The sequence below is a fragment of the Streptomyces sp. NPDC001980 genome (assembly GCF_040296885.1).
Taxonomy (GTDB): Bacteria; Actinomycetota; Actinomycetes; order Streptomycetales; family Streptomycetaceae; genus Streptomyces.
Genome location: NZ_JBEOYD010000001.1, coordinates 379088 through 436758 on the forward strand (window position 1 = coordinate 379088; position 57671 = coordinate 436758).

Below are 57671 nucleotides of genomic sequence, written 5' to 3' on the forward strand. Positions count from 1 at the left end.
TGGCAGAGCAGCCGGCTGTTAACCGGCAGGTTACTGGTTCGAGTCCAGTCGGGGGAGCATGCTGAACGAGGACCCCCGCGGGGGTCCTTTTTCATGTGCGTTGCGCGTCCGCGGGAACCGCCGGGCCTGCACCGATGTCCTGAAGGTCGTGACTGTCCGCAGAAGCCGACCAGCCGAAGCAGGAGATCGTATGAGCGGCTATGCTGCGGCAGACGGCGCGCACACTTGTACGCGACACGCCGCTATGGGGCGGTAGCTCAGCCGGTTAGAGCAGCGGACTCATAATCCGTCGGCCGTGGGTTCGAGTCCCACCCGCCCCACTGTGCAGGTCCCTGACCTGCGGGAGCGCTCATTTTTGGGTGTCGGAGCGTCAACTTCGCCTGAACGGACCGAATCCGCTGCTCGTGGGTTTGGGGTCCCGGCCACGCAGGGGCCGGGACGGCGCGACCGTGTCCAGACCGAAGGTGTCTACGGGGCGACTCCGGTCTGCGCGCCGAGCAGGCCACCGCGAAGAAGATCGCGGCCCGGGCGTCGTGAGCGGCTTGCGCGGTCTGGCCCGCGCTGCCCTCCACCGGGCCGGTGGGCCGGCATCGCCGGCGGATGACGTGCTTACGCCCGGTCCGAAGCGGTCCCCGCCCTCCGGGGAATCCGGTGATCACGTCGGACGCCCACGCCGCGGCGCCCTGAGGATCTCCCGTGTGCCGTGGCGCTCCCCGCGGATAGGGTGGACGGTGATCGACAGGGACGGGCTGGGCGAGGGCGGCGGACGGCGTGGGCGGTGCCGAGGAGAGCAGGAGCACGGGCACCGGGCGCCCGACGTCACGGGACGTCGCCCGGCTCGCCGGCGTGTCGCACACCGCGGTGTCCTTCGTGTTCAACGGCCGGGCCGAGGGCAACCTCTCGCCCGCCACCCAGGAACGCATCCGGCAGGCCGCGGCCCGGCTGGGCTACCGCCCCGACCCGGTGGCCCGCGGTCTGCGCCGTCGCCGTACGGCCGTGATCGGGCTGGTCACCGATGAGATCGCGTCCTCGCCGTTCGCCGGTCGGCTGCTGCGCGGCGCCATGGAGACCGCCTGGGACAGCGACCATCTCGTCCTCACCGTCGACTCCGGCGGTGACCCGGCCAAGGAGGACGCGGCCGTCGCGGAACTGCTCGACCGGCGCGTGGACGGCATCATCTACGCGGCCATGTCACTGCGCCGGGTCCGCGTCCCCGAGGGCCTGCACCGCACCCACTCCGTGCTGGCCAACTGCCTGCCCGAGGACGACTCCCTGCCCGCCGTGGTCCCCGCCGAGCGCGCCGGTGGCCGTACCGCGGCCCGGCTGCTGCTCGGTGCGGGCCACCGCCGGCTCGCCGTGATCGGCGGTCTGGACGACATCGCCTCGGTGGAACGTACCCGCGGCTTCCGGGACGCGCTGCGCGCCAAGGGCGTCACCGTGCCCGAGGAGTGGATCGTGCGCGGTGGCGGGGAGATCTCCGCGGGATACGCGGGGGCGCTGCGCCTGCTCGACGGGGTCGAGCCGGGCCGTCGCCCCACTGGCGTCCTGTGCTACAACGACCGGGTCGCGGCGGGTGTCCTGCACGCCGCGACCCGGCTCGGGATCGACGTGCCCGCCGATCTGTCCGTGGTCGGTTACGACGACCAGGAGCACATGGCCGCGTTCCTCACACCGCCGCTCACCTCGGTCGCGCTGCCGCACCGGGCGATGGGCGAGGCGGCGGCCCGGCTGCTCCTGGACGCCATCGAAGCCGGCCGTACGCCGCCCGCGACCGTCCGGCGCCTGGCCTGCCCTGTGGTCAGCCGCGCCTCCGTGGGTCCGGCGCCCACCCGGTGACCCGGGCACCCGGCCCGTCGACGACCAGTTCGGCGATGTCGCCGGGGCGCCGGTAGACGCGCTCGGTGACCGTGGCCCGTTCCGCGACGAAGAGTTCGAGGAGCGAGCCGTCGACGAGCAGCCGGAGCGCGAGTTCCGGCCCCTCCGGCACGTGCACGGTGATCGGGGCGGAGCCTTCCCTGCCGGTCCGGGGCCAGGCGCTGCGGTCGAGGACGACGGTCCCCGAGGCAGGGTCCGCCCAGACGGTCAGCTCGCGGCCCGCCGCGCCCCGGAGCAGGCTCACCGTGGTCGGTTCACATGCGGTGACCGCCAGGTCGTAGGTGTGGGGAAGCGGCACCCGGCCCGGCGCGGTGACGAACGGCTCGGCCGGGCGCAGCAGGTCGAGTTCCGGGGCCGGACTCACCCGCAGTGAACCGTCGGGGTGGATGTCGACGACCCGGGGCGCGGTGAGTACGCCTGCCCATCCGGCCCGGTGTATCTCCTCTTGCGGGCGGGCCTCCCACGACCAGCCCCACAGCAGTGCGCGGTCCGGCTCCTGGAGCACGGCGGGAGCGTAGAAGTCCCGCCCCTGGTCGAGCCGGCCGCCGGCGCGCGGCACAAACCTCAACGCGTGCCGGCCATCGGGCTGCAGACGACCCGTCAGATATCCGGTGGAGCAGGGATCTCCGTCCCACAGGGACACCACAAGCACGTGGTCGCCGCCTGCTGTCCGGTACAGGTGCGGGCACTCCCAGCCCACCGACTTGTCGCCGAACACGCCCACGGCCACCGGGTCCTTGCCGTCCAGCAGCACACCGGCGAACCGCCAGTCGGTCAGGTCGTCGCAGTCGTAGAGCAGGACCGACGGCGTGCCGTCGGCGTGCCCGGCCCCGACGAGGGCCCAGCGCCTGTCCGCGCAGCGGAAGACGAACGGGTCGCGGAACATCACCACGTCCAGTCCCGGCGGCGGCCCTGCCACCACCGGCGTCGGCAGCGGCTTCCACTCGGTCAGCCGCTCGTCGTCCGGGTCCGCCGCCCGCGCCAGGCAGATGGTGCCGAGTCCGGCGTGGGCACGGTCGACTCCCGTGTACACGGCGGTCGGTGTGCCGGCGTCGTCGGTCACGCAGCCCGACCAGCAGCCGGCCTCGTCGGGGCCGCCGGGCGTCGGGGTGAGCGCGATCGGGTGGTGCTCCCAGTGCGCGAGGTCAGTGCTGGAGGCATGACCCCAGTGGACGTTCGCGTGCACCGGTGCGTCGGGGTTGTGCTGGTAGAAGAGGTGGTAGCGGTCCCGCCGACGGAACGGCCCATTGGGGTCGTTGATCCAGCCGACGGGCGGACGGACCCTGAAACGCGGCGCGTTGGGGTCATTGCTCAACGGTTGACTCCTGCCGAGGTGATGCCCTCGCGCAGAGGGCGCTGGCCGACGACGAACACGGCGACGGCGGGGAGCATCGAGAGCACGACCCCGGCCAGGACCACCGAGATCGACCCGGTGCCGAGGTTGCCCTGCAGGGAGACCAGACCCAGCGGAAGCGTGTAGTTCTGGCTGGAGGTCTCCAGGATCAGCGGGCGGAAGAACTCGTTCCAGTGGTAGTTGAAGGCCAGTACGCCGACGATCGCCAGGCCGGGTGTGGCCAGCGGCGCGTACACCGAGCGGAAGATCCGCCAGGGCCCCGCGCCGTCCAGCATGGCCGCCTCGCCCAGGTCCTTCGGCATGCCGAGGAAGTACTGGCGCATCAGGAACGTGCCGAAGGCCGTCGGGAAGGCCGGGAGGATCAGACCGAGGAGCGTGTCGGTGAGGCCCATCGACTTCAGCACCAGGAACACCGGCACGATGGTGACCTGCAACGGCACCATCATGGTCGCCAGGACGAGGCCGAAGAGCGGCTTCTTGAAGCGGAACTCCAGGCGCGCGAAGGCGTATCCGGCCAGGCCCGCCGTGATCATCTGGCCGACGGCGATCAGTGCCGTCACCAGCGTGGAGTTCAGGGCGAGCAGCCACACGTCGATCTGCTGGAAGACCCCGTGGTAGGCCGCGGTCGTCGGGTGCGTCGGGATGATCTGCGGGGGCAGGTCGAAGGACTGGGCCGGAGTGCGCAGCGAGGTGGAGACGGTCCAGATGACCGGGCCCAGCGTCAGCAGGGCGCACACGGTCAGTGCGGCGATCCGGGCCCAGGGGGCGAGTGAATGACGTACGCGGCTCAGGGTCGGGGTTGCTTGGCTCATGGCGCTCATGCGGCTCACCGGCTCACTGGTAGTGGACGAAACGCCGGCTGAGCCGGAACTGGAGGGCGGTGACCGCCATGATCAGCACGAAGAGCAGCGTGCCCACCGCGGATGCCTCGCCGAAGTCGAGTTGCTCGAAGGCCCTCTCGTAGATCACCATCACCACGGTGCGGGTGGCGTCGCCGGGTCCGCCGTCGGTGAGGACGTAGGGCTGTTCGAAGACCTGCAGGGCATTGATGATGGCGACCACCGACGCGACGAGCAGCGTCGGCGACAGCAGCGGCAGCGTGATGCCGAGGTGCTTGCGCAGGCCGGTCGCGCCGTCGAGGGCGGCGGCCTCGTGGATCTCCTTGGGGATGTTGTTGAGACCGCCGACGAACAGCAGGAACGAGAAACCGAACTGCTGCCAGACGTAGACCAGGATCACCGTGGCCATCGCCGCGTGCTCCGAGGTCAGCCAGGGCACGGGGGCGACGCCGACCAGGCCGATCAGCCAGTTCACCACCCCGAAGTCCTGGTTGAACAGGTACTTCATCACCACCGAGATCGAAGCGGCGGACAGCACCAGCGGGAAGAAGAACGCCGAACGGAACACCGACCGCAGCCACACCGGCATCCGCCCGTTCAGCGCGAGCGCCAGCGCCAGCGCGATCAGCAGTTGCAGCGCGACCGCGAGGACCATGAAGAGGAGCGTGTTGCGGAAGGAGACCAGGACGGTCGAGTCCGTGAAGGTGGTGCGGTAGTTGGCGCCGCCGGCGAAACGGGGCGGGTCGATCACGTTCCAGTGGAACAGGCTCAGCACGACGGACCCGATGATCGGCACGACCGTGAAGACGACGATGCCGACGACCGTGGGCGCCAGGAACAGCGCGGCCAGCAGCCGGGCGCCGCGGTCGCGGACGGACGGCCGCACGGCGACGGCGGGTGGTGGTGTGGCGGGCCGCGAACGTACGGCCGGGACCTGGGCGTTCGGGTCCTGAGCGTTCGGGACCTGGGTGTTCGTCATATCTCACGCTCCATGGCCTGCTCCAGGGCGCTCTGCATCCGGCGCAGCGCGGGACCCACCGCACGTGGCGAGGCCAGCGCGGTGCCGGTGTACTTGAGCAGGACGTCGGTCACCTCGGCGACCTGCGGCGGCGCGGGGATCGGGCCGGTGTCGGGAAACCGGTCGAGGGTGTCGTAGAAGACCCGCCAGTGGGCCGGGCCACTGGCGGCGTAGCGTGCGGCGTTCAGCATCGAACGGCGGGCCGGGGTGGTCTGGTTGCTCTGGAACAGCCGGGTCATGGTGTCCTTGCGGGCCGCGTACTTGATGAACTCCCAGGCGGCTTCCTGCTTCTTCGAGGTGCGCAGCAGCGCGTAGCCCGCCGCGCCGAACTGGTGGCGCTGGGTACGCCAGCGCGGGAAGTACTGCACGTCGTAGTCGGCGGCCCGCATGCCGGCCAGATGCAGGCCGCCCGCCCAGAAGCCGCCCGCCGGTGTGACGCCGACGCGGCCGGTGGAGAACACGCCGACCAGATTGCTGCCGTTGCCGCCCTCGGGCCGGGTGCACAGGTCCTCCTTGACGAGGGAGGCGAGATAGTCGTACGCCTCCTCGACCCGGTCGGCGGTGGCCTGCGGGGTAGTCCAGCGGAAGCCCCCGCCGCGCCCCTGCCGGTCGGCGGCCGGGTAGAAGGTGTCCCACAGCCAGGAGCCGCCGGGCGCCTTCGACTCCTTCAACAGGTTCGTGCCGTTCGCGAAGAGCCAGGGGACCACGCCGCCCCACAGCCGGTTGGTCCAGAAGTACGGCGTGAAGTGCGCGTCGCCGGCACGTTTCATCTCCCGCAGCAACGCGGTGAAGTCGTCGCGGCTCCAGTCGGCCGCCGGGAACCCCGCGCCTGCCCGTTTCAGCACCTGCTTGTTGAGGTACATGTCGGCGGCGTTGAACTCCATCGGCAGTTGGTAGAGGTTCCCCTCGTACATCATCGACTCGACCAGCGAGGGGTGGACGTCGGCGAAGTACTCGCGCAGCTCCGCCGCGTCCCGCCGCACCCAGCGGTCCAGAGGTACGCCGAGCTTCTGGGCGAACAACTGCACGCCCTCGGTGGCCACATACACGAGGTCGGGGGCGGTGCCCGCGGCGATCTGGGTGAGGATCTTCGCGAAGAAGTCCGACCAGTCGACAGCCTGCACCGCGTTCACCCGCAGCGGGATGTCGGGGTGGAGGCGGTGGAAGCCCTTGGTGAGGGCGTCGACGGTGGCCGGGTCGAAGGCGGAGCCGAGCGTGGCGACGACGAGGGAGCCGTCGTCACGGCCGGGGATGTCGGCTCCCGTGAGCCGGTCCCAGCTCGCGGCGGTCGCGGCCAGGGCGGCTGCTCCGGCCCCGTATGCGCCGTACCGCAGCAGCGTGCGGCGGGGGAGGTGCGAGTCAGTCATCAACGGGCCTAACTCGTGTTAGATCAGGGATGATGCCCCAGATGATGGGAACCGGGCAGCGGACCTGTCAAGGGTCGGGAACGCTTGACCTTTAACGAGTTAGGTCTACAGTCCTCGTTCGCAGGAGCCGCCACGAGAGGAACGATGTGTCATGCCCGGAGCGTCGGGGATTTCCAGGAGATCACTGTTCGCGGGATCGGCTGCGGGCACCGCCGCCGCGCTGCTGCCCACCGCAGCGGCCACGGCCGCCCCGGAGCCCAAGCCCGGGGCCACGGCCGAGAGCAGGACCAAGTCCGCGGCGAGCGGGGCGAGTTACCGCGCCGCGTACCACTTCACGGTCCCCGACCAGTGGAAGAACGACCCGCAGCGGCCCGTCTGGCTCGACGGCGAGTACCACTACTACTACCTCTACAACGCCGACTACTTCACCGGTGTCGTCGGCACCGCGTGGCGCCTGGCCACCACCGAGGACCTGGTCTCCTTCGCCGACCGCGGGGTCGCCGTGCCCAAGGACACCACGCCCAACGGCGATCTCTGGTCGGGTTCGGCGGTGGTCGACACCGGCAACACGGCCGGATTCGGCGCGGGCGCGGTCGTCGTCATCGTCACCATGTCCCCGGGCGGCGGCACCGACCACCAGGAGCAATTCCTGTACTACTCGACCGACGGCGGTCTCACCTTCGACAACTACGGGACCGACCCCGTCCTGCCCAACCCCGGCGTCGCCGACTTCCGCGACCCCAAGGTGATCCGCGACGAGGACCGGGGCCGCTGGGTGATGGCCCTCGCCGAGAACGACAAGATCGGTTTCTACCACTCCGACGACCTCACGTCCTGGACGTACGTGAACGGTTTCGTCCACGACGGCATCGGCGTCCTGGAGTGTCCCGACCTGTTCCGCATCACCGCCGGCGACGGCACGGTGAAATGGGTGCTCGGCGCGAGCGCCAACGGGAAGAGCTCGGGGCTGCCCAACACGTACGCCTACTGGACGGGTTCCTTCGACGGCAGCGCGTTCACCGCTGAGGCGAGTGACCCGCAGTGGCTCGACCACGGCTGGGACTGGTACGGCGCCGTCACCTTCGAGAAGCGGGACGCGAGCGGCGCGGTGGACGCGGCTGCCCGGTACGCGATCGGCTGGGTGAACAACTGGGACTACGCCGACACCACCCCCACCATCGACTGCGACGGCTTCAACGGCACCGACTCCGTCGTCCGCGAGATCACCCTGAAGAAGGCGTCCGACAACACCTACTACCTCGCCTCCCAGCCCGTCGCCGGCCTCGACTCGCATGTCTCCCGCACCGTGAACCTGGGCGACGTGACCGTGGACGGCACGAAGGTGCTCGACTACACCGGTATCTCCTACGAGGTGACGACCGAGATCACCTGGTCCCAACTCACCGGTGCCGGCCTCCAGCTGAGGCGCTCACCCGACGGCGGTCGGCACATCGATGCCGGGATCTACGCCGACTACGCCTTCCTCAACCGACGCAACACGGTGAACGCCGACACGTCCGGCAAGTGGCAGGAGAGCCACACCCCGTTCGACCCGTCCGCCGGCACGGTGAAGCTGCGCATCCTGGTGGATCGCACGTCGGTGGAGATGTTCGTCGACGACGGCCGCTACGTGCACACCAGCCAGGTGTTCCCGTACCTGCTGGACACCCGGCTCGCACTGTTCACGATCGGCGGCAGCGCGGTGTTCCGCAACACGGTGATACGCGAGTTCTCGGTGTGAGGCCGGCCAGAGGCGCGGGTGCACACCTACGCGTGAACCCCATCGGCAACACCGGAACGGGCCGCCCGGTCCTGGAAGGATCCGCGCTCCGCCCCGCTGACGCGGCGAAGCCGAACGTCTTCCGCGTCCGGGTCGTACGGCTCATGCCGGCGAGGCTGTCCCGACCTCCCACCGCATTCCGAGATCGAACCGGGCGAACGTGGCTCTCCCCGGGCCTTGTCCCGGCGGAGCCCCTGCGCGTGGGAAGGGGAATCCGCCGCGGGCGAGTACGAGCCCCGTTCGCGAGGTTCGCGAGCCGGCGAGACCCTCCCGCGCGGCGCTTGCCTGGCTCCGTGGGGCCTGATCGAGGCCGCGTTGAGGCCGCAAGGACAGGAACAAACCGTGGTGCTGTGGTCGATGACCATGCTCATGAGCGGTCGCCTGGCCGGGCGCCGACCGGCCGGGTTCAGACGGCCTGCACCGCGAGCGCGATGAACACTCCCGGCCGCACCTGGAGTGCCCACCCTCAGGGATCAGCGCGTCTGACCTGGGAAGACGGGTCGGTCGGGCGGTGGGATCGCGGCCGGTGCGCCCCGCGGTGTGCGGCCGGGGCGCACCGGAGGGGTCAGCGGACCGGCAGCACGGCGGTGTGCTCCTCGCGCACGGCCTTGAGGGAGCGGGGGTCGAGACCCAGCAGGTTCAGGATCGTCGGTGCGATCTGCTTGGTCTGCACGTCCGCGGAGTCGCGCACGCCGTCCGGGACGGAGGCGCCGGACACGACGAGGGGGACGTCGAGGTCGTCGGAGTGGCCGCCGCCGTGCTCGGCGACCTTCTTGGTGCCGCCGGTGTAGACGACGCCGTACTGCGCGACACCGAAGAGGTCAGGGACCCGGGCGTCGCCGGCCTTGACATGGAAGTAGTCGGCCGCGGCCTTGCCGGCGTAGACCTTGCTGAGCCCGCTGTGCGTGTAGGCCTTGGGCGCGGCGTTGATGTCGGTGCCCGTGCCGCTCTGCGCGAGCAGGTACTTCTTGGCGAAGGCGGTGGCGGCCGCGGAGCGGTCGGAGAGCCAGAGCAGCATGGCGTCGTCGTCCACCGCGTGCGTCACCAGGTCGGCGGCGCCGGGGTGCAGCTTCTTCCAGGCGGCGTTGAGGCCGTCCAGCAGCGGGCCGTCGGCGACGCGGGTGAGCGCGGCGGGGTCGGTGGGCGACTGGCCGTGCTTGGCGGAGAGGATGACGGCGGTGCTGCCGGAGAGGTGCCGCTTGCGGATCTCGGCGGTCAGGGCGCCGATCTCCGTGTTGACGAAGTCCAGGTTCTTCACCAGCAGCGGGCCCGGGACGTTCTTGGCGGTGTAGCCGCCGGTGAGGCCGTCGGAGGCGGGCAGCTTCTGCGCGGTGGAGACCGACTGGAAGTTGAGGCCGAAGATCGCCGGGGTGCCGACCTTGTGGGTGCGGCTGTGGTCGTAGCCGTCGATCTCGTTGAGGACGGCCTTCACCTTGTAGCCGTCGTACTGCTCGGTGGCCTTGTTGTCCGTGGTCCAGTCGTTGCCGGCGGCGTAGCCGAGGGCGTCGCTGTTGATCTCCGGGGTGAACAGGTCCTGGACGCCGGTGCCCGAGGGGCCGTTGAGGATCTCGTAGGCGGCGTGCTTGTCCGACCAGGCGGTGCGCAGACCCGCCTGGCGGGCCACCTCGAAGATCGTGTTCACCTTGAGGTACGAGTGCGGGTAGACCGGCTTGCAGGTCTTCGGGTCGACGGGCAGCTTCGACGTGTTGATCAGGCTCTCCGGCCTGCCGGTCATCGACAGGATGCTGTCCGGCAGGCCCGCGAGGCCCTGACCGGCGTCGATGGAGGCCTGGTTCTTGTCCAGGTCCTCGGTGAGGTCCACCTCGACCCCGGGCTTGACGCCCTTGCAACTGGTGGTTCCCGCCGGGAGAAGCGCGGCGTTGTACGTGTCGTCGTAGTAGACGCCCGTGGTGCCGGGGCTGCCGCCGGTCGCCTGGGCGACCATGCCGGGGAAGGAGTCGGACGGCGTGGTGGTGCTGGCGTGGGTGTACTCCACGCCGCCGCCGACCAGCCGGGCCAGCGCGGACTTCGGGTGTCTGGCGATGTACCAGGCCAGGTCCGACTGGTGCAGCCCGTCGACGGAGACCAGCAGGACATGCCTGGCGGCGGCCGCCGGGTGGGGGGAGGCGGCGAACGCGGAGGGCTGGGCGGCGGTCACTCCGGCCAGGACTCCGGTGGCGGCGAGGAAGGCTGCGGGTCTGACGTAACGTCTGGACATCTGTCTCTCCCGGGTGTTCGGGGCGTGCTGCGGGTGCCGGGCTCATCAGAGTCGCGTCCTGTGTACCGGAACCGGCGCATCTGTGAACACGCCCGGAATGGGCGGTCGGGGCTTCACCAAGCAGGTTTGGTTTTCCCCAAGGAGGACAGGCGTCCGCAGCCCCAAGGCGAGCCGCACGACCAGAGCCGACGCGCTGCTCGCAGACGTCTGGCCTGCCACAGCGGCCACAGCGGCCACAGAGGCCACAGAGGCCACAGAGGCCACAGCGGTCACAGCAGCCACAGCGGCGCTGCCAGGCGGTGGCCGACGCGATCACTGGGCGGGGCGGGAGGGGCCGGGCTGTCGCCGGCCGGCTGCGGTGCGCTGCTGCGACACCGCCGGGCGTCCGCCGGGCGTCCGCCTTCCGTCCGCCTCCCGTCCGAAGGGTCCTCGGAGGCAGAGAGGACGGCAGATCAGGCGATGACTCCGGCTGCATACTGGACCACATGGCGCGTGAGCAGCGGAACGCCGGCGACAGCGGGCTGGGAATCTTCCTTCGCACCCGCCGGAGCCGGGTGACGCCGGAGGACGTCGGCCTGGCGACGGGCGCCGGGCTGCGGCGCACGCCGGGGCTGCGCCGGGAGGAGCTGGCCACGCTGGCCGGGATCAGCATCGACTACTACGCGCGCTTGGAGCGCGGCCAGGAGACCAACCCCAGTCCTGCCGTCGTCGACGCCCTCGCTCGTGCCCTCCGGCTGGACGCGCACGAGCATCGGCATCTGCGCGATCTCGCCGAGCGGGCCGACAGGAGGTCCGTGCCAGAACTGCCGGCCGCATCCGAACGGACGGTGCGGCCCGCCATCGAGCTGATGCTGGAGAGCCTGCGGCCCAACCCCGCGTACGTGATCAGCCGCACGATGGACATCCTCGCCGGCAACCCCGGCTCGGTCCGCCTGTTCGCGGGGACGGAGGACTGGCCGGCCGAGCGGCGCAACGCCTTGCGCTATCTCTTCCTGGACCCGCATGCGCCGAAGCTGTTCGCCGACTGGGACGAGCAGGTCCGCACCTGCGTCGGCCGCATCCGAGCCCTGGCCGGCACCGAACCGGACACGCCCGGCCTGGCCCCGCTCATCGAGGAACTCATGCTGGAGAGCCCGGAGTTCGTGCGCCGCTGGACGGACTACGACGTGCAGCCGCACCCGCGCGGCGACAAGACCTTCCGCCACCCGGAGGTCGGCGACCTCACCCTCGGCTACCAGTCCATGCAGCTCGACGGCACCCCCGGCCACCGCCTCGTCGTGTTCTTCGCCGAACCCGGCACGGCCGAGTACGAGAAACTGCTCCTCCTCGACGGCGCGGCCACCGGGCCCGACGCGAAGCCCGCCGAGGAGAAGCAGGGCTGATGCCCGCCGGTCAGGGCTTGACCAGGACCTTCAGTGCCTCGCGGTCGGCCATCGCGCGGTAGGCGTCGGGGGCGTCGTCCAGGTCCACGGTGCGGTCGAAGACGCGGCCCGGCTCGATCCTCCCCTCCAGGATGTCGGGCAGCAGTTCCTCCATGTAGGCGCGGGCCGGGGCCACGCCGCCGGTGAGGGTGACGTTCTTCGCGAAGTCCATGAAGCCGAAGGGGATCTCGCCGTACTGCGGCACGCCGACCCGGCTGATCGCGCCGCCGGGCCGGACCACGCCGAGGCCCGTCTCAAGGGCCGACAGCGCGCCGACACATTCGAGCACGGCGTGGGTGCCCATGCCGCCGGTCAGTTCCCGCACGCGGGCGATGCCTTCCTCGCCGCGCTCGGCAACGACCTCGGTGGCCCCGAACTGGACGCCCAGGTCGGTGCGGTCCTTGTGCCGGCCCATCAGGATGATCCGCTCGGCTCCGAGCCGCCTGGCGGCCAGTACGGCGGACAGGCCGACCGCGCCGTCGCCGATCACGGTGACGGTGGTGCGCTCGTGGACTCCTGCCTTGACCGCGCTGTGGTGGCCGGTGCACAGCACGTCGGAGAGGCTCAGCAGGGAGGGCAGGAGGGCGGAGTCCTCGGCCACCGGCAGCTTGACCAGGGTGCCCTCGGCCTGTGGGACGCGGACCGCCTCGCCCTGGCCGCCGTCGACCCCGTTCGGGCCCCACTGGCCGCCGTGCGGACAGACCACGTGCAGACCTTCCTTGCAGAAGACGCAGGTGTTGTCCGCCCACAGGAAGGGCGCGACCACCAGGTCACCGGCCTTCACCCCGGACACCTCGGAGCCGGTCTCCTCCACGATGCCGAGGAACTCGTGTCCCATGCGTCGGCTCTGCTCCGTTGCCGGCATGGAGGCGTACGGCCACAGGTCGCTGCCGCAGACACAGGCCAGGACCACCCGGACGATCGCGTCGGTGGGGTTCTGGATCTTCGGGTCCGGGACGTCCTCCACGCGGACGTCGCCGGCGCCGTACATCACTGTCGCTCGCATAAGAATGTTCCGATCTTGCTTGAATCGAGGGGGAGTTGACGGAGTTCCGGCCGATCAGCACCGGCCGCCCTCCGGTGTGGGCAGCGCGTCCAGTCCGACCGGCTTCGGGGCGAAGGCGCCGAGCGGAGAGAGCGGGCGCCCGCTCTCTTGAGGTCCGAGCCATGGGGCCGACGAGGAGGAGATCCGCGACCTGGCCCAGCCTGCCCGCCCGCTGCGCCGCGTGGCAGGCCGCGTCGTGCCGGGCAGTGGCGTTCCGTGCTGTGACAGGGCACCCCACGTGCCTGTCGTGCAGGTCACAGGCCCGGCAGACTGGACGGTATGACACGTGAGCAGCAGCCTGCCGGTGGCGGCACCGAACTGGGGCGTTACCTGCGGGCCCGCCGGGCCCAGGTGACCCCCGCCGAGGCGGGACTGTCCCCCGGCGCCGGACTGCGCCGCACCCCGGGGCTGCGCCGCGAGGAGCTGGCCACGCTGGCCGGGGTCAGCATCGACTACTACGCCCGTCTGGAGCGCGGCAAGGAGACCCGTCCCAGCCCGTCCGTCGTCGACGCACTCGCCCGTGTCCTCCTGCTGACGGAGGACGAACACGAGCACCTGCGCAGCCTCGCCGTCCGTGCCGCCCGGACAGCACCCGAACCTCCCGTCGCACCCAGCAGGACCGTGCGGCCCGCTGTCACACTGCTGCTGGAGAGCCTTCGCCCGGGCCCCGCGTACGTCGCCGGCCGCACCAACGACCTGCTGGCCTGGAACCCCGCCGGGCTGGCGTTGTTCGCGGGCATCGAGGAATGGCCGGTCAAACAGCGCAACCTCGCCCGCTATGCCTTCCTCCACCCCGCCGCCCGCGAACTCTTCGACGACCGGGAGCACACCCTGCGCGGCTGCGTCGCCCGGCTGCGGGCCCTGGCCGGCACCGACCCCGACGCACCCGACCTGGCCGCGCTCGTCGGTGAACTCCTGCTCAAGAGCCCGGACTTCACCCGTCTGTGGGAGCGTTACGAGGTCAAGGCGCACGCGTTCGGCCGCAAGACCTATCACCACCCCGACGTCGGGACCTTCACCCTCGGCTACCAGGGGATGCACCTGGAAGGCACCCCCGGCCACCGCCTGGTCACCTACCACGCCGAGCCCGGCACGCCTGCCCATGACGCGCTCGTCCTCCTGGACCTGACCGCGGCAGGAACGGCCGGCGTGAGCGATCGCCCGCAGGCGGATCGACACGGTGCCGGCGCCGGACGGCCGCAACACCGACGGTCGTGAGGCCCCCGCGGGCCTGAGCCCCGATTCCCGGCACGCTTCGAGCGGAGGCGTTCCGCGCCTCCGGGGCCTACCCCGCGAGCAGGTGATCGGTCGCTTCCTGTCCGAGGACAATCCCGGAAACGACTCCGCCGAAGCCCTCGACGTGGCCGGTGACTGCTACGACCTGGTCGACCTGCCCGTGATCGCCGTCGCCGTACTCACCGACCTGCTCCCACCCGGTGACGCCACCGACGACACCGCCCTGCTCATCGTGCGCCTGTGAACCCGGCCCGCCACGTTCGAGCAGAGGTGATCCGGCGTGATCCGGCCGCTCAGCCGGACAGTGACAGTCCGTTGAGGAGCACTTCGGCCACGTTCTCGGCATAGAGCCGCACGCGCGTCTCCTCTGTCGACGTCAGCTCCGGGTTCATCATCGAGGCGAGCGCGATCTGGCCGTAGAGCGCGGATCCGCCCGAGGTGAGCAGGAAATAGAAGGTCTCGTAGGGGACTTTCTTGATTCTGCCCTGATCGTGCAGCAGTTCAAAAACGGGGATGAACCGTGACCTTATGGGCTCGATGTAATGGTGGTAGAGATATTCCAGGCGCTCTGTGGCGGTCGCGCCCTCCAGCGTGACGAGGCGAGCAAGATAAGGGCGCGTTGCCGAGTACTCGATGAAATTACGGATCAGCATCCTCAACCGGACCATGGGATCGGCTGATTCGTCGTCCGAGGCCACCAGATAATCGACGAGAGGGCGGAAGGCCCAGTCGACGGCCGCCTGCCACAGTTTCGCCTTCGAGCCGAAGCGCTGGTAGAGCAGATTGCGGCTGACGCCCAGTTCGTCATTTACCGTCCGCAGCGACACCCCGTTGTATCCATGCACCGAGAATGCCTCGATCGCGGCGGCCATGACCTGGTCGGTCGGGGCGAGTTGCGCGTCTTTGGGCGGACGTCCACGGGGGCGGGTGACGCGGGGCGGATTATCAGGCATGGGGCCAGTTTAGCGGTGTCTCCTCTCCTCCGTGCGGCGTCTCCTCTCCTCAGTGGGGGCGGAGGAGAGGAGACGAGAGGCGGGCGGGCAGAGCGGCTATTCCTTTACCGGGTGAGCTTGTCGACGGGCTTGAACTTCGCTTCGCCGCCTTCGAGGTTCGTATTGAGGAATGCGTGCCGATCGCGCCGGTTGACCTGGTCGATCCATCCGGCCACACCGGGGACGTTTCGGCGCAGGGTCTCGCGCGTCAGGTTCCCGGGCACTCGGGCGAGCGGAGCGAAGCGCCACAGGCCGGCGTCGGGCAGGCCGGTATTCCGGTAGCTTTCCTCGCCCAGATAGAAGCGCGCATGACCGAGCTGTGCCTTGTAGCGCAGCTTGCCGTAGACCTGGCGCAGTCCCTTCGCGTCCTCCGGGGGAAGGTAGGTGTCCATGAACGACTGGCACAGTTCCCGGGAGTCGTCGTCGATTTTCGGCTGCTCCGAGAGCCCGAGCAGCAGGTTGGCCAGGAAACCCTCGGCCACTGTCTCCGGGTACCACGGTGCCTGGACGCCCATGAGGTGTCCGACATAGCGCCAGTGGTGCATCATCGCCTCGACGTCGGCGTCGGTGGGGCGGTAGCCGAGCAGCTTCAGCTGCATCCCGGGGGCGAACGAGCTGAGCAGCAGCGTTCCGGTCTGCGCGAACTGGCTGATGGGCATGCCCAGCCGGTCCCGGTCCCACTCGGGGTGCGGCAGCAGGGTGTGCCGGATCATCGAGTGCAGGACGCGTACGAACACCGCGGAGCGGCGTCCCACGGCGCCAGGTCGCATGGCTCCGGGCTCGGTGGTGTCGGTCCAGAGCCGGGAGGTCTCCACGAACCGGCCGAACGCCGACCCGCCGGTGTAGGCGCCGGTCAGCGCGAGCGGCTTGGCGACGGTCTCCAGGCCGTACGCGTTGAACGTGGACATTCCGAAGAACGGGTACAGCTCCTTGTACCGCCGGAAGACCTCCGCGCCGTGCTCGACCTTGTCCCAGTCCACCCATTCGGGGTCGGTGTTGATCTGGTCGAACAGTGCCACCAGTTCCGGAGACGGATCGCTGACACTCTTGATACCGCCGTGCAGCGCCAGTTCGACGTCCTTCCGGGCCCGGGACCTGCCCTTGGGCGAGGCGAAACAGGCGTCGATGTAGGCGTCACCGAGCCGGTCCCCGGTGTTCATGGCCCGCCCGAAGGCGTTCGCCAGGTCCTCGGGGACGTCGAGCCGGCACTTGGCGTAGCGTTCGAGTTGCGCCTTGAACGCCTGGCCTTTGGGGCTCGCCGCCGTCCCGAAGTACGTGAAGATCGTGGGGATCGCCACTTCGGTCGGCTGCGTCGTCGACTGCGTCATTGGTCTCACCGCTTTCAGGTGGTTGGGGTGTTTCCGGCGGCCAGTTCGTCCGCCAGGTCGCGGGCGACGCGGAGGGCGGCAGCCTCGTCCGCCAGGGATACGTCGCGGCGCAGCAGTCCGGTGATGAACGCCGCGCCGCGCAGGTCTCGTCGGGGCGGTCCCAGCAGCACATGGGTGTGCGGACTGCCCTCGCCGAGCGAGTAGGTGTAGACCCGTTCCGAGCCGGTCACCCGCGTCACCGCCGCACTCAACCGGGCCAGGAGCGGCCCGAGTTCGCCGGCCTCGGCGTCGTTCAGACCGGCGAGTCCCTCGGTGTGCCGCAGTGTCTGGACGGCGACCCAGCCCGGCGCTGCCATCGCCGGGTGCATGGAGACCCCCCAGCGCCCGGTCCGCAGGAGCCAGCCGGGATCCGCGTGCGTCAGTGCGCCGGCCCGTCCACAGAGCACGCATCCGTTGCCCGTCATACCTCCTCCCGCCGGATTCCGGCCCGTGGAGGAGCGATCGCGTTGGTCAGCGTGCCGATCCCGTCGAGTGTGACCGACACCTCGTCGCCCGCCGCCAGGAACCGCCCGTCCGCGATGCCGGTCCCTCCTGGGGTTCCGGTGAGGATCACGTCACCGGCCTCCAGGGTCAGGAAAGAGCTGACATACGCGAGGAGTTGAGGGACCGAGAAGATGAGCTCGGCCGTCGAGGAACGCTGGCGTACGACACCGCTGACCTCGGTGGTGAGGTGCAGCGCGTCGTGCAGACGCAGTTCGTCGGCGGTGAGCAGGGCGGGCCCGAGCGGCTTGAAGCCGTCGAACCCCTTGGCGAGGGCCGGACTGGCCATCGGCAGTGCCGGGTTCTCACCGAACTGCACGTCACGCGCCGAGAGGTCGTTGGCCACGGTCCCGCCCGCGACGAAGTCCCAGGCGGCCGCCTCGGGGATGGCACGGCCGGTGCGTCCGATCACGACGGCCAGCTCACCCTCGTAGTCGACCCGTTCCTGCGCGGATTCCGGCAGGTGGACGACGGCGCCCGGGGAGGTGACGGCGGAGCCGGGGATCAGGTGGAAGCGGGGGAGGGCGGGCAGCGGGGTGCCCGTCTCGGCGGCGTGGTCGCGGTAGTTGAGGCCGATGACGACGATCTTGCCGGGACGCCGTACCGGGGGTGCGAAGGCGGCTCGCTCCCGGTCGATCTCCTTGACGGTCCGCAGGTCCGCCACCTCGGCCAGCCGGCCCTCGACGATGAAGTCCGCCAGCGATCGGCCCGGGGCGTCGAGGAGGTGCAGTCCGTCGGGGCCGACCCGCGCGATACCGTCGCCGGTCTGTGCGAGCAGCACGATGTTCTCCGTTCCTCAGCTCGCGGGTTCCCGGGCGTCCCGGTGCCCGGCCGACCGGCCGGCCACCTGGTCCACCAGCGCGTCCGGATCCGCGGGGCAGGCGTCACCGCGCCAGGCGACGATGCCGTCGGGGCGTACCAGCGCGACGGCGCACCCGTACACCTGACGGGCGCCGTCGGCGCCCACCCACTCCTCGTCGAGGGGGATCCCCCGGATGCGGAACGCCTGGGCCAGGGCCCCGCTGTCCACCGCGGGGGCGAGGTTCAGCAGGGTGAAGCGCCCGCGGAAGAGGTCGAGTACGGAGCCCCCGCCGGCCAGCGGGACATGCGGGGCACGATGCCCGGGGCGGGCCGTGGGGACGTACTCCTCCGGATCCTCGGGGGGCTCGGGGGTCCCGTCGGAGACGACGAGCGGCGATTGCGGGTAACGCACGCCGAGCTGGACGCCGAGGGAGCGCCACTCGGTCCGGCGGGTGGCCGTGATCCGCTCGCCGACGAGGTCGCGTGCCTCCTTCTGCGCCGGGTCGTCCAGGGCCGGGTCGGGCAGGATCGCGTTGTCCGCACGGTAGTTGTGCCAGGCGCGGCGGACCATGCGTTCCGCGTGCGGTCGGCGCTCGGCGGTGTACGTGTCGAGCAGGGTGTCCGGTGCCCAGCCGCGCAGGACGCCCTCCAGCTTCCAGCCGAGGTTGGCCACGTCGCCGAGGCCGGTGTTCATGCCGTGCCCGCCCGAGGGCCACATGCGGTGCGCGGCATCTCCCGCCAGCAGCACATGGCCCGACCGGAAGGACTCGGCGACCACCGCGTCGCCGCTCCACTCCCGGGCGTCGAGCACCTCGACCTCCTCGACCGGGCAGTCGAGCGCGTCGGCGACGGTGGCACGCACCTCGGCGGCGGTGGGGGACTCGCCGTCCGCGAGCGGATAGGTGACGCGCCACAGGGCATCGCCGTCGAGCGAACCGAGGATCATGCGACGGGGGTTGAGCAGGTAGTACTGCACGGCAGGGGCGTGCGGGACGCGGTCGCGCAGCCAGGGAAGGCTGACGAAGGCGCCCTGCCAGCGGGCCCGGACGTCGGCCGAGTCCCGCAGCGACCCGATGCCCAGGGCCTTGCGGACCGGCGAGGCCGCGCCGTCGCAGGCCACCAGGTAGCGCGCCCGCACCGTCCGGCGGCCGTACGCCTGTGAGGAGAGCCGTACGGTGACGCCGTGCGGGCCGTCGTCGAACGCGTCGCACGTCCACCGGTAGCGCAGGTCCACCGTGGTCTCGGCGGCGGCGCGCTCCCGCAGGGCGAGGTCGAACCAGAACTTCGGCCACCACACGCCCCCTTCGGGGCTCAGCCCGTGCGTGGTGTCGCGCCGGTCCGCGTTGCAGGGGCGGGGGAAGCGGGCCAGCTCGTACGTGGTCATGCGGGAGACGAAGGAGATGTCCCGCCGCGCGTCGGCGGGGAAGCCGCTGCGCAGGACGGCGGAGTCGGCGATGCCCCAACGGCGCAGGAGTTCCATGGACGCGGTGTCGACGGACTCCGCCGTCGGGTAGCGGACCGTGCCGTCCTCGCGCTCGACGAGGAGCACGGACAGCCGGCGGGAGCCCAGTTCGACGGCGGTCGCAAGGCCCACGGGACCGCCGCCGACGATCACCACGTCGTACGTGGCGTCGTCCGAGAGGACGCCGGTGGGGCCCGGCGCGGAAGTGAGTCTCATCGTTCCCAGACCAGTGCGCCCAGGTCCCGGCCGGCCTCGCGGCCCTCGATCAGACGCTCGGGGTCGAGCGGGAAGCCGCCCGGATTGCTCCTGAACTCCTCGGTCGCCATGAAGTCCTGCATCTCCTGCTGCGAGGAGAAGTTGAGGGACGACAGCTCCACGCGGTTCCCGTCCGGGTCCTGGTAGTAGAAGCTCGTCCCCGGGCCGTGGTTGGACGCCTCCACCGGAAGGAAGCCGGCCGCCTTCAGGGTGCTGTAGAGATCCAGCAGGGCGTCGGCGGTCGGCGTCCGCAGCTGGAAGTGGTGCAGTCCGCGCGAGGACCTGCCCGGCCCGAGGTCCGGGCACTCGAAGACGGCGATGCGCTCGGTGTAGGGGTGGTCGAAGTAGAAGGTGAAGAAGCAGATGCGCGACGGCTCGTCCGGGTCGTCGGACGGGGGCGGTGTCATCTCCACACTGCGCGGCTGACCGAGCAGCAGCGAGTAGAAGTCACAGAGGCGGTCGTAGTCGGTCGTCCGCAGCACGACCTCGGACAGACGAATCCCTGACATTGTCTTTCGTCCTTGCCTGATAGGGGAGTTGGCGGCTCGTAGGCGGAGTGGGCGGTTCAGTGGACGAGGACGGCCTTGACGGCCGCCCCCGAACGCACCTCGTCGACGGCCTTGTTGATGTCGTCCAGCGCGTAGGTGCGGATCATGGCCTCCAGCGGGAACCGGCCCTTGCCGTGGAGGCCGAGGATGCGGGGGACGAGGACCGCCGGAGCCTGGTGGCCGACGATCGAACCGGTCACGGTCCGTCCTTCGAGGAGCGCGAACGCGCTGGTCCGCAGGTCCGCGTCCGGGGCGACGCCGAGGACCGCGGCACTTCCCAGCGGGGCGAGTGCGGCCACGGCCTGCGCCATCACCTCGGGTACGCCGCTGGACTCGACGCTGAAGTCGACGCCCGGTCCGTCGGTCAGCTCCCGTATCCGCTCGACGGCGAGACCGTCGGTGGCGTCGGTGGCGTCGAGCACGTCGGTCGCGCCCAGGTGGGCGGCGAGGTCGAGCCGCGAGGAGTGCGGGTCGGTCACGATGATCCGTGCGGCGCCCGCCGCCGCGGCCGCCATGACCGCGCTCAGCCCGACGGCTCCGGCGCCGAAGACGGCCACCGTGCTGCCCGGCTCGACCTTCAGCAGGTTCCAGACCGCGCCGGCGCCCGTGATGACACCGCAGCCCAGGGGAGCGAGCACGTGATCGGGCAGGTCCGTCTCGCCGGCCTTGATCAGGCTGCTGGGCCGGCACAGCCCGTATCCGGCGAAGGACGACTGCCCGAAGAAGTGGTCGTGCACGGGCTCGCCCGAGGCGTCGCGCAGCCCGACCGAGCCGTCGGCGCGCCGGGCACCGAAGTTCAGCGGGAAGTGGAGGGGGCAGTACGCGGGCCGTCCGCTCAGGCAGTTCCGGCAGGTACCGCAGGAACTGAAGCTGGCCACCACCCGGTCGCCGGGCCCGAACCCGGTGACGGCGGCGCCGACCGCCTCCACCACACCGGCCCCTTCATGCCCGGCGACGACCGGGAGAGGCGTGGGCATACGTCCGGCGGCCACCTCCAGGTCCGTATGGCACAGCCCGGCCGCGGTGAAGCGCACCAGCACCTCGTCCGGGCGGGGATCGCCGATGCTCAGCTCCTCCAGCGCGAAGGGGTCCTCGCTGTCCGGCCGGCACACCGCCGCTTTCACACTGTTCATGGCAAGCCCTTCGGAGGGGGCGGCCGGTTCATCGGAGCGAGACCGGCCGGAGTTCGGGGAAATGCGGGCCGACGAGCGGCGTGTCCGTGGCGCGCAGCGTCTCCAGCCAGAGCGCCCGGGTGGCTGCCGCGGCCGGTGCGTCCCAGTCGAAGCCGCAGCGCCAGTGCGGGTGGTCCAGCGCCGCCGGGTGGTGGAAGAGGTCACCGACCAGGGCGAGGCTCCGGCCCCGCGACTCGATCAGGGCGACGGAGGCGCCAGGGGTGTGGCCCGGCGCGTGCACGAGACGCAGCCAGTCGTACGGCGAGACGGAACCGCCCTCCCACAGCACTGCCGCGTCCCGCAGCGGAGCGACCTTGCCCCGTACGGCGTCGTCGGCGTCCCCGTCCACGAAGTGCTTCCAGTCCTCGGCATGGATGTGATGCCTGGCCTGGGGAAACGTGGGCACACCCGCGGTGGAGGCCCAGCCCACGTGGTCGATGTGGAGATGGCTGAGGACCACGTCGGTCACGGAGCCGAGCGGGCAGTCCAGCTTCTCCAGCCGCTCCGGGAGGAGTTCGCGGACCGGGGGCAGTTCACCGTCGGGCAGCAACTGCGGGGCGAGCCCGCCGCCCAGGTCGAAGACGACGCGATGTCCCTGCCGGTCGGTGGCGAGGAATCCGCCGAACGGGATCTGAAGCATCCCGTGCCGGTCGAGGACGCCGGGGAGGGCCTGCCAGACGGACATCGGCACGTCCGGGTAGAGCAGGTTCGGCGGCATCGGTACGACGCCGTCGGTGAGGGGTTCGACTGTCACATCACCTATCTCCATGCCTCGACCGTAATCATTAAAGTGTCGAGCATCAATTTATGGAACGCAGTGAATGACGTCATGCGGGCTCGGGCAAGCCCTTCTTGGTCTTCTTAAATTGACGATCGACACTTTGGTGCTTAGGCTCGGCAGCACACCACAGAGCAGGAGGAGCACCGTCGTGCCTGGTCAACGGATTGATGTGCACACTCACGGCGTCTCGGACGAGGCGATGACGGCGATCGCGGGCCGGGGCTTCCGGCCGACCGGCGGATACCGCATCTCGGTGCGATGGACGCCGGAGGCCGCGCTCGCCTACATGGACAGGCGGGAGATCGCCGCTCAGCTCGTGTCCATGCCGATCTCGTTCGCGGGGGCGGACGACGACCCGGACTTCGGCACGCGCCTGGCCCGGCTGATCAACGAAGGGCACGCCGAACTGATCGCGAAGCACCCCGGCCGCTTCGGAGCCTTCGCGACGCTCCCGGCGGACGGCCCCGACGAGGCACTGGCGGAAGTCGCGTACGCCCTGGACGAGCTGAGGCTCGACGGAGTGGTGCTGACCTCGAACGTGCTGGGGCGTTACTTCGGCGATCCGTCCCTCGAACCCGTACTGGCGGAGCTGGCGCGGCGCGAGGTGCCGGTCTTCGTCCACCCCGAGGACTGCCCGCACATCGACGTCCTCGGATTCGGCCGGCCGAGCTCGATCGTCGAGTTCCCCTTCGACACCGCGCGCACCATCACCAACGCGCTGTACACCGGCGTCTTCCGGCGGCATCCCGGGCTGCGGCTGATCCTGGCGCACTGCGGAGGGGCCCTGCCCACGCTCGGCTGGCGGATCGGCGAGCACACCGTCATGGGACGGGGGCCCGCGGACGCGGACATCGATCCCGCTCACGTCGCCGAGGTGCTGTGCGGGCTCTACTACGAGACGGCGCTGGCCGGAAGCCGCAACTCCCTGCTGCCGACACTCGAAGTGACCTCGGCCGACCACATCCTGTTCGGCACCGACTGGCCTGCGGCCCCGGAACCCACGGTCGTGCACAACATCGAGAACCTCACGTGCTTCGACGGCTTCACCGAGGACGACCTCCGGGGTGTGGAACGCGACAACGCGCTCAGGCTGTTCCCCAGGTTCGCCTGAGCCCCTGCCGGCCGCTCGGCGTGGGCCGGGTTGTGGTTGTCCAACGGGGGATTCGGGACGCGTTCGGGACTGCCGTGACCGGAGCGAGCCGGGCAGCTGCTGCCGATCGTGGCGTCGTGCGGACGACGAACGTCAGGCCTGCGCAACTTCGAGAACGGGCGGCCGGTAGGCCGGGCCGCGGAGTGACGGCATCTGGTCGTCCGCAGGGCCCGCTCCCGCGACGCGGCGTCACGATGCTCCGAAGTCGTCCGCTCCGTCCAGTCGCCGTCGTACCGCCGCGGACGTGTCCTCGTCCCGCGGTTCGGCAAGGCTGCCCAGCAGTCGCAGAGCGGCCTCCGAGGGCGAACCGGGTTCGGCTGTGTAGGCGATCAGACGCTGGCCGGACGAGCCGGGGATGACGAGGTTCTCGAAGCTGAGGGCCATGGCGCCGACCAGCGGATGACGCAGTCGTTTCACCCCGGAGGTGCAGGTGCGCACCGGGTGGCGCGCCCAATGGGAGGTGAACTCGTCGCTCTGGAGGATGAGTTGGCCGAGTAGCTCGGCCAGGCGGCGGTCGTTCGGGTGCCGTCCGGCGACCAGCCGCAGCGAGGCGACGGCGAGCCGGGCCTCCTCGTCCCAGTCGGTGTACAGCTCCCGGTAGCGATCGTCCAGGAAGAGCATCCGCGTCACATTGGGGCGGTCGCTCTGGGTTCCGGGGCTCCCGGTCGGCAGATGCCCGGCGAGCAGGGCGTGGCCCAGCCGGTTCCAGGCGAGGACGTCGTTGCGGCGGTCGAGAACGAGCGCAGGTACTTCCGACATGGCCGCCAGCAACTGGCGAGCCGACGAACTGGCGTGAACGACGCGGGGTGCGGCCGGGCGGGAGACGACGGCAGGGCGGGCGAGGGCCTTCAGATGCGCGGTCTCGTCGTCGGTCAGGCGCAGGGTGCGCGCGATCGCATCCAGCACGCCGTCCGAGGCGCTCACGGAGCGGCCCTGTTCGAGGCGGGTGTAGTGGGTGATGCTGACGCCGGCGAGCATGGCCAGCTCCTCCCGGCGCAGACCGGTGACGCGGCGGCGGGTCGGATGCGGCGAGATGCCCACGTCCTGGGGGCGCAGCGCGGCGCGGCGGGACTTGAGAAAGTCCCCGAGCTCGGACGGAGCGTCCATCGATGCCTCCGATTTCCTGGGCGTCCGGTCGCGCGGCTCCCGGGCACCGGTGCCGGGCGGGCGCGGGTCGTTCCGCCATGATGCCCGCCCGCCGCCGGGCCCAGGAGCCGCAAGGGTGGTCATGTCATGACCACCCTTGCGGTGGCTACGCGGAACAGGGTTCTGGCTGCGGCCTTCGGCGGAGGCCAGCCTCTTTCCCACGCGGCGCGTTACCGGCGCCCGCGCTCGAGAGAAAGGGCCTCTACCTCATGTCCGTCACTGATTCGGAGACGGTCGACTCGGCCGTCGACGCGGCACCGGACGTCCTCACTCCCCGCCTGCGGCTGGTTCTGGTGCTGCTGCTCGCCGCCCAGTTCATGCTTGCGGTGGACTTCTCCATCCTGAATGTGGCACTGCCGGTGATCGGCGAGGGCCTGGGCTTCTCGCTGGCACACCTGCAATGGATCGGCACCGCGTTCGCCCTGTGCGCGGCGGGCTTCACCCTGCTGTTCGGCCGGGTCGCGGACCTGTTCGGCCGCCGCCGGCTCTTCCTCGGCGGTTTGGTGGTGCTGGGCGCGGCCTCGCTGGTGGGCGGTCTGGCACAGAACCCCGAGGTGCTGATCACGGCCCGGGTCTTCCAGGGGCTCGCGACCGCTGCGGTGACCCCGGCCGGGCTCTCGCTCATGACGACCTCGTTCCCGGAGGGCCCGCTGCGGGAGAAGGCCCTCGGCCTCAACGGGGCGCTGATGTCGGCCGGGTTCACCACCGGCGCGATCCTCGGCGGCCTGCTGACCGACCTGCTCTCCTGGCGCTGGGCGTTCTTCATCAACGTGCCCGTAGCCCTCGCCGTCCTGATCGTCGCCCCGACGGTCATCAAGGAGTCCCGGCCCGACGAGCGCCCGAATCTGGACGTGCCCGGCGCCATCAGCGTCACCCTCGGTCTGCTGGCCATCGTCTTCGGTCTCACCCAGGCCGGTGAGCACGGCTGGGGCTCCGCGAACGCCCTGCTGCCGCCGGCGGCCGGCGTGCTGTTGCTGATCGTGTTCTGGGCCGTCGAGCGCAAGGTGAGCGCCCCTCTGGTGCCGCTCGGCGTGCTCGGCAGGCGTTCGGTCGCGTGGGGCAACGTCGCCGGTCTGATCGCCTTCCTCACCGAGACCTCCCTGGTCTTCCTGCTGACCCTCTACCTCCAGGAGGTGCTCGGCTTCTCTCCGCTGGCCGCCGGTCTGTCCTTCGGCGTGCTGGGCATCGGAACGGTCGTCGGCGGCTCGGTCGCCCCGAAGGTCATCGGGAAGATCGGCAGCAAGCAGACGCTGATCACCGGCGGCGTCCTGCAGACCGTGTTCACGGCCGCCCTGCTCGGCCTCGGCGACGACCGTTCCTGGATGTGGCTGCTGCTGGTCGCCACCTTCGTCGGTGGTGTGGGCAACATGCTCGTCATCGTCGGATTCATGGTCACCGCCACCTCCGGTCTCGCCGACCACGAACAGGGCCTGGCCACCGGGCTCGCGACCATGACCCAGCAGATCGGCATCACCATGGGCACGCCGATCATGAGCGCCATCGCCACCGCCGCGATGACCGGCACAGGAGCCTCGGCCGTCCTCGGCGGACTGAAGACGGCCATCGCGGTCAACGCCGCCCTCGTCCTCCTCGGTGCCCTCACCAGCGCCGTGTTCCTGCGTGGGGTGCGGTCGAGTGCGCAGTAACTCACGACGGTACGAACCACGCGCCGGCCCGGCCGCTCCGGACGAGGGCAGGGCCGTACGTCCGGACGGCCGACGGTCCGGTGAGGTGCGGTGGCGGCCGGTCCGGCTCGACGCGGGCACCCATCGCATACCCGTACGGATCTACCGGCCCGGACCGCGCCCGTACGGCCGGCCGGTCTGGGCGCACGGTGGTCAGCACCGGCTACCGACTGGCCCCTCGCTAACGGCACCCCGCCGAGCTGAGTAGTCCCGTGAAGAGTGTCAGGCTCCTTGAGCAACCGCCGTTCGGGACCCGTCAGAGCCGCCGCAGTCCGGCCAGCACCCTCTCCATCAGTGCTTGGGTCGGGACATCGCCGGCGTCGGTGGCCGCCTCGTGGACGATGATCATCCCGCGATCCGCCATGTCACCGAGGAGAACCTTGGCCACTCCCAGCGGCACCGCCACGAGCGCCGCCACCTCGGCCACCGACCGCGGTTCCCGGCACAGATCGAGCACCGCGCGGTCCCACTGCGTGGCAGTGCCCTGTACACCGTCCGGACCGGCGGCGGTGACCAGGGTCTCGACCTCGAAGTGGTGGTGCGACCTGGTCCGGCCACCGGTCCACACGTAGGCGCGGACGAATGCCGCTGCCGTTCCCGGCTCCGCGCTCTCCGGGTCCCCCGTGGCCTGCCGGCGGCCCGTGCGTGCGCCCGGCCCGTCCGGCTCGGCGGCGGGCGGCGGCGCGGCCTCGCCGTCGTCGTGCACCGTGGCCTGCTGCGGCGTGTCACGAGGGCCGGAGGTCTTCCGCCTGCGTCGTCCGGTGCTGAAACTGAACGCGTTGAGCACATCGGCGAAGGTCTGTTCGTCCTCCGCGTCCTGGTCTCTCCGAGGGCCGGACGGTCCTTCACCGGTGCTCATGTTCTCCTCGTCCGGGCTAGCGGGCCGCAGCCTGCTGGAACTGCTGCAACTCGGTGCGGAGTTCCGGAGTCAGCATCTCGCCGACCTGGTCGACGAGCACGGTCATCTCGTAGGCGATCTGGCCGATTTCGCAGTCCGGAGCGGCCAGGGCAACCAGGCACGACCCGTCTCGGATCGACATCATCAGCATGTTGCCGTGCTCCATCTGGACCACGGTGCGCAGCGCGTTCCCCGTGTCCATGCAGTGGGCAGCACCCTGGATCAGGCTGACAGCACCCGCCGCGATGGTGGAGAGCTGTTCGGCACGGTCGCCCGCCAACTGGTCCGAAGCGGTGAGCAGCAGTCCGTCGGCCGAGATCACCACGGCGTGCGCCACATGGGGAACTCGTTGCGTGAAGTTGGTGACCAGCCATCCGAACTGGCTCACCTCCGAGGAGTGGGGTGCTGTCATGAGTTCTTCCTGCCCGTCGCCGATGGATTGTGCGTCTGGTCGGGCTGCGTCCGACGGATGCCCGACTGATAGCTGCTGAGGAAACTCTGGGCGCGGCCGGCGTTCGAGCCCGCGGCCGCCCCGTCCCCGGCGGCGGACCGCTCGGGCCCGGCCGCAGCGGATCGCGTGCGCGGGACCCTTCTGGGCAACCCGGCCTGCGTGAGGCCTGCCGGCTGCGGGCCACCGGCCGCCTCGGGGCCGGGGCCGGGGCCGCGCCCGGGGTCGGGGGAGGACGACGGCGGGACGGGTGCGGGCTCCGCCGCCGCCGCGGCTTGGGTGAACCACGACGTGGCGGCGGGTTTCCGAGGCGCGCCCTCGTCGGCCGGGACGGGCCCTGTCGTCACCGCGGCGACGGCGAACGGCGGCTGCGGCGGGCGTGCTGCCGTGTCACCGGTGGCCTTCCGGCCGCCACGCTGCCGTACCGGAAGCGCGCCGGCCGGGCGTTCGGACGCGGTGTCCGGCTGGTCCGTGCGGGCCGCCGGCGCCTGCGCCGTGACCAGCTTCGCCGGTACCCGTACACGTGCCCGCAGTCCCCTGACGCCCGGCTGCGGGCTCAGGCTGACGGTGATGCCGTGCCGGCCGGCCAAGCGGCCGACCACGAGCAGGCCCAGCTGCCGGGACGCGGGCGTGTCCGCGGCGGTGCCCGTCGTCATGCGCTGGTTGGCCCTGGCGAGGTCGTCGGCGCTCATCCCGATTCCCTCGTCCTGGATCTCGATCAGCAGCGAGCCGTCGCGCTCCTGGGCACCGCCGACGACCACCTGGGTGTGCGGCGGGGAGAACGTGGTGGCGTTGTCGAGCAGTTCGGCGACGAGCCGCCCCAGGTCACCGGCCGCGTACCCGATCACGTCGACCGGAGGGCCGGGCTGGACGAGCACGCGCCGGTAGTGCTCGATCTCGGAGACCGCACCCCTCAGTACGGTGTCCACTGCCGCACTGTGGGAAGAGCGCACCAGCGTGCTGCCGCACAGGACCATCATGTTCTCGTTGTTGCGGCGCATACGCGTCGCCAGGTGATCGAGTGTGAAGAGGCTGGCCAGTTGCTCCGGGTCCTCCTCGTGCCGTTCGAGCTGTTCCATGAGCCGCAGCAGCCGGTCCACCAGGCTCTGGCTGCGCCGGGAGAGGTTGACCAGGGTGTCCCTGAGGTCACCACGCAGCGCGGCCTGCTCCGCCGCCAGTCGCACGGCCTGGGCGTGCACGGTGTCGAACGCCCTGGCGAGCTGGCCGAACTCCTCGGTGGTGTGGACCGGCACGACGTCGACCGAGGTGTTCGCCTTCCGCCCCTCGCGCATGCTCTCGACCGCGGCAGGCAGCCGGTGCTCCGCCACGTCGAGTGCGGTCGAGCGCAGGACGGTCAGCGACCGCAGCAGATGCCGGCCGATCCCGAGACCGATGGCAAGGGCGAGCAGCAGCACCGCGAAGAGGATGACGGACGCCAGACCCGCCTGGTCGCTCGTCCGGTCCTGCATCCTGGCCGAGGTTGTGCGCATGGTGCGGAGGAAGCCGTCCGCCGCCTTGTCGACGAGAGCGGCGGTGGTCTCCGAGTCGCGGTTCCAGCTGTCGACCGGGACACGCAGTGACGGGGTGGCGTCCTCCTGTGCTCTCGACTGTGCGCTCGACGCCAGGGGCACGGCCAGCGCGGTGCTCACCAGGTGCGCTCGCCGGCTGACGGCCGGGCCGGTGACCGTCCGCTGATAATCGCTCAGCTCCGCGGGGGTGGCCACGGCCCGGAAGGCGGCGAGCCCGTCCTGCAGCCGCAGGTCGGCCTCCTGCAGCGCCTTGACGAGTGTCGGGGTCGCCGGACGGCCTCGGCCGGCTGCCTGCAGCAGGATCGCGTGTTCGAGGTGGATCTGCTCCTCGACCCTCTCCAGGTCGTACAACGCGGTTGCCGATGCGGTGAGTTCCGGGGTGGCGAACCTGCTGACGAGTGCCTGGTCCAGGTCGAGCAGCCCCGTGATGATCGTGCCGTAGTCGTTGAGCGCGGTCCAGGAACCGATACCGCCCGATGCCACCTGGGCGCGCAGGGCAGGCAGGCGGGCCAGGAGGCCGACGGCGTCCCGGTAACGATGAGCCGCGACGCCCGTGAGGGTGACGCTCTGCTTCTCCGTGCGGGCGACGGCGGTCCGGGCGCTGTCGACACTCCGCGTCTGCTGCCGCAGACCGGCGGGATCGTCGACGGCGCCGGCGGTGTCGGCACTGAGCCGTTCGACGGACATCGTGCGTTCCATCTGCAGGGCTTCCAGCAGCGTCCGCAGCTGACCACGCATCGTGACCAGGCGTTGCAGGTCCGCGTAGGAGTTGGCGCGGGTGACGTCGTCATGGATCTGCACGACGCCCAGGCCGACGGCGAGCAGGGCGGGTACGACCAGCACCGCCGTCAGTTTCACGAGAAGTCGCCAGTTCCGCCACTGCACGAGCGAAGCCCACAGTGACGGTCGTACTGGACGCGTGGTCGCATGCCCGGCCGCGGTCACGATATGAACTCCGTGTTCGGAACAGCTTGCTTGCAGGGGCCTGTCACGATGGTGTTCTCTCCCGGGTGCCCGCACACTCTGTCCCGATCCGTCAACTGCTGTGGAACCGAAGCGAGCTTAGGGCAGTGGGCAAACGGCAACAACGCCGTTCCTCGCCCCTGGTGCCGACGAATCAAACCGTTACCCACATGTCCTCAAGATTTCGCGGACCGGTCGGCAAAGCCGTGCGCCCAGGGTTCATTTCGGTAACCGCTGAGCAAAAAGAACATCAAGCCGCCTTCGGTTCGTGACTGTTCAGGGCGCCGAATGGGTGAACGGCTCTCGGGGCGTGTCAGGACACCCATGTGGTTTCGCTGCTCAACGCCCCAGTCGTGGGGTGTTGGTTGACGGTACGCGGTATCTCACTACACTCTCCACCGCCCGGAGGCTACGGTTTGCTGCTTCCCCTCGCTCGTCGCGGGAGCATCCGTGTGTCCTCCTGCTCGAATCCCCAGGAACGAGGAACGTGATCAGACCGGCAGGGGTGCCCGCCTCCGAAGTGTCCGAGCGGCCTGCCGGGCGGGAGTTCACCGGGCTCCGTCACGAGGGCGAGCCCGACTACTCCGCGATTCAGCAGAGCGAGGAGTTCGCCCGGCTGCGCAGACGGCTTCGGTTGTTCGTCTTCCCGATGAGCGCGCTCTTCTTCTGCTGGTACATGACGTTCGCTCTGCTTTCCGCCTACGCCCACGGGTTCATGAGTCACAAGGTGGCGGGCGAAATCAACATGGGCACCGTCCTCGGCCTGATGCAGTTCGCGTCCACGATCGCGATCGTCCTGGCGTACCGGCGTTTCGCCGGGAAGAAGCTTGATCCGGAAGTGGACAGGATCCACGAACTGGTGGAGGGCGACAAGGAATGACACGGCAGCTCGCCGTCGGCGCGACCGGCAGCCCCACGCTCAATCTGAGCGTGTTCCTGGTATTCGTCGTCATCACCCTGTTCATCGTCTACAGGGTCACCAACAGAAACCAGACAGCATCCGACTACTACGCCGCGGGCAGCGCCTTCACCGGCGTGCAGAACGGCATCGCGATGTCCGGGGACTTCCTCTCCGCGGCCTCCTTCCTGGGAATCTCCGGGGCAATCGCCGTCCATGGTTACGACGGATTCCTCTACTCCGTCGGATGGCTCGTCGCCTGGCTGGTCGCCCTTCTGCTCATCGGCGAGAGACTGCGCAACACCGGGCGATTCACCGTGGGCGACGTGATGGCCTTCCGCATGAGGCAGCGCCCGGTGCGGGCCGCGGCGGCCAACGCGACCCTGGTGATCACGTTCTTCTACATGCTCGCCCAGATGGCCGGCGCCGGTGGACTGGTCGCCCTGCTGCTCGACGTGCACACCAGGGGCGGGCAGGCACTCCTCATCATCGGCGTGGGCGTCGTCATGCTCCTCTACGTGCTGGTGGGCGGGATGAAGGGCACGACCTGGGTGCAGATCATCAAAGCCGGCCTGCTCCTGGTCTGCGTGACCTTCATCAGCGTGTTCATCATCGGCAAGTTCGGATTCAGCTTCTCGGCGCTCCTCGAACAGGCCACGCGGAACAGCCCGTTGGGCGAGCGGCTGCTGGAGCCGGGCAGTCTGTACGGCCACAACGCGACGAGCCGACTCGACTTCGTCTCGCTGGCCCTGGCGCTGGTCCTGGGCATCTCCAGCCTGCCGCACGTGCTGATGCGCTTCTACACCGTGCCCGACGCCAAGGAGGCGCGCAGGTCGGTGGTGTGGTGCTCCTGGTCGATGTTCACGTTCTACCTGGGCATCCTGGTCGTCGGTTACGGTGCCACCGCCCTGGTCGGCTCCGACGCGATCGTTCACGCCCCGGGCGGGGAGAACTCCGCGGCGCCTCTGCTCGCCTTCCGTATCGGCGGCGTCGTGCTCCTGGGAGTCGTCTCGGCGGTGGCCTTCGCGACGATCCTGGCGGTCGTGGCCGGCCTGACCCTGGCCGCCTCGGCTTCGTTCGCCCACGACGTCTACGCCAACGTGATACGGCGCGGTAAGGCCGATCCACGGTCCGAGATCCGGGTCGCCCGCCTGACGGCGGTCGTGGTCGGTCTGCTGGCCATCATCGGCGGCATCGTGGCCGACGGCCAGAACGTCGCCTTCCTCGTGTCGCTGGCCCTGGCACTCGCCGCGTCCGCCAATCTTCCGACGATGCTCTACACGCTGTACTGGAAACGCTTCAACACCTCAGGGACGCTGTGGAGCATTTACGGCGGTCTGGTGTCCTGCCTCGTGCTCATCGTCTTCTCACCGGCGGTCTCCGGTACGCCGACGTCGATCGTCAAGAGCGTCGACTTCCACTGGTTCCCGCTCATGAACCCCGGCGTCGTGTCGATCCCGCTCTCGTTCGTGTGCGGATACCTCGGCACCGTGCTCAGCAGGCGCCCCGCGGATCCGGACAAGCAGGCGGAGATGGAAGTCCGGGCGCTGACCGGAATCGGCGCCCGGCTGTAACCGATCACGACATCGGCCCGCCCGTCCGTGGGCAGGCGGTGGTGTCACACGACCTGGCCGGCCGCCCCGCCCCTGCCTCTGTGCCCTCTCCTTCCGTTGTGGCCGTCCTTCCCGTCTCTCCCGTGGACTCCTTCTCTCCCTTCCCGCCCGGGCCTGCCGTTCTTGCCCGGAGGGCCGGAGGGGCCGCGCGGGCCGGGGGCACCGGAGGGGCCCGGAGGGCCGGAAGGCCCGGGGTCGGAGTAGTAACCCTGGAGGTCGACGTTCTGTGTCCACATGTCGTCGATCTGCATCTGATGGACGACGAGCACGGCCGACTGCGCGACGAGCGCGGTGCCCAGCGCGGCGCCGAGCACCAGGGGGCGCCACGGTCTACGCAGCATCTCTCTTACGTTTCTCACGATGTCTCTCACGCTGTGTGACGGCGAAAGTGTGGATGGCGAGGCGTCGGAGAAGGCGGACCTTCTCGTGCGGTGTCTGTCGCGGGGCGGCCTCGACGGCCGCGAGTGGCCCGGTCACCTCATGCGGGCACGGGGAGTTGCCCGGCCCGGATGTCCGTCCGGGTGGCACCCGTGTCGGTGCAGTGGTGCGTCCGGTACTGCCCTCTGTGACGGTGGGTGGTCCGGTCCGGTTGTGCGAGGCGCGGCGGGGGACGGAGCCCGGGAGGGCCCCGTCCCCGACGTTCCCGCAGTGGTCCTGGGGCTCAACGGGTGCCGGTCCCGGTCGGCTGCGGGGTGGCGACGGCGTTCTGCCCGTCCTTGCCGTCCTTGCCGTCCTTTCCGTCCTTTCCTTGCCTCCCGTCAAGTCCGTTCGTGCCGTTCTGCCCGTCCTGCCCGTCCTTGCCGTCCGAGCCGTCCTTGCCGGGCGGGCCGGCGGGGCCGGACGGGCCGTCGGGGCCGGGCGGACCGGATGGACCGACCTTGACCTGATGTCCCTGCAGGTCCATGTGTTGTGCTCGAAGAGAGTCGATCTCCGAGTCCTGGACGACGAGTGCGGCCGACTGTACGACGAGCGCGGTGATCAGAGCCGCGCGGAGAACAAAGGGGCGCTGCGATCGCAGCATTTCGTTTACGCTTCTCACTTTATTCCTCACGCTGTGTGACGGCGAAAGTGTAAAGGGCGGGGCGCCGAAGAAGACGGACCTTCGCGTGGAGTGTCTGTGCCGGGCTGCGCGAGGCTTTATGAGGTGTGTCCTCTGCCGGGAAGGATCCAGCACGGCGGTCAAGGACGATGGCCCGCGCGAGCGGCGCAGCGCACCGCCCTGACGCCGGGGCGGGCTTCACCGGCGTTCTTCGTCGGTCCGACCCGGCCGAGTCGGACCGGTCCGACCCGTCCGGCCGCCCTCCCGGCCGGTGTCCGACGGCCCCGTGTTACGTTCCGCCCCATTGATCGTGAGGGTTGTGTGGGGGGCCTTTCATGAAATCGGTGCGGTTCTCGCCGTTCGTCGCCGTGTCCGTCGCCGGGGCGCTGATCCTGGGGGCGGCCGCCGTGACCGTCGTCGGTCCCGGTGTGGGGGACTCGTACGCGGCGTCGGATGTGGCACTGCCGATCGCGCACTTCGCGCACCTGGTCGTGGACGCTCCGCACGGGCACCTGTTCATCAGCGGCGGCGCCGGTACCGACGGCATCCTCGTCACCGACCTCGACGGCGGCCACCCGACGACGATCGGCGGTGAGCCGGGGGCGACCGGTCTCGCCCTGTCCGCCGACGGATCCGTGCTGTACGCGGCGCTCCCGGACGAGGACGCGATCGCGGCGATCAGCACGGCGGACCTGACCGAGTCGGCCCGCTACGGCACGGGCGCGGGTACCCGGCCGGACTCGCCGGCCGTCGCCGGGGGCACCCTCTGGTTCGGGTACGGCACGGCGGGCGCCGGCGGCATCGGTTCCGTCGACGCGGCCGGCACGGTGCACCTCGGGCGGGATCAGGGCAGTTGGGCGGCGGCGCCGGTGCTGGCGACGACCCCGGCGCCCTCCGGCGTCCTCGCGGCCGCCGCGCAGACGGGCGACGCCACCGCCGTCGTCACGTACGCGGCCGAGGGCGGCGCGCTGACCCGGCGGGCGGCGAAGTCGCTGCCCGTCCCCGACCTGAGCGACCTCGCGGTCACGGCGGACGGGCAGCACCTGGCGATCCCGTCGTTCCACGGCGCCACCGCCAACCGGTACCGCACCTCGGACCTGGCGGTCGACGGGCAGTTCGCCAACGCGGTGTACGGCAAGGCCGTTGCCGTGGCCCCGGACGGGACCATGGCCGGTGGCGACCGCGCACTCACCACGTTCCCGGAAACCGGCGCGGGCCGGTACACCGAGTACTACTACGCCCGCGAGCTGAACGCCGCCGCGCACGGTGTCGCCTGGGCGCCGGACGAGAGCCGGGTCTACGGCGTGGCCGTCGACGCCGACGGGGGAACGCCGACGCTCCACGTCTCCCGAGACCCGGAAACCGCGCCGGTCGTGCTCTACGGAAGCCGGACCACGCCGCTCGCCCCCGGCGAGACCTACTCGTTGGTGGTGTCGCCCGACGCGCCCCTCGCCCTCGGCGCCGGCGAGTCCCTGCTCCCCGGCACCGTCCGCGTCACACGCTACGACGACGCCGATCCGGACGGTGTGCCCGTCCCGGACCCGACGGCCACCGCGGCCCGCCCGCCGGTCGACTTCTTCGGCACCTACCAGGTCTCCGGCACCGCTCCCCGCACCGGCAACCTGAGCTTCCGCGTCGACTACTCCGGCGGCGGCCATTACGGCCCGGCCACCCGGACCTTCGACGTCCCCGTCGCGAAGTACGCGCCCACCATGGCGCTGGCCGGCCCGGACACCGTGGGCCGGGCCGCCCTGCTGACCGTCACCGGGCGGCTCGACTGGCCGCACGCGCACGTGGACACCGGTGCCGTGCACGTCGTCAGGACCGACCCGGCGCACCCCTCGGGCTACGCGCTGGGCACCGTGCCCGTGGCCGCCGACGGCACCTTCGCCCTCCACGACACCCCGCAGACCGGCGGCGCGAACACCTACTCCTTCACCTACGACGGCGGTACGTCCTACCTGCCGGTCACCGCGGCGCAGACGGTCCAGGTCTCCCGGGCCACTCCGGCCCTGAGCGTGACGACCGACGCGAAGTCGTACCGCTCCGGCGCGACCGTCAAGGTCACCGCGCACCTGGGGACCACGTACAACTCCCGGAGCCTCACGCTGTACGCCCAGCCCGCGGGCGCCTCGCGGACGGTGCTCAAGAGCGGCAAGGCCGACGCGCACGGGAACCTCGTCGCGTCGTACAAGGTCACCCGCAACACCGCCTTCAGCGCCGCCTTCGCGGGCGACTACCGTTACGCACCGCGCACGGTGACCACCGGCACGACCCTCACCCCGACGGTCCGGACGAAGCTGCAGAACGCGCTCGGGACCACCCGTATCGGATCCACCACCTACCAGGTCTTCTACAAGTCCGAAGTCACTATGGGCTTCGAGCTCCAGGTCACCCCCCGGCAGGCCGGAGGCTGCGCGTCGGTGTACGTCGAGCACTACTCCTCGGGGGCCTGGCACCAGGTCACCTCGCAGAAGTGCGTGCCTCTGTACTCCGACGGCTGGTACGGCTACAGCCGCGCGCTGAAGCCCTTCACGAGCAACGACCGTTACCGCGTCCGCGGTCTCTACGCACCGCCGGCCAAGGGGGCGCAGACCGGCGGCGCGCAGAGCGGGTGGACCTACTTCACCGTCCGCCCCGGCACCGTGAGGTAGCGGGCGAAGACCGACACCAGGTTCCCCTCGGCGCCGCTTGACAAAGCGGGACGCTGTTCCGGATAGTTAATCGGGACAGTGTTCCGTTTCTCCGGCCGTGGCCGGACGCAGAAGGGAACCGCTCGCCATGAGTGCTACCGCCGACATCCCCGACACCGATACCGACACCGCCGTCTTCGGCCCGTCCGCTCCCGTTCTGTCGTACAGCCCGGTGACGTTGTCCGTGCCCGGACGCCCCGTGGACCTCCAGGTCCGTGTCTCCGTGCCCGCGACCGGGACCGGCCTGCCCGTCGTCCTGCTCTCCCACGGGCACGGCGGCTCCCACAACCTCTCCTCGCTGAACGGGTACGCGCCCCTCGCCACCCTCTGGGCGGCCGCCGGATTCGCCGTCGTCCAGCCCACCCACCTCAGCTCACGGACCCTGGCCCGGCGGCTCGCCGGCGCCCCGGGAGCCCCGTTCTTCTGGCGCTCGCGCGCCGAGGACATGAGCCACATCCTCGACCGGCTCGACGAGATCGCGCACACCGTGCCGCAGCTCGCCGGGCGCCTCGACCACGACCGGATCGCGGTCGCCGGGCACTCCCTCGGCGGCCACACCGCGAGCCTCCTGCTGGGCGCCCGGACCACCGACCCCGACACCGGAGCGGAAGTGGACCTGACCGAGCCCCGGATCAAGGCGGGCGTGTTGCTCGCCGCACCCGGCAGGGGCGGCGACGTCCTCAACGGATGGATGGCCGAGAAGGTGCCGTTCTTCCACGCCACCGACTTCTCCACGATGACCGCACCCACCCTGGTCGTCGCCGGCGACAAGGACGACTCCGCGCACTTCACCGACATCGGCCCCGGCTGGCACGCCGACCCCTACCACCTCGCCCCCGCTCCCAAGACCCTGCTCACCCTGTTCGGCGCCGAGCACCTGCTCGGCGGCATCTCGGGATACGACGCCGACGAGACCACCGACGAGAACCCCGAGCGCGTCGCCGCCCTCGGCCACCTCACCGCGGCCTACCTGCGCACCCAGCTCCAGCCCGACCCCTACGCCTGGCAGAAGGCGTGCGAGGCGCTGACGACCGGAACCGCCCCGGCGGGACGGGTCGAGTGCAAGTAGGCCGTGCCGAGGGGGGCGTAGTGGGCGAGTTTGTTTGACGGGTTGTCAAATATCGTCGCATAAAAGGTCGTTGGCGGTCGCGTCAGGACAACGGAAGGGCGTACGCGCTCCTTTCCCGCGGTGTAGCTTCTACCCGTCAGTAGAGGCTTGAGCAACGGGGGACGCGTGGTTGCCTCTCCGCATACCGAGAAGTTCGCCGCCCGTCTTCGGATGCTGAAGGACCGCAGTGGCCGGGGATACGACCGCCTCGGCAAGGAGGCGGGCGTCAGCGGTTCCAGTCTGCATCGGTACTGCTCCGGCCTCAGCGTCCCGGTGGACTACCGCGTGGTGCACGCCTTCGCCAAGGTGTGCGGAGCCGACGCGGAGGAACTCCGTGAACTCCACCGGCTGTGGGCGCTGGCGGACACCGACCGGGATGCGCCGACGGCCGTGACCGCCGCCGAGGAGAGCGTGCCGGAGAGCGCACAGGAGAGCCCGCAGGAGAGCGCACCGGAACACGTACAGGTCAGTGCCGTACCGGATGATGTCACCCCTGCGGAGACCGGGCGGCCGCGGCGGTTCCGGGTGCCCGAGAAGCTGTCCCCGAGGGTCGCGGTCCTGGCCGCCGTGGTCGCGGTGGTGCTGGTGGCCGGCTTCGTGTGGCTGCCCGGCAGCGCTCCTGACGGTGCCGGGACGGCGGCCGGTGACAGGCTGCTGGACTCCCCGGCGTGCAAGACCGTGAGCATGGGGCAGCACGACGCCTGCGTGCGTGAGGTCCAGACCCTGCTGGCGCGGGCGAAGGGCAAGCTCGCCATCGACGGCGACTTCGGGCCGGAGACCCTGCGCAGAGTGACCGCGTTCCAGGTGCTGGCGGGGCTGCCGGCCACCAACGTGGTCGACGACGCCACCAAGAAGGCTCTCTACGCGCAGCAGGTGAGCATGACGACCTGGCCGCCGGCCAGAGTGGCGAAGCGGATCCGCGAGGTGTTCGCCGAGGATCCCGGCACCGCCGTGGCCGTCGCCCGCTGCGCGTCGTTCCTCGACCCGCTGTACGTGCTGCCGAACACCAACGGCAGTCGCAACTGGGGCGTGTTCCAGATCTCCGACGCCCGCCTCCAGGACCTCGACGGCACCCCGCTGCGGGCGTTCGACCCGGACTGGAACATCAGGGCGGCCCACCGGCTGTGGAGCGTCCGGCACGACTTCCACGACTGGCCCTCCTGCGAGGCGGCGCTGAAGAGCACGCCCAGCAGCACGCCCAGCAGCACGCCCAGCAGCACACCGAAGAGCACACCGACGGGCTGAAGCCCGGAGCTCCGGGTACCGAAGCGGCGGTACCCGGAGCTCCGCTCCCCCGAGAGGGGCGTCAGACGGTGCCGTCCTCCCACCACCAGTCACGGCCGAGGTCGGCCCTGCTGTCGACGTGCTGGTGGTCGACGGTGTACGTCTCCAGCCCGGAGAACCCGCAGGTCTCCGCCTTCTGGTAGACGGTCTTGGTGGCCACCCCGGGCACGTCGAGGTCGGCCGCCGTGCCGTACAGGTGCATGCTGTCGCTGGCCCCGCCGATCTCGGCGTTGTGCGCGATGCTGCGGAAGCCGGAGTTGACCGTGATCGGCTTGTCACCCAGCTTCTTGCGCAGCGCCTCCAGCTTGTACATGCAGCGTCGGACGTTCTCCTTCACCTGAGAGGCGCTCAGCTTGCCGCCGTTGAAGGTGCCGTCCGACTGGTTCACGAACTCGCTCCAGTTGAAGTGGAGCGTGGAACCGTCCGACTGCTCCAGGGAGTTGAGCTTCGCCTGGGTGTTGGGGCCGACCTCGGCGTCGACGCTGAGACCGTACGCCGCCTGGAACCGGCGTACGGCGGCGGCCGTACCGGGGCCGAAGTCCCCGTCGATGCTCACCCGGCTGTGGCTGGCGCTGTCCGCCGCCCAGCCCGCGATCCGGATCTGCAGTTCGGTCACGTCGGCGCCGGTGGTGCCCTGGGTCAGGGTGCGCGACCAGGAATAGGCCTGAGCGGTGCCCGAGAACAGCAGCTGGCCGAAGGCTATGCCGGCACCGGCGGCCAGCGTGCCGCGCAGCATGGTGCGGCGGTCCAGGGGACGGGAGGAGAAGGTCATGGTCGTCCTTTCGAGCTGGCGAGAAGGTCAGTAGGCGATCTGGAACGTCACGTTCTGGGCGTCGATGTCGTAGGCGTGCACGCGCAGGACGAAGTGGGTGCCGTCCTTGACGTCGGTGGCGACGGTTCCCCACTCGGTACCGTGCGTGGTGTACGCGTCACCGTTGTTGCACTTGGTGGTGTGGTCGACGAACACCACGCAAGCGTCCAGGAACACGCCCGGCTCGTCCGTGATGAGCCGCAGGTTGATGTCGTTGCACCGCGAGGACGTGGTGTAGGTGCCGTACTCCTTGGCGGCCGCCTGGTAGTGGTACGTCAGGGTCTTCGCGCCGCCGTAGCAACTGGTGGCGGCGGCCGGGGCGTTGGCGACGGTCGAGGTCTGTGCCGAGGCGGGCACGACGGCCACGCCCAGCAGGGCGGCCGCGGTGCACAGGGCCGAGGCGAGCGTTCTGTTGCGGATCATGATGGTCTCCGTACGTCCGGCGGGGGTCAGAAGGCGATCTGCATGACGGCGTCGTCGCCCTCCAGGGGCACGCCGTTGGGCACGGTGAACTTGGTGCCGTCGAGCACGTCGGTGGCGATGGTCGTCCAGCTGCGGCCGACCTTGGTCCAGCGGTTGCAGGTGCCGGTCTTCGCGAACTTCACGCAGGCGTTCACGTAGTCCGCGGTTCCTCCGGTGACACGCATGTTGATGTCGTTGCAGCGGCTGGTGGTCCAGTAGGGGCCGAAGTCGACGACGTCCCCGTAGCGCACCGTCACCGCCCCGCCGTAGCAGGTCGTCGTGGCCGAGGCCGCCGACGCCGCGGTGGTGAGACCGGTGCTGCGGTTGGCCAGCCGGTCCAGGTCGGCCTGGGTGCCGTTGAACACGTCGGCGGTCGCCGGGGCCTTGATGCCCGGGAACAGCGCGGCGTCGGTGTACTGCCACATCGCCCAGGTCGTCGAGCCGTTCGGCAGCGGCGGCTGGGTGATCGACTGGCGGTAGTCCGCGAGTTGCAGCGGATACCGGGCGAAGGCGGTCGTCGAGCCCAGGCAGTCGTCCAGGAACGACTTCTGCGTGTAGATGACCGGGGTGCGGCCGAAGGCCGCCTCCACCTTGTCGAGCCAGGCCTTGGCGTCGGCCACCGTGCCGTAGGTGGGACAGCGTCCGGTGCCGTCGTCCATGCGCTCCAGGTCGAACACCGGCGGCAGGTCGCCCGCGCGCTGCCCGGTGTAGCCGGTCGCCTTCACGGCGGCGATGAACCGGTCGGCCTGTGCGGCACCGGTGTCGGCCGCGGTGCCCGTGTAGAAGTGGTAGGGCGCGACGGCAAGTCCCGCCGCCCTGGCCGCCGGCAGGTCGGTGGCGAGGTACTCGTCGGTGACGTTCAGGCCGCGGGTGGCCTTGACCGTCGCGAACTCGACGCCCGAGGCCCGTACGGCCTTCCAGTCGATCGGCGCGCCGCCCGGGTGCTGGTATTTGGCGGTGTCCAGGCCGTCGATCGGGTAGCCGGCCGGGCGCGGTGGCGTGCAGTACGTGTTGCGACTGGACCAGTCGACCAGTTTCGCCCAGGTGTTGGGGCCCACGACGCCGTCGGCGCTGAGGCCCGCGCAGTGCTGGAGCTCGACGACCCGGCCCTCGGTGCCGCCCCCGAAGTCGCCGTCGATCGTCAGCGGCGGGTAGTGGAACGGCTCCATGGCCAGGTTCAGCCGGCACTGCAGTTCCTTGACCTCGACGCCGTTCGCGCCTTCGCGCAGGGTCGGGCGCGTGTCGGTGTGGCCGCACACGGTCGCCTGCGCCGTGGCCGACGTGCCCTGGGTGGCGCAGGTGTGCGGCTGTGCGGCCCAGGTGTTCAGCGCCGCCCAGGTCTGCGGGCCGAGCACCCCGTCCACGCTCAGCCCGGCACACGCCTGGAACTCCTTGACCCGCGTCTCCGTCGCCGGGCCGAACGAGCCGTCCGCCGCGATCGGCGTGTACCGGCTCGGCTTCGTCGCGAGATCGAGTTCGCACTGCGCCTCGACCGTCGGGTCCCCCGTCGATCCCCGCTGCAGCGTGGGCTGTTCGCTCGTGTGCCCGCAGACCGCGACCGCGGTGGCGGCGGCGGTGGCCGCGGACTGTGCCGCGTGCACCGCCGTGGGTCCGTACAGGGGCAGGACCGCTGCCACGGCGAGGGTCAGACCCCGCAGTAGCGTCCTCCGTCCCATCTGTGTTCCCCCTCTTGTGAGTTGGCCGGGAGCCCCCGGCCCGGTCATGCTGGCAGCCGCTGTGCCGGAGGCCGGATCCCCTCGCCCGGATCGGGACGCCGGGACGGTCACGCGCCGGTGACCTGCGGGGACGGACGGCCGCTGGGACGGGCATGGGACACGGGCGGCGGAGAGGGGAAGACGCGCGCGGGGCGAAGCGGTCACGGCGCGACGGCTCCGGCCGGCGGTCCCGTGAGGTTCAGCCGAGTCGTTGCGGGGTGGCCCCCGCGGCCCGTTCCTCGATCCTGCGGACCGCCGCCTGCAGGTCGTTCAGATGCCGGCGGGCCACCTCCTGTGCGGACATGACCGTCCGGCGCCAGGTCACGTTGACACAGCCCAGGACCTCGCCGTGCAGGCGGATCGGTACGGCGATGGAGTTGCGGCCGTCGAAGTCGTACTCCGGTGCGCGCACGCTGTACCCGCGGGACCGGGTGGTCGTCACGAGGCGGCGCAGCCACGCCGGGTCGTGGGCGTGGGCGTTGCCGGGCGCGTCGTGTTCGCGCAGGCGGCGCAGGACCGCCTCCCGCTCCTCCTCCGCGCAGAAGGCGATGTAGGCCCGGCCCGAGGCGCCGAGCAGCATGTGCGAGCGGAAGCCGATGGGGGCGACCGGGACGACCTCGTCGAAGTACGCCTTCGGGCTGTTGGTGTCGATCGTCTCCATGTAGTCGAGGCGGGGCACGGTCAGGACGGACGGCCACATCACGCGCTCGCACAGCTCCTCCAGGGCCGGGGACGCCAGCTCGCCCAGCCACTCGGCGTCGTCGTGCGGGGCGCGCCGCGGCTGGAGGCTCGCGACGAAGGCGCCGTCGGCGAGCCGCTGCCAGACCAGGCCCTCCCGGCCGCAGGTGTGGAGGATCCGGATCAGGGTGGCCTTGGGGATGCCGGTGACCTGGTGCAGATCGTGCAGGCTCGCCGCGCGCATCTCCTGCAGGGCGCGCAGCACCCGCAGACCGCGTTCCAGAGAGGCGATCGTCTTCACCTGGTACTGCCGCACGGGACCCTCGCTCACCTGCGGATACGGCGGGCGGATTTCACCTGGTGAAAAGTTAGCAAGCAGTGGTTGCCTGCGTCACGGCCCGGGGGAGACCGTCTTTCCGTGACGCGAGGAGGCGACATGACCGTCGAGGCCGCGGGGGGTTCCCCCATCCCTCACCCGGAGCCCGGCACGGCCGGCGAGCCCGCCGCGGTGGCCGAGGGCGAGCTGCTGTGGACGCCCGGGCCGGAGCGGGTCGCCGAGGCGAACCTGACGCGGTTCGGGGAGTGGCTGGCCCGGGAGCGGGGGCTGCGGTTCGACGGGTACGACGAGCTGTGGCGCTGGTCCGTCCGCGACCTGGAGGGATTCTGGGGCGCACTGTGGGAGTACTTCGGCGTCCGGTCCGCCGCACCGCACTCCGCGGTGCTCGGCAGCCGGGACATGCCGGGGGCCGAGTGGTTCCCGGGGGCCCGGCTGAACTACGCCGAGCACGTGCTGCGGCAGGAGCGGCCCGGGGCCGATGCCCTGCTGTTCTGCTCGGAGGAGGCCGCCGCTCCGGCCGCGGTGCCGTGGGAGGAGTTCGCGGGCAAGGTGCGGGTGCTCGCGACCCGGCTGCGGCAGCTCGGCGTACGGCCCGGCGACCGGGTGTGCGGGTATCTGCCGAACGTCCCGCAGGCCGCGGTCGCCATGCTCGCGACGACGGCGATCGGTGCCGTGTGGGCGAGCGTCTCCCCGGACTTCGGGTCGCGGGGAGTGATCGACCGGTTCGGGCAGCTGCGGCCGAAGGTGCTGTTCTGCGTGGACGGCTACCGCTACGGCGGGAAGACCTTCGACCGCCGGGAGGAGGTGCGCCGGATCGCGGCCGCCCTGCCCGGTCTGGAGCATGTCGTGCACCTGCCGCAGCTCGGTGCCGTCGACGGCCTGACCTGGGACGAGGTCCTCGACCGTCCGCCCGTGCCCGCCGCGGACTTCGTCTTCGAGCAGGTTCCCTTCGACCACCCGCTGTGGGTGCTGTTCTCCTCGGGCACGACGGGACTGCCCAAGGCGATCGTGCACGGCCACGGCGGCATCCTGCTGGAGCAGCTGAAGCTGCAGACCTTCCACATGGACCTGCGCGCGGGCGACCGCCCGCTGTTCTTCACCACCACCGGCTGGATGATGTGGAACTTCCTGATCAGCTCCCTGCTGGTCGGCGCCACCCCGGTGCTCTACGACGGGAACCCGGCCCACCCGGAGCCGGACGTGCTCTGGCGGATCGCCCAGGACACCCGGGCCACCTTCTTCGGCGCCAGCCCGGCCTATGTGGACCTGATGGCCAAGGCCGGCATCGTGCCCGGCGAACGCTACGACCTGTCCGCGCTGCGCACCGTCATGCCGGCCGGCTCCCCGGTGTCGCCGCAGTGCACCGCCTGGTTCTACGGCAACGTCAAGGACGACCTGTGGATCGCCACCGGCAGCGGCGGCACCGACTGCTGCACCGGCTTCGTCGGCGGGGTGCCGACGCTGCCCGTGTACGCCGGGGAGATGCAGGCCCGGTCGCTGGGGGTCGCCGCGTACGCCTACGACGAGCACGGCCGCAGCCTCGTGGACCGGGTCGGCGAGCTGGTGATCACCGAGCCGCTGCCGTCCATGCCGGTGACGTTCTGGGGCGAGGACGGCGACGAGCGGTACCGCCGCACCTACTTCGGGGACTTCCCGGGCGTCTGGCGGCACGGCGACTTCTTCAAGGTCAACGCGCGCGGCGGCTGCTTCGTGCTGGGCCGCTCCGACGCCACCCTGAACCGGCAGGGGGTGCGGATCGGCACCGCGGAGATCTACCGGGTGGTCGAGGCCCTGGACGAGGTCGTGGCCGCCCTCGTCGTCAGTCTCGACCTGCCGGAGGAGAGGTTCTTCATGCCGCTGTTCGTCGTGCTGCGCGACGGCGCGACTCTCGGTCCCGGCCTGGAGAGGACGATCCGGGACCGGCTCCGCCGGGAGTACAGCCCCCGGCACGTACCGGACCGGATCGTCCAGGTCCCGGCCGTGCCGACCACCCTGACCGGCAAGAAGCTGGAGGTGCCGGCCCGCCGCATCCTGCTCGGCACCCCCGTCGAGCAGGCCGCCGACCGCAGCGCGGTGGCCGACCCGCGCGCCCTGGACGCCCTCGCCCGGTACGCCCGTACCCAGGACGACTACCGCCTGTAGCCCCGCTCCCTACCGCCTGAGCCGCATCCCTTGGAGAGCACCATGACAGACGACGGAACCGCTCCCCGCTTCCCCCTGCCCTCGGAGCTGACCGAGGTGCCGGGCGCCGAGGACTGGGCGTCGATGTACCCGTACTACACCCGGTTCCAGCCCGGGGACGACCAGCGGTTCTGGTTCTACAACTCCATGCACTTCCCCGAGCCGATGCCCGCGTTCGACGCCGTCACGGCCGAGACGCCGTACACCGCCCTCGGCGCCAACACGGCCCGCCTGTTCGTCTTCCCCACCACGCTCGGCATCGAGCACCGCATCGTCAACGGCCGGGTCTACATCACCGCCAACCCGGTCACCGACCCCGAGGAGATCCGGCGCAGGCTCGCGGAGTTCAGCGAGCGGGCCGGGCACTACTACGAGAACTGGGACGAGCTGTACCAGGGCTGGGTCACCCGGGTCACCGGCCTGATCGACGAGGTGCAGCGGATCGAGGTGCCCCGGCTGCCGGAGTTCGAGGACCCGGAGGTCGTCTTCCAGGCCCGAGGGGTCGCCCAGAACCACTACGTCCGCGAGAACTACCACCGGCTGATCGGCCTGTACTCGAAGATGTGGCACCACCACTCCGAGTTCCTGATGCTCGGCTACGGCGCCTACGTGGTGTTCTTCGAGTTCTGCAAGACGTCGTTCCCGGAGATCCCCGACCAGGACGTGGCCCGGATGGTCGCCGGGATCGACGTCGTCCTCTACCGGCCGGACGACGAGCTGAAGAACCTGGCGAGGCTCGCCGTCGAGCACGGCGTGGACGACCTCTTCGTGGAGGGCTGCGAGCCGGACAAGGTGCTGGCCGCGCTCGCCGCCCGCGGCGACGGCGGCCGGCGCTGGCTGCAGGCGCTGGACGACGCCCGCGAGCCCTGGTTCAACATGTCGACCGGAGCGGGTTTCTACCACCACCACCGCAGCTGGAACGACGACCTCACGGTGCCGTTCGCCGCCCTGCCCGGCTATGTCGACCGGGCCCGGCGCGGTGACCTGCTGGAGCGGCCCGTGCAGCAACTCGCCGCCGAGCGCGAGCGGATCGCCCGGGACTACCGCGCGCTGCTGCCCGGGGAGGACGAGAAGGCCGCCTTCGACCAGATGCTGGGGCTCGCCCGGGTGGTGTTCCCCTTCGTGGAGGACCACAACTTCTACTGCGAGCACTACTTCACCACGAAGTTCTTCGCGAAGGTCCGCGAGTTCGGCGCGCTGCTGCGGGACCGGGGTGTCCTCGCCGACGCCGAGGACGTCTTCCAGCTGCAGCACACCGAGGTCGCCCAGGCCCTCACCGACGTGATGCTCGCGTGGGCGGCCGGCACCGAACCGGTCGGTACCGCCCACGTACGCAAGACCGTCGCCGCCCGCAAACAGACGCTGGAAGCCCTCGCCGGCTGGAGCCCGCCGCCCGCCCTCGGACCCGTCCCCGAGACCCTCAACGACCCGGCGGTGCGCATGCTGTGGGGGATCACCGCCGAGACGATCAGGAGCTGGTCGGCCCCGGCCGTCGAGGGCGAGAGAGAGGTACGCGGCTTCGCCGCCTCGCCGGGCGTGGCCGAGGGCACCGCCCGGGTGCTGCTGAGCGTCAACGACATCGGCCAGGTGCGGGAGGGCGAGGTGCTGGTCTGCCCGGTGACCGCGCCCAGCTGGGGCCCGGTCTTCGGGAAGATCGCGGCGGCCGTCTCGGACATCGGCGGCACCATGTCGCACGCGGCGATCGTGGCCCGCGAGTACGGGCTGCCCGCCGTCGTCGGCACCGGCCACGCCACCAAGCGGATCACCACCGGCCAGCGGCTGCGCGTGGACGGCGACCGCGGCATCGTCACCGTCCTCGACTGAGCGTGGGGAGCACCACCATGACCACTCCGGCCTACGTCCGCCCGTTCGGGGACCTGCGCCTCACCGACCGGCCCACCGCCGGCGGCAAGGGCGCGAGCCTCGGCGAACTCACCTTCGCCGGCGCACCCGTCCCACCGGGCTACGTCGTGACCACCGCCGCCTTCGAGACCTTCCTCGCCGCCCTCGACCCGGGCGGCGCGATCCGCACCGAGATCGGGGCCCTGGACGCCCAGGACACCGCGGCGATCGCCCGCGCCGCCGCGGACGTCAGGGAGCGCATCGAGGCCGCCGTACTGCCGGCGCAGGTGACGGACGCGATCCGCGGCCGCTACCGGGACCTGGACGGCGAGTCCGACGCGCCCGGCGAACCCGCTCCCGTCGCCGTACGCTCCAGCGCCACCGGCGAGGACGCCGAGGACGCCAGCTTCGCCGGACTCCAGGACACCTACCTGTGGGTGCGCGGCGAGGACTCCCTCGTCGACCACGTCCGCCGCTGCTGGGCCAGCCTCTACAGCGTCGAGTCGGTCAGCTACCGGCGGCGGCTCGGGCTGCCGGAGCACGACCTCGCCATGGCCGTCGTCGTCCAGCGCATGATCGACCCGCGCTGCGCCGGCGTCATGTTCACCCGCAGCCCGCTCACCGGGGACCGCTCGGTCGTCGCCCTGGAGGGGTCGTGGGGCCTCGGGTCCGCGCTCGTCAGCGGTGACGTCACCCCCGACAAGTACGTGGTCAGCAAGGTCACCGGGGAGATCAGCTCCCGTACCGTCTCGGCGAAGCTGCGCCGGCACCGGATGGACCCGTGCGGGGCGGGGGTGCTGGAGGAGGACGTGCCGGAGTACCTGCAGAACGTGGCGTGCCTGTCCGACGAGGAGGTGCACGAACTCGTGGCGATCGGGCGGCGGATCGAGGACCACTACGGGTCCCCGCAGGACATCGAGTGGGCGATCTCCCGCAATCTCGTCCCCGGCCGGAACGTCTTCCTGCTCCAGAGCCGCCCCGAGACGGTCTGGGCGAGCCGCGGGCGGACCCCCGCCGCGGTGCCCAGGGCCAGGGCGTTCGAGCACGTGGTGTCGCTGCTCGGCGGGACCGGCAACGGCACCGGCGGGGGCACGAAGTGAGTCTCAGCGGCGAGGACGTCCAGGACATCCTGCGGATCGTCGACGGCATGGAGGTGGACCGCCTCCGGCTGCGCACCGGCCGGTTCGAACTGTCGTTGCGCCGGGGCGAGGACGGCGAGTGGACCCAGTCCGCCCGGACGACGGCCGAACCGGTGCTGGTCGGCGAGCGGGACGTCCGGCACGAGACCGCCTCCCCGCAGCCGACGGCACCGGTCCGCGAGGGCCTGACCGGTGTCCCCACCCCGCTGCCCGGAGCCTTCTACCGGGCCCCGAAACCCGGCTCACCCCCCTTCGTGGAGGTCGGGGACGAGGTCACCGAGACCACGGTCGTCGGAATCGTCGAGACGATGAAGCTGATGAACTCCGTGTACGCGGGGGCGGTCGGCACGGTCGCGGAGATCTGCCTGGCCGACGGGGACTTCGCCGAGCAGGGCGCCGCGCTGATGTTCCTGGAGACGGGGGCGGCGCCGTGATCCTGCGACGCGTCCTGATCGCCAACCGGGGCGAGATCGCCCTGCGCATCGTGCGGACCTGCCGACGGCTCGGCATCGAGACGGTGCTCGCCGCGTCCGACGCCGACCTCGCCTCCGTACCGGCGCGGCTCGCCGACCGGGTGGTCCGGCTCGGGCCGGCCGCGCCCTCGGCCAGCTACCTGGACGTGGCCGCGGTGCTCGCGGCGGCGAAGGCCGCGGACGTCGACGCCGTCCACCCCGGGTACGGCTTCCTCTCCGAGAACCAGCGGCTGGCACGGGCCTGCGCCGAGGCGGGCCTCGTGTTCATCGGGCCGACCGTGGAGCAACTGGCCGCCGTCGGCGACAAGCTGGAGGCCCGTCGGCATGCCGTCGCGGCCGGGCTGCCGGTCGTCCCCGGCGGACCGCTCGACGACACCGCCGACGCGGCCCGGCTCGCCGCGGAGATCGGCTTCCCGCTGCTGGTCAAGGCGGTCGGCGGGGGCGGCGGCCGGGGCATGAAGCAGGTGCACGACCCGGCGGACCTCACCGCCTCCGTCGACCTCGCCGTGGCCGAGGCGGGCGCCGCCTTCGGCGACCCCCGGGTCTACCTCGAACGGTTCGTGGCGACCGGACGGCATGTCGAGGTCCAGCTCATCGGGGACGGCGAGAACGTCGTCCACCTCGGCACCCGGGACTGCTCCGTGCAGCGCCGCTACCAGAAGCTCGTCGAGGAGGCGCCCGCGCCCGTCCTCGACCCGGTGCTGCGCGAGGAGATGCACCGGGCGGCGGTGGCCCTCGGCAAGCACCTGGAGTACCGGGGCCTCGGCACGGTCGAGTTCCTCGTCGACGTCGACCGCGGCACCTTCCACTTCCTGGAGATGAACGCCCGGATCCAGGTCGAGCACCCGGTCACCGAGGCGATCACGGGCCTCGACCTGGTCGCCGAGCAACTCGCCGTCGCCGAGGGCCGGCCGCTCTCCTTCGGGCAGGCGGACGTCTCCTTCACCGGTCACGCCGTCGAGTGCCGGATCAACGCCGAGGACTGGGCACACGACTTCCGGCCGAGCCCGGGGACCGTGACCGAGGCGGTCTGGCCGCTCGGCGAGGGCATCCGGATCGACACCCACCTCCAGGCGGGCGCGGACGTGCCGCCGTACTACGACTCGCTGGTCGCCAAGCTCATCGTGCACGGCGGCGACCGGGCCGAGGCGCTCGACCGGCTGCGCGGCGCGCTCGGGCGGTGTGCGGTCGACGGGGTCACGACCAACGTGCCCCTGCACCAGGCGGTGCTGGACGACGAGGAGTTCGGCGCGGGCGGCGTGGACACCGCCTGGTTCACCCGGTTCCTGAGCGACCGTCCGGCAGGAGGCGGCCGTGGCTGACATCCAGCTCGTCGACGTGTCCCTGCGCGACGGCAACCAGAGCCTGTGGGGCGCCACCGGACTCGACACCGGCAAGATCCTGCAGATCGCACCGGTCCTGGACCGGGTCGGCTTCCGCGCCCTCGACTACACCTCCAGCACCCACATGGGCATGGCGGTGCGCACCCACCGCGAGGACCCCTGGGAACGCATCCGGCTCACCCACCGGGCCATGCCGAACACCCCGTTGCAGTTCATCGGCACCGGACTGCGCTTCATCTCCTGGGAGGCCGCCCACCCCGAGTTCATGCAGCTCGTCTACGACCGGCTGGTGGCCAACGGCGTCACCCGGTACGTCGTCCTCGACCCCATGCACGACATGGCCGCCGTACGCGAGTCCGCGCGGATGATCCGGGCGGCCGGCGCCACCGAGATCGTCGGCGCACTGGTCTACACGGTCAGCGACGTCCACGACGACGCCCACTACGGCTCCCTCGCCGCCGAGATGGCCGCCTGCCCGCACATCGACCGCGTCTACATCAAGGACCCCGGCGGCCTGCTCACCGCGGAACGCGCCGCCACCCTGGTCCCGGCGGTCCTGCGCAACCTCGGCGGCACACCGCTGGAACTGCACTCCCACTGCACCGTCGGACTGCCCGGCCTGAGCTACCTCAAGGCCGCCGACCTCGGGGTGCGGGTGCTCCAGGTCGCCTGCGGGGCGCTGGCCGGCGGGACCTCGCTGCCGAGCGCCCGGCAGGTGGTGGCCAACCTGCGGGAGACCGGGCACCGCGTCGACGTCGACGACCGGCTGCTCGGCGTGGCGGCGGACTACTTCGACGCCATGGCCGCGGCCGAGGGACTGCCCGTCGGCGGGCCCCGGGACTACGACGCCGCGTTCATGCGCCACCAGGTGGCCGGCGGGGTGATGGCCACCCTGCGCCGGCAGCTCGGCGAACTGGGCTTCGGCGACCGGTTCGACGCGGTCATCGAGGAGGTGACCCGGGTCCGTGCCGAACTCGGCTTCCCGATCATGGTCACCCCCTTCCCGCAGATGGTCTGCACCCAGGCCCTCTACAACGTCATCGGCACCGAACGCTACGAGAACGTCTCCGACCAGGTGATCCGCTACGTCCTCGGCAGCTTCGGCCGGCCCACCACCCCGGTGGACCCGGATGTCGCCGACCGCATCCTCGACCGGCCCCGGGCCGCGGAACTGGCCGAGGAGCCGCCCCCGCCCACCGTCGCCGAACTGCGCCGCCGCTTCCCGCGCGGCATCGGCGACGAGGAACTGCTGCTGCGGGCCACCATGCCCGCCGAACAGGTGGACGCCATGGTGGCCGCGGGCCCGGCCCGGCGCCACTACAACCCGGACGTCAGACCGGTACTGGACCTGCTCGACGGCCTGCGGACCCGCCCGCCGGCTCCCGAACTGATCGTGGAACGGCCCGACTTCCGACTGGAGCTGCACCGTGACCGCTGAAGAGGCCGTCCCCGTGGCCGACCGGCTGCGGGACATCCGCGGCATCGTCTTCGACCTGGACGGCACCCTCGTCCTCGGCGACCGGCGCAACCACGGACTCGTCCCGCTCCCCGGAGCGGTCGACCTCACCGCCGCCCTCACCGCCCGCGGCCTGCCCTGGCTCACCTTCACCAACGGCACCACCCGCACCCCCGAGGCCTACGCCGAGACCCTGCGCGGCATCGGCTTCGACCTGCCCGACGAGGCCGTGCTCACCCCCGCCACCAGCGCCGTCGACCACTTCCTGGCCCGGGGCCACCGCAGCGCGCTGGTGCTCGGCGGCGACGGGCTGAAGGAGCCGCTGCGCCGGGCCGGCATCGAGATCGTCGCGCCCGTGGGGAAGCCGGCGGCCGACGCCGTACTGGTGGGCTGGTACCGCGAGTTCACCATGGACGAACTGGAGGCGGCCTGCCATGCCGTCTTCGGCGGCGCCGTGCTCTACAGCAGCTCGCAGTCGGTGTTCTTCGCCAGCGCCGAGGGCCGGGCCCTCGGTACCTCCCGGGCCATCTGCGCCATGATCAGCAGCGTCACCGGCGCCACCGAACAGATCGTGGGCAAGCCCTCGTCGATCGGCGTGCGGTGCGCGGCCGCGCGGCTCGGCGCCGACCCGCGGGACCTCGCGGTCGTCGGCGACGACCCGGAACTGGAGATGGCGATGGCCCGCGCCGCCGGCGCGCTCGGCATCGCGGTGACCACCGGGATCCACCCGGCGGACCGGTACGCCGCGCTGCCGCCGCAGCAGCGCCCGCATCTCACCGTTTCCGGCGTGGACCGGCTCGCGGCACTGCTGCCCGCGGCGACCGGCACGCCGTAGCGGACGCCGTACCGCGGCATCCGCCCCGCCGGGCCCGCGCCGGCCGGCACGGTGCGCAGGCGTGATCTCCCCACCGGTCGGGTAGCAACGACGTGCTCCGCCGCCGCTTGCGGGGACTGGTGTGAAGGGGGATCACAGGGTGTCGGACGACGGCCCGCCGGACGGCTGGGAGGCGCACGAGCGACGGCTGTGGGAGGCGTACCGGCGGGGCGAGTGGTGCGAGGACGTGCCGGAGGTGCGGGCCGAGGTGCTGCGGTGGCTGCTCGTCGCCGCGCCGCGCCCGGTCCCCGGGCGGCTGGCCCGGCTCCGGCTCCGCGGAGCCCGGATCACCGGCACCCTGGATCTGGCCGAGGCGGCCGTCCAGGGCGCGATACGCCTCGACTCCTGCCGCTTCGACGAGGTGCCCTGCTTCGACGGCGGGCAGTTCGGGGTGCTCCAGCTGAAGGACTGCGCCTTACCGGGGCTGAGCGCGGCCGGGGCGCGGGTCGGCCAGGAGTGCGAGTTCGTGGGCTGCACCCTCGACGGCACCCTGAACCTCCGCTCCCTGACCGTCGGCACGCATCTGCTGCTCGACCGCTCGACGGTGCATGCCCCCGACGGCACCGCGGCCGTCGACGCGCAGTCGCTCGCCGTCGAGGAACACCTCTCGGCGACCGGACTGGTGTGCACCGGGCCGGTCCGGCTCATGAGCTCCCGGGTGCAGGACACCCTCGGCTTCCGCGGGGCCCGGCTCCAGGGGGACCGGGCCTGCCTCCAGGCTCCCGAACTGACCGTGGGCGGCGGCCTCTACCTCGACCGGGGGTTCTCCAGCGACGGGGGGATCAACCTCTACGGCGCCTCGATCGGCGGTTCGCTGCACCTGGAGGACGCCACCCTGACCGGCCCGGACGCCCAAGGCGCCGACCCCGCCCTGCAGTTGCTCTGCGCATCGGTCGGCGGCGACATACAGGCCGGCGCGGGGTTCACCGTGCGGGGGAGCGTCGACATGCGGGACACCGCGGTGCGGGGCAGCGTCGTGCTGCGGCAGGCCCGGCTGCACCACCCGGCCGGCACCGCGCTCAGGGCCCACCGGCTGCATGTCGGCGGCGACCTCGACTGCCGGGACGGCTTCGTCGCGCAGGGCACCGTGGACCTCTGCGACGCCCGGGTCGGCGGCTCGGCCCTCTTCGAGGGCGCCGAGCTGACCGGCCGCGCCGGAGCCGCCGCGCTGCGGGCCAACGGCATAGAGGTGGGGGCGGAGTTCAACTGCTGCGACGGGCTGACCGCGCACGGCCGGATCTCCCTCAGCAGCATCACCGTACGGGCCAAGCTCTGTTTCGAGAACGCCGTACTGGACGTCCCCGCGGGGGAGCGCGCCCTGATCTGCCGGCGGTCCGCGGCCGCCGACCTGACGCTGAAGCCCCGCGAGGCGCCGCGCGGCATCGTCGACCTCAGCCACACCCGGGTCGGCGTGCTGCGCGACGACCCGGCCGGCTGGCCCGGCTCGCTGGTCCTGGAGGGCCTCGCCTACGACAGTGCCCAGCCCGCGCTGCCCGGCCGGCAGCGGCTGACCTGGCTCGACCGCGACCCGGCCGGCTTCGCACCGCAGCCCTACGAGCAACTCGCCGCCAACTACCGGCGCCACGGCCGGGACGCCGACGCCCGCCTCGTCCTGCTCGCCAAACAGCGCCGCAGGCGGGCCACCCTGGCCTGGCCCGCCCGGCTCTGGAGCCTCCTGCAGGACCTCACCGTCGGCTACGGGTACCGGCCGCTGCGCGCGGTGCTGCTGCTCGCCGTCTGCTTCACCGTCGGCACCGTGCTGTTCGCGACCTGGCCGCCGCTGCCCTACGGCGACGGCACGCCCCCGGACTTCCAGCCGGCCGTGTACACCCTCGACCTGCTGCTGCCGGTGGTCGACTTCGGGCAGGAGCGGTCGTACAGCTCCCACGGCGCCATGCAGTGGGTGGTGGTCGTCCTGGTCAGCGTGGGCTGGGTCCTCGCGAGCACGGTCGTGGCGGGGGCCAACCGGGTCCTGCGCAGATCCTGATCCGGGGCGGAGCGGCGGGACCCGGCCGGTCCCGGTGAACACGGTCGGAACAATGGGGCAACCGTGACGGTCCCCTACATGTCTAGGCGGTGTGACGCAGCATCAGGACTCGCCGTACGGAGGCGGCGGGCCGTCGATCCCGAAAGGGGATTCCATGCGCATCCGCCCGGCCGTCGCCGCCGTTTCCCTTGCCACCGGCCTTTCCGCCCTGTCCGCGTCGGTGGCTCCGACAGCCGCCCAGGCGGCGGACCGGGCCGCGGCCGCCGACACGGTGTTCTCGCACGTCGTCGTCAACGGCGGCAAGGACGTCGTCCTCGGCCTCACCACCAAGAAGACCGTCACCATCACCTGGACGGCCACGGACCCGGACGGCGTCGTCGCGTCCTGGGCCTACCTGTGGCACGGCCCGAACACCGACGACGAGGACGGCATCCTGGGGGCGTACCCGGCGGGTACGTGCGAGGTGCCGGCCATCGCCAACCCCACCACCGCTGACTGCAAGGTGAGCATCGCCGTCGACGCCGCCCGGGACCTCGACCACAACGGCCTCGCCGGCACCTGGAACGTGCTCGCCGGGGCGCAGGACCGCACCGACGACTGGACGGAGATCGACGTCGCGGGCACCGCCTCGGTCAAGCGGCTGGCCAAGGTCACGGTGAACGCCTCGCCCGAGCCGGTGAAGGAGGGCAGGACCATCACGGTCACCGGCAAGCTGACCCGCGCGAACTGGTCGAGCGGCAGCTACACCGGCTACCAGGGGCAGGCGGTCAAGCTGCAGTTCCGCAAGAAGGGCAGCAGCACCTACACCACCCTGAAGACCGTCACCAGCGGCGGCAGCGGCGCCCTGCGGACCACCACCAAGGCCAAGGCCGACGGCTACTTCCGCTTCGTCTTCGCCGGTACCGCCACCACCGGCCCGGCCACAGCGGCCGGGGACTTCGTCGACGTCAGGTGAGAACGACGTCAGGTGAGAACGAGACCGCCCCCGCGCGCACCGGGACGGTTCCCGGTGCGCGGGGGGGGCGGGGTGGTTCAGGGGGTGACGTCAGCCGAGCAGCTTCGTCGCCAGGGTCGAGGCGTTGTACGAGCCCCAGCCCGTGGTGAAGTCCCAGCCGGTGGCCGCGGAGTAGGCGCCGTTGCTGCCGCTGGTGATGTCGTGGAAGCCGGTGCCGCTCGCCGCGTACAGGGCGGGGTTGGCGAAGCCGAGGTTGGCCTTGCCGGCCGCCGCGGCCTGCTGGTTGTAGAGGGCCGCGAACGCCGCCCACTCGGGGGCCGCGGCGCTGGTGCCGCCGACCGAGGACCAGGAGCCCTGCGAGTAGATGGAGACACCGGGGCTCGGGTTGGCGTGCGCCGAGACGTCCGGGACCTGGCGGTAGCCGCCGCCCGCGCTCTTCTGGACGGCCGTCTGCCAGCTCGGGATCTTGAAGACGGAGGACTTGCCGCCACCGCCGCCGGACCAGGCCACCTCCTTGCTGAAGGCGTTGGCGGAGGTGACGGTCAGCTTGGTGCCGCCGACGCCCGTGACGTACGGGTCGCTGGCCGGGTAGTCGACGGAGGTGCCGCCGTCGCCCGCGTCGTCGGAGCCGTCGTCACCGGAGGCCGCGTAGAAGCCGAGGCCCTCGGCGGCGCCCGCCTTGAAGACCGCGTCCACGGCGTTGATGTTGGAGGTGGTGCGGGCGGACTCGGCCGCGCCCCAGCTGATCGAGGTGGTCGGGATGCCGCTGTCGACGATGGCCTGGTACGTGTCGACCTCGCCGGCGTCCGAGTTGGGGCCCTCGAAGACCGTCACGTTCGCCTTCGGGGCGATCGCGTGCAGCACCTCGATGTCCAGCTCGACCTCGACCTGGCCGTCGCCGAGCGAACCGGAGCCGCCGTCGACCTTGGACACGGTCGGGGTGGGCGAACCGAGGCTGTAGTTGGTGTCGTACTTGGTGATGTTGGACTGCTGGAAGCCGTCGAACTCCAGGAGCGCGATCTTCTGGCCGCTGCCGGTGTACGTGCCGGAGACGTTGTAGCCGCCCTTGAGCTGGGCCGGGGTGTAGCCGCCGCCGGGGCCGTCGTGGGGGGAGACGGTGTGCGGGGTCGCCTGGTGGTGCAGCTGGACGCGGTTGTTGAGACCGGCCACGTCGCTGACGATGGCGGCGAGGGCGGACGGGAGCGTCGGCGCGCTGTCGTTGGCGTAGAAGGAGCGGCCCGTCGCCGAGTCCTTCCAGGTCGACAGCCGGGTGCCGAACGCCTTCTGCAGCTGGGCGGCGGTGCCGCTGGCGTCGACCAGCAGGTTGCCGGAGTGCACCTTGCCGACCGTGACGCCCTGCGCACGCAGGTAGTCCTTCAGCTGCTTGACCTCGGCGTCGGTCCGGCCGAAGCGGGCCGCGAACTGGCCCTTCGTCAGGTAGTGGCCGTAGGCGGCCGAGTGGGGGTCGCTGACCTTCGCGATGAAGGTGTCGAGGGCGCTGCCGCCTCGGGGCGCCAGGCTGATCGCCACCGATATGCGCTTGCCCGAGCTGACGCTGCCGGTGCGGGACGCGTCGTGCTTCAGACCGGGCAGGACGTCCCCGGCGACGGCGGCGCGGGCGGTGTGCGGGGCGTCGGCCGCGTAGGCGGCGGGGACGACCGCCGTGATCAGCGCCGGCGCGGCGACCAGACCGAGCAGTTTCAGGCGTGACTTCACCGAAGTTCCTCCGGAGGTGGGGGGTGGGGAGTGTTCCGGAAGCGGAACGGGATCACCGTAGGAACTCCGGCCCCACCCCCGTAAGCGGGGGAACCCTTGCGTTACGTGTTAACTGCCGATGTCACGTCAACGGCGTGTGTCGAGCGGACGGGGGAGTCGCCCCCGGGCTGCCTGACTTACCGTCACCGTCTGGGCCGTGGGCCCGGGTTGGTCGTCGTCGCCGGTGTCCACCGCCGCGCCGGCGGCGATGACGGCGACCGCCATCGCGTGCGCCAGCGCGGTGCGGGAGCGGACGCCGACCTTGCGGTAGACCCGGGACAGTGCGCCCTCCACCGTCTTGACGCTGATGAAGAGTTCGGCGGCGACCTCCCTGTTGGTCGCCCCGCCGCCGACCAGTTCGGCGATCCGCGCCTCCGTGGGCGTGAGGTCGGGTCCGGTCGCGCCCGCCTCAGCGCCGCGCTCCCCGGCCGCCAGCCGGGCCAGTTCGTCCCTGGCCCGGGCCGCGAGCGGGGCCGCGCCGATCCGGGTCGCCGTCTCCAGAGCCTCGGCGAGGGCCTGCCGGGCCGCGTTGCGGCGGCGGGCGCGGCGCTCGACCGCGCCGAGCGCGATCAGGGTGCGCACCAGCTCGACGGGGAGCGGCAGCGGACGCAGCCGTTCGACGGCGGTGCGCAGCCGTACCGCCCCCTCCCGGGCCCGGCCGATGCCCGCCTCGCGCAGCCCCTCCGCCCGGTCCAGCGCCGCCAGGACGCTGCCGGGCGCCCCGTCCGGCACCCGCGTCCGGGCGTCGTGGAGCACCGCCCCGGCCGCCTCCGTCTCGCCGAGCACGACCAGGGCCTCGGCCAGGTCGCCGTACCAGTGCAGCAGCGGCGGGTCGGCGGCGCACATCGCCTCGCCGAGTTCCCGGACGCGCTGCAGCGCCTCGACGGCGGCCGCCGCCCCGCGCGGATCGCCGCCGAGCAGTTCGGCCTGCCCGAGCACGGCGAGGGCGCGCAGCAGGAACAACCGGTCGCCGTCGGCCTCCGAGGCGCGGACCGCCTGTGCGGCCAGCTGCCGGGCCTCCTCGACGGTGCCACCGGCGGTCGCCGCGAGGGCCGCCGCGTAGAGCGCCGGAGCCGCCTCGGCCAGGGCACGCGAGCAGCGGGCCGCGGTGCGCAGCGCCTCCCGGCAGTGCCCGGCGCGCACCTGGATCCGGGTCAGCGCGACCAGGGTCGCCACG

General features: G+C 71.3%; 47 protein-coding genes and 2 tRNA genes (2 of these 49 running past the window's edge). 23 read left to right on the forward strand and 26 right to left on the reverse strand.

Annotated elements, in window-relative coordinates:
- The 3 genes from ABT137_RS01720 to ABT137_RS01730 form a co-directional block, all read left to right on the forward strand.
- Positions 1-57 (forward strand) — tRNA-Asn (locus ABT137_RS01720); it begins 116 nt to the left of the window's first position.
- Between the two features lie 189 nt (positions 58-246).
- Positions 247-320: transfer RNA gene (locus tag ABT137_RS01725), tRNA-Ile, on the forward strand.
- 451 nt (positions 321-771) lie between these two features.
- The gene (locus ABT137_RS01730) at positions 772-1836 is read left to right on the forward strand and encodes a LacI family DNA-binding transcriptional regulator (protein ID WP_351700723.1); all 1065 of its coding nucleotides are present in this window, start codon (positions 772-774) and stop codon (positions 1834-1836) included.
- On the opposite strand, the gene ABT137_RS01735 is transcribed toward ABT137_RS01730, so the two are convergent.
- Genes ABT137_RS01735 through ABT137_RS01750 form a run of 4 tightly spaced genes read right to left on the reverse strand, consistent with a single transcriptional unit; the run spans position 1799 to position 6453 of the window.
- Positions 1799-3190, reverse strand: coding sequence for a glycoside hydrolase family 32 protein (locus tag ABT137_RS01735; RefSeq protein WP_351700725.1), 1392 nt, complete (start codon positions 3188-3190; stop codon positions 1799-1801). The two genes, ABT137_RS01730 and ABT137_RS01735, sit on opposite strands and share 38 nt — an antisense overlap.
- Positions 3187-4041, reverse strand: a complete 855-nt coding sequence (locus ABT137_RS01740) for a carbohydrate ABC transporter permease (RefSeq protein ID WP_351700728.1) — start codon at positions 4039-4041, stop codon at positions 3187-3189. Before ABT137_RS01740 ends, ABT137_RS01735 begins: the two co-directional genes overlap by 4 nt.
- 22 nt (positions 4042-4063) lie before the next feature.
- On the reverse strand, positions 4064-5047 hold the full coding sequence (locus ABT137_RS01745; protein WP_351700731.1) for a carbohydrate ABC transporter permease: 984 nt from the start codon (positions 5045-5047) through the stop codon (positions 4064-4066).
- A complete protein-coding gene (locus ABT137_RS01750; protein WP_351700734.1) occupies positions 5044-6453 on the reverse strand; it encodes an extracellular solute-binding protein in 1410 nt (469 codons plus the stop codon). The genes ABT137_RS01745 and ABT137_RS01750 overlap by 4 nt, the downstream gene beginning before the upstream one ends.
- A 151-nt stretch (positions 6454-6604) precedes the next feature.
- Between ABT137_RS01750 and ABT137_RS01755 the strand changes: the two genes are divergently transcribed.
- Positions 6605-8194 (forward strand): glycoside hydrolase family 32 protein, encoded by a 1590-nt coding sequence (locus ABT137_RS01755; RefSeq protein ID WP_351700737.1) that lies wholly within the window; start codon positions 6605-6607, stop codon positions 8192-8194.
- A gap of 604 nt (positions 8195-8798) precedes the next feature.
- Here the strand turns inward: ABT137_RS01755 and ABT137_RS01760 are convergent.
- Positions 8799-10451, reverse strand: coding sequence for an alkaline phosphatase family protein (locus ABT137_RS01760; protein WP_351700740.1), 1653 nt, complete (start codon positions 10449-10451; stop codon positions 8799-8801).
- Positions 10452-10936: 485 nt separating this feature from the next.
- Here ABT137_RS01760 and ABT137_RS01765 point away from each other — a divergent pair, with 485 nt between their 5' ends.
- Entirely contained in the window at positions 10937-11833 is an 897-nt protein-coding gene (locus ABT137_RS01765) for a helix-turn-helix transcriptional regulator (RefSeq protein ID WP_351700743.1), read from the forward strand.
- Between the two features lie 10 nt (positions 11834-11843).
- Here the strand turns inward: ABT137_RS01765 and ABT137_RS01770 are convergent, their stop codons facing one another.
- Positions 11844-12878 (reverse strand): zinc-binding dehydrogenase, encoded by a 1035-nt coding sequence (locus tag ABT137_RS01770; RefSeq protein WP_351700746.1) that lies wholly within the window; start codon positions 12876-12878, stop codon positions 11844-11846.
- A 318-nt stretch (positions 12879-13196) separates the two neighbouring features.
- On the opposite strand from ABT137_RS01770, the gene ABT137_RS01775 reads away from it, so the two are divergent.
- Together ABT137_RS01775 and ABT137_RS01780 are read left to right on the forward strand one after the other, a co-directional pair.
- Positions 13197-14135 carry a helix-turn-helix transcriptional regulator gene (locus tag ABT137_RS01775; RefSeq protein ID WP_351700749.1) on the forward strand — a complete coding sequence of 313 codons (939 nt, stop codon included), beginning with the start codon at positions 13197-13199 and terminating at the stop codon, positions 14133-14135.
- An 82-nt stretch (positions 14136-14217) separates the two neighbouring features.
- The gene (locus tag ABT137_RS01780; protein ID WP_351700752.1) at positions 14218-14397 is read left to right on the forward strand and encodes a hypothetical protein; all 180 of its coding nucleotides are present in this window, start codon (positions 14218-14220) and stop codon (positions 14395-14397) included.
- A 49-nt stretch (positions 14398-14446) separates the two neighbouring features.
- On the opposite strand, the gene ABT137_RS01785 is transcribed toward ABT137_RS01780, so the two are convergent.
- From ABT137_RS01785 to ABT137_RS01820, 8 genes are all read right to left on the reverse strand, one after another.
- Positions 14447-15106, reverse strand: coding sequence for a TetR/AcrR family transcriptional regulator (locus ABT137_RS01785; RefSeq protein ID WP_351700755.1), 660 nt, complete (start codon positions 15104-15106; stop codon positions 14447-14449).
- Positions 15107-15210: 104 nt separating this feature from the next.
- The gene (locus ABT137_RS01790) at positions 15211-16473 is read right to left on the reverse strand and encodes an oxygenase MpaB family protein (RefSeq protein ID WP_351700758.1); all 1263 of its coding nucleotides are present in this window, start codon (positions 16471-16473) and stop codon (positions 15211-15213) included.
- A 14-nt stretch (positions 16474-16487) separates the two neighbouring features.
- Complete coding sequence (locus tag ABT137_RS01795; RefSeq protein WP_351700761.1) at positions 16488-16937, reverse strand: hypothetical protein; 450 nt, start codon at positions 16935-16937, stop codon at positions 16488-16490.
- A complete protein-coding gene (locus ABT137_RS01800) occupies positions 16934-17794 on the reverse strand; it encodes a fumarylacetoacetate hydrolase family protein (RefSeq protein ID WP_351700764.1) in 861 nt (286 codons plus the stop codon). Before ABT137_RS01800 ends, ABT137_RS01795 begins: the two co-directional genes overlap by 4 nt.
- A 15-nt stretch (positions 17795-17809) precedes the next feature.
- Positions 17810-19492 carry an FAD-dependent monooxygenase gene (locus ABT137_RS01805; protein ID WP_351700767.1) on the reverse strand — a complete coding sequence of 561 codons (1683 nt, stop codon included), beginning with the start codon at positions 19490-19492 and terminating at the stop codon, positions 17810-17812.
- Entirely contained in the window at positions 19489-20040 is a 552-nt protein-coding gene (locus ABT137_RS01810; protein ID WP_351700770.1) for a VOC family protein, read from the reverse strand. The genes ABT137_RS01805 and ABT137_RS01810 overlap by 4 nt, the downstream gene beginning before the upstream one ends.
- 56 nt (positions 20041-20096) lie before the next feature.
- Positions 20097-21212, reverse strand: coding sequence for an NAD(P)-dependent alcohol dehydrogenase (locus ABT137_RS01815; protein ID WP_351700773.1), 1116 nt, complete (start codon positions 21210-21212; stop codon positions 20097-20099).
- Positions 21213-21240: 28 nt separating this feature from the next.
- Positions 21241-22005 (reverse strand): MBL fold metallo-hydrolase, encoded by a 765-nt coding sequence (locus tag ABT137_RS01820; RefSeq protein ID WP_351700776.1) that lies wholly within the window; start codon positions 22003-22005, stop codon positions 21241-21243.
- Between the two features lie 175 nt (positions 22006-22180).
- Here ABT137_RS01820 and ABT137_RS01825 point away from each other — a divergent pair, with 175 nt between their 5' ends.
- Positions 22181-23143, forward strand: a complete 963-nt coding sequence (locus ABT137_RS01825; protein WP_351700779.1) for an amidohydrolase family protein — start codon at positions 22181-22183, stop codon at positions 23141-23143.
- 228 nt (positions 23144-23371) lie between these two features.
- Here the strand turns inward: ABT137_RS01825 and ABT137_RS01830 are convergent, their stop codons facing one another.
- On the reverse strand, positions 23372-24289 hold the full coding sequence (locus ABT137_RS01830) for a helix-turn-helix transcriptional regulator (RefSeq protein ID WP_351700782.1): 918 nt from the start codon (positions 24287-24289) through the stop codon (positions 23372-23374).
- A 248-nt stretch (positions 24290-24537) separates the two neighbouring features.
- On the opposite strand from ABT137_RS01830, the gene ABT137_RS01835 reads away from it, so the two are divergent.
- The gene (locus ABT137_RS01835; protein WP_351700785.1) at positions 24538-25974 is read left to right on the forward strand and encodes an MFS transporter; all 1437 of its coding nucleotides are present in this window, start codon (positions 24538-24540) and stop codon (positions 25972-25974) included.
- Between the two features lie 295 nt (positions 25975-26269).
- Here the strand turns inward: ABT137_RS01835 and ABT137_RS01840 are convergent, their stop codons facing one another.
- Genes ABT137_RS01840 through ABT137_RS01850 form a run of 3 tightly spaced genes read right to left on the reverse strand, consistent with a single transcriptional unit; the run spans position 26270 to position 29773 of the window.
- The gene (locus ABT137_RS01840) at positions 26270-26872 is read right to left on the reverse strand and encodes a DUF742 domain-containing protein (protein ID WP_351700788.1); all 603 of its coding nucleotides are present in this window, start codon (positions 26870-26872) and stop codon (positions 26270-26272) included.
- A 16-nt stretch (positions 26873-26888) separates the two neighbouring features.
- The gene (locus ABT137_RS01845) at positions 26889-27323 is read right to left on the reverse strand and encodes a roadblock/LC7 domain-containing protein (protein WP_351700791.1); all 435 of its coding nucleotides are present in this window, start codon (positions 27321-27323) and stop codon (positions 26889-26891) included.
- Positions 27320-29773, reverse strand: a complete 2454-nt coding sequence (locus ABT137_RS01850) for a sensor histidine kinase (RefSeq protein ID WP_351700794.1) — start codon at positions 29771-29773, stop codon at positions 27320-27322. Before ABT137_RS01850 ends, ABT137_RS01845 begins: the two co-directional genes overlap by 4 nt.
- Positions 29774-30338: 565 nt before the next feature.
- Here ABT137_RS01850 and ABT137_RS01855 point away from each other — a divergent pair.
- Entirely contained in the window at positions 30339-30731 is a 393-nt protein-coding gene (locus ABT137_RS01855; RefSeq protein ID WP_351700797.1) for a DUF485 domain-containing protein, read from the forward strand.
- Positions 30728-32323: a monocarboxylic acid transporter gene (locus ABT137_RS01860; protein ID WP_351700800.1), complete on the forward strand. Its 1596-nt coding sequence runs from the start codon at positions 30728-30730 to the stop codon at positions 32321-32323. The genes ABT137_RS01855 and ABT137_RS01860 overlap by 4 nt, the downstream gene beginning before the upstream one ends.
- Positions 32324-32367: 44 nt before the next feature.
- Here the strand turns inward: ABT137_RS01860 and ABT137_RS01865 are convergent, their stop codons facing one another.
- Positions 32368-32703, reverse strand: a complete 336-nt coding sequence (locus ABT137_RS01865) for a hypothetical protein (protein ID WP_351700803.1) — start codon at positions 32701-32703, stop codon at positions 32368-32370.
- A gap of 320 nt (positions 32704-33023) precedes the next feature.
- Positions 33024-33383: a hypothetical protein gene (locus tag ABT137_RS01870; RefSeq protein WP_351700806.1), complete on the reverse strand. Its 360-nt coding sequence runs from the start codon at positions 33381-33383 to the stop codon at positions 33024-33026.
- Between the two features lie 353 nt (positions 33384-33736).
- Between ABT137_RS01870 and ABT137_RS01875 the strand changes: the two genes are divergently transcribed.
- The 3 genes from ABT137_RS01875 (at position 33737) to ABT137_RS01885 (ending at position 38447) form a co-directional block, all read left to right on the forward strand.
- The gene (locus tag ABT137_RS01875; RefSeq protein WP_351700809.1) at positions 33737-36055 is read left to right on the forward strand and encodes a hypothetical protein; all 2319 of its coding nucleotides are present in this window, start codon (positions 33737-33739) and stop codon (positions 36053-36055) included.
- A 127-nt stretch (positions 36056-36182) separates the two neighbouring features.
- The gene (locus ABT137_RS01880; protein ID WP_351700812.1) at positions 36183-37163 is read left to right on the forward strand and encodes an alpha/beta hydrolase family protein; all 981 of its coding nucleotides are present in this window, start codon (positions 36183-36185) and stop codon (positions 37161-37163) included.
- A gap of 165 nt (positions 37164-37328) precedes the next feature.
- A complete protein-coding gene (locus ABT137_RS01885) occupies positions 37329-38447 on the forward strand; it encodes a helix-turn-helix domain-containing protein (RefSeq protein WP_351700815.1) in 1119 nt (372 codons plus the stop codon).
- Between the two features lie 61 nt (positions 38448-38508).
- Here the strand turns inward: ABT137_RS01885 and ABT137_RS01890 are convergent, their stop codons facing one another.
- From ABT137_RS01890 to ABT137_RS01905, 4 genes are all read right to left on the reverse strand, one after another.
- A complete protein-coding gene (locus ABT137_RS01890) occupies positions 38509-39258 on the reverse strand; it encodes a D-Ala-D-Ala carboxypeptidase family metallohydrolase (protein ID WP_351700818.1) in 750 nt (249 codons plus the stop codon).
- Between the two features lie 27 nt (positions 39259-39285).
- On the reverse strand, positions 39286-39720 hold the full coding sequence (locus ABT137_RS01895) for a hypothetical protein (protein ID WP_351700821.1): 435 nt from the start codon (positions 39718-39720) through the stop codon (positions 39286-39288).
- 26 nt (positions 39721-39746) lie between these two features.
- Positions 39747-41435 (reverse strand): GH25 family lysozyme, encoded by a 1689-nt coding sequence (locus ABT137_RS01900; RefSeq protein ID WP_351700824.1) that lies wholly within the window; start codon positions 41433-41435, stop codon positions 39747-39749.
- A 238-nt stretch (positions 41436-41673) separates the two neighbouring features.
- On the reverse strand, positions 41674-42483 hold the full coding sequence (locus ABT137_RS01905; RefSeq protein ID WP_351700827.1) for an IclR family transcriptional regulator domain-containing protein: 810 nt from the start codon (positions 42481-42483) through the stop codon (positions 41674-41676).
- 105 nt (positions 42484-42588) lie between these two features.
- Between ABT137_RS01905 and ABT137_RS01910 the strand changes: the two genes are divergently transcribed.
- The 9 genes from ABT137_RS01910 to ABT137_RS01950 all read left to right on the forward strand — a co-directional run bounded on the left by ABT137_RS01910 (position 42589) and on the right by ABT137_RS01950 (position 54739).
- Positions 42589-44631: an acetoacetate--CoA ligase gene (locus tag ABT137_RS01910; RefSeq protein ID WP_351700830.1), complete on the forward strand. Its 2043-nt coding sequence runs from the start codon at positions 42589-42591 to the stop codon at positions 44629-44631.
- Positions 44632-44673: 42 nt separating this feature from the next.
- Complete coding sequence (locus ABT137_RS01915) at positions 44674-46494, forward strand: PEP-utilizing enzyme (protein WP_351700833.1); 1821 nt, start codon at positions 44674-44676, stop codon at positions 46492-46494.
- Between the two features lie 17 nt (positions 46495-46511).
- Positions 46512-47612 (forward strand): PEP/pyruvate-binding domain-containing protein, encoded by a 1101-nt coding sequence (locus ABT137_RS01920; RefSeq protein ID WP_351700836.1) that lies wholly within the window; start codon positions 46512-46514, stop codon positions 47610-47612.
- Entirely contained in the window at positions 47609-48085 is a 477-nt protein-coding gene (locus ABT137_RS01925) for an acetyl-CoA carboxylase biotin carboxyl carrier protein (protein ID WP_351700838.1), read from the forward strand. Before ABT137_RS01920 ends, ABT137_RS01925 begins: the two co-directional genes overlap by 4 nt.
- Complete coding sequence (locus tag ABT137_RS01930; protein WP_351700840.1) at positions 48082-49446, forward strand: acetyl-CoA carboxylase biotin carboxylase subunit; 1365 nt, start codon at positions 48082-48084, stop codon at positions 49444-49446. Before ABT137_RS01925 ends, ABT137_RS01930 begins: the two co-directional genes overlap by 4 nt.
- On the forward strand, positions 49439-50905 hold the full coding sequence (locus ABT137_RS01935; RefSeq protein WP_351700843.1) for a biotin carboxyl carrier protein: 1467 nt from the start codon (positions 49439-49441) through the stop codon (positions 50903-50905). Before ABT137_RS01930 ends, ABT137_RS01935 begins: the two co-directional genes overlap by 8 nt.
- A complete protein-coding gene (locus tag ABT137_RS01940; protein WP_351700846.1) occupies positions 50895-51758 on the forward strand; it encodes an HAD-IIA family hydrolase in 864 nt (287 codons plus the stop codon). The genes ABT137_RS01935 and ABT137_RS01940 overlap by 11 nt, the downstream gene beginning before the upstream one ends.
- 139 nt (positions 51759-51897) lie before the next feature.
- Positions 51898-53784, forward strand: coding sequence for a hypothetical protein (locus tag ABT137_RS01945; RefSeq protein WP_351700849.1), 1887 nt, complete (start codon positions 51898-51900; stop codon positions 53782-53784).
- Positions 53785-53938: 154 nt separating this feature from the next.
- Positions 53939-54739: a hypothetical protein gene (locus tag ABT137_RS01950; protein ID WP_351700852.1), complete on the forward strand. Its 801-nt coding sequence runs from the start codon at positions 53939-53941 to the stop codon at positions 54737-54739.
- A 90-nt stretch (positions 54740-54829) separates the two neighbouring features.
- Here the strand turns inward: ABT137_RS01950 and ABT137_RS01955 are convergent, their stop codons facing one another.
- A complete protein-coding gene (locus tag ABT137_RS01955; RefSeq protein WP_351700855.1) occupies positions 54830-56455 on the reverse strand; it encodes a S53 family peptidase in 1626 nt (541 codons plus the stop codon).
- Between the two features lie 126 nt (positions 56456-56581).
- On the reverse strand, positions 56582-57671 hold the 3' end of the coding sequence (locus ABT137_RS01960; protein ID WP_351700858.1) for a helix-turn-helix transcriptional regulator. It continues 1931 nt past the right edge of the window; the window shows 1090 of its 3021 coding nt (coding positions 1932-3021); its start codon lies off the right edge, out of view; its stop codon occupies positions 56582-56584.

Bases quoted from the DNA above. Each gene is read 5' to 3' on its own strand.
- ABT137_RS01740 (WP_351700728.1), bottom strand. From the start codon at position 4,041: ATGAGCCAAGCAACCCCGACCCTGAGCCGCGTACGTCATTCACTCGCC.
- ABT137_RS01745 (WP_351700731.1), bottom strand. From the start codon at position 5,047: ATGACGAACACCCAGGTCCCGAACGCTCAGGACCCGAACGCCCAGGTC.
- ABT137_RS01750 (WP_351700734.1), bottom strand. From the start codon at position 6,453: ATGACTGACTCGCACCTCCCCCGCCGCACGCTGCTGCGGTACGGCGCA.
- ABT137_RS01755 (WP_351700737.1), top strand. From the start codon at position 6,605: ATGCCCGGAGCGTCGGGGATTTCCAGGAGATCACTGTTCGCGGGATCG.
- ABT137_RS01760 (WP_351700740.1), bottom strand. From the start codon at position 10,451: ATGTCCAGACGTTACGTCAGACCCGCAGCCTTCCTCGCCGCCACCGGA.
- ABT137_RS01765 (WP_351700743.1), top strand. From the start codon at position 10,937: ATGGCGCGTGAGCAGCGGAACGCCGGCGACAGCGGGCTGGGAATCTTC.
- ABT137_RS01770 (WP_351700746.1), bottom strand. From the start codon at position 12,878: ATGCGAGCGACAGTGATGTACGGCGCCGGCGACGTCCGCGTGGAGGAC.
- ABT137_RS01775 (WP_351700749.1), top strand. From the start codon at position 13,197: ATGACACGTGAGCAGCAGCCTGCCGGTGGCGGCACCGAACTGGGGCGT.
- ABT137_RS01785 (WP_351700755.1), bottom strand. From the start codon at position 15,106: ATGCCTGATAATCCGCCCCGCGTCACCCGCCCCCGTGGACGTCCGCCC.
- ABT137_RS01790 (WP_351700758.1), bottom strand. From the start codon at position 16,473: ATGACGCAGTCGACGACGCAGCCGACCGAAGTGGCGATCCCCACGATC.
- ABT137_RS01795 (WP_351700761.1), bottom strand. From the start codon at position 16,937: ATGACGGGCAACGGATGCGTGCTCTGTGGACGGGCCGGCGCACTGACG.
- ABT137_RS01805 (WP_351700767.1), bottom strand. From the start codon at position 19,492: ATGAGACTCACTTCCGCGCCGGGCCCCACCGGCGTCCTCTCGGACGAC.
- ABT137_RS01810 (WP_351700770.1), bottom strand. From the start codon at position 20,040: ATGTCAGGGATTCGTCTGTCCGAGGTCGTGCTGCGGACGACCGACTAC.
- ABT137_RS01815 (WP_351700773.1), bottom strand. From the start codon at position 21,212: ATGAACAGTGTGAAAGCGGCGGTGTGCCGGCCGGACAGCGAGGACCCC.
- ABT137_RS01830 (WP_351700782.1), bottom strand. From the start codon at position 24,289: ATGGACGCTCCGTCCGAGCTCGGGGACTTTCTCAAGTCCCGCCGCGCC.
- ABT137_RS01835 (WP_351700785.1), top strand. From the start codon at position 24,538: ATGTCCGTCACTGATTCGGAGACGGTCGACTCGGCCGTCGACGCGGCA.
- ABT137_RS01840 (WP_351700788.1), bottom strand. From the start codon at position 26,872: ATGAGCACCGGTGAAGGACCGTCCGGCCCTCGGAGAGACCAGGACGCG.
- ABT137_RS01845 (WP_351700791.1), bottom strand. From the start codon at position 27,323: ATGACAGCACCCCACTCCTCGGAGGTGAGCCAGTTCGGATGGCTGGTC.
- ABT137_RS01860 (WP_351700800.1), top strand. From the start codon at position 30,728: ATGACACGGCAGCTCGCCGTCGGCGCGACCGGCAGCCCCACGCTCAAT.
- ABT137_RS01865 (WP_351700803.1), bottom strand. From the start codon at position 32,703: ATGCTGCGTAGACCGTGGCGCCCCCTGGTGCTCGGCGCCGCGCTGGGC.
- ABT137_RS01870 (WP_351700806.1), bottom strand. From the start codon at position 33,383: ATGCTGCGATCGCAGCGCCCCTTTGTTCTCCGCGCGGCTCTGATCACC.
- ABT137_RS01875 (WP_351700809.1), top strand. From the start codon at position 33,737: ATGAAATCGGTGCGGTTCTCGCCGTTCGTCGCCGTGTCCGTCGCCGGG.
- ABT137_RS01880 (WP_351700812.1), top strand. From the start codon at position 36,183: ATGAGTGCTACCGCCGACATCCCCGACACCGATACCGACACCGCCGTC.
- ABT137_RS01890 (WP_351700818.1), bottom strand. From the start codon at position 39,258: ATGACCTTCTCCTCCCGTCCCCTGGACCGCCGCACCATGCTGCGCGGC.
- ABT137_RS01895 (WP_351700821.1), bottom strand. From the start codon at position 39,720: ATGATCCGCAACAGAACGCTCGCCTCGGCCCTGTGCACCGCGGCCGCC.
- ABT137_RS01900 (WP_351700824.1), bottom strand. From the start codon at position 41,435: ATGGGACGGAGGACGCTACTGCGGGGTCTGACCCTCGCCGTGGCAGCG.
- ABT137_RS01910 (WP_351700830.1), top strand. From the start codon at position 42,589: ATGACCGTCGAGGCCGCGGGGGGTTCCCCCATCCCTCACCCGGAGCCC.
- ABT137_RS01915 (WP_351700833.1), top strand. From the start codon at position 44,674: ATGACAGACGACGGAACCGCTCCCCGCTTCCCCCTGCCCTCGGAGCTG.
- ABT137_RS01920 (WP_351700836.1), top strand. From the start codon at position 46,512: ATGACCACTCCGGCCTACGTCCGCCCGTTCGGGGACCTGCGCCTCACC.
- ABT137_RS01950 (WP_351700852.1), top strand. From the start codon at position 53,939: ATGCGCATCCGCCCGGCCGTCGCCGCCGTTTCCCTTGCCACCGGCCTT.